This is a genomic window from Nocardia sp. NPDC004151 (assembly GCF_042874235.1).
GTDB lineage: Bacteria > Actinomycetota > Actinomycetes > Mycobacteriales > Mycobacteriaceae > Nocardia.
On sequence record NZ_JBIAMR010000009.1, the window covers coordinates 170,055 to 226,819 of the forward strand.

53 protein-coding genes, 1 tRNA gene and 1 pseudogene (2 of these 55 cut by a window edge) are annotated in these 56,765 nt (G+C 68.7%); 26 read left to right on the forward strand and 29 right to left on the reverse strand.

The genetic code is table 11. The features are described from left to right. Positions 1-304: the 5' portion of a DinB family protein gene (locus ACFYTS_RS21620; protein ID WP_387306672.1), read on the reverse strand. The gene continues 278 nt to the left of window position 1, outside the view; only the first 304 of its 582 coding nucleotides appear in the window; its start codon is at positions 302-304; its stop codon lies beyond the left edge, outside the window. 80 nt (positions 305-384) lie between these two features. Then, positions 385-1,449 (reverse strand): phosphotransferase family protein, encoded by a 1,065-nt coding sequence (locus ACFYTS_RS21625; protein ID WP_387306674.1) that lies wholly within the window; start codon positions 1,447-1,449, stop codon positions 385-387. Between the two features lie 194 nt (positions 1,450-1,643). Between ACFYTS_RS21625 and pabB the strand changes: the two genes are divergently transcribed. Continuing rightward, on the forward strand, positions 1,644-3,767 hold the full coding sequence (gene pabB, locus ACFYTS_RS21630) for an aminodeoxychorismate synthase (protein ID WP_387306676.1): 2,124 nt from the start codon (positions 1,644-1,646) through the stop codon (positions 3,765-3,767). 32 nt (positions 3,768-3,799) lie between these two features. Here pabB and ACFYTS_RS21635 read toward each other — a convergent pair whose 3' ends face one another. Continuing rightward, positions 3,800-4,291, reverse strand: a complete 492-nt coding sequence (locus ACFYTS_RS21635; protein WP_357278392.1) for a hypothetical protein — start codon at positions 4,289-4,291, stop codon at positions 3,800-3,802. A gap of 109 nt (positions 4,292-4,400) precedes the next feature. On the opposite strand from ACFYTS_RS21635, the gene ACFYTS_RS21640 reads away from it, so the two are divergent. Then, the gene (locus ACFYTS_RS21640; RefSeq protein WP_387306678.1) at positions 4,401-6,134 is read left to right on the forward strand and encodes an HNH endonuclease; all 1,734 of its coding nucleotides are present in this window, start codon (positions 4,401-4,403) and stop codon (positions 6,132-6,134) included. 153 nt (positions 6,135-6,287) lie between these two features. After that, entirely contained in the window at positions 6,288-7,070 is a 783-nt protein-coding gene (locus tag ACFYTS_RS21645; RefSeq protein ID WP_387306680.1) for an SDR family oxidoreductase, read from the forward strand. 89 nt (positions 7,071-7,159) lie between these two features. On the opposite strand, the gene ACFYTS_RS21650 is transcribed toward ACFYTS_RS21645, so the two are convergent. Continuing rightward, complete coding sequence (locus tag ACFYTS_RS21650; RefSeq protein WP_387306682.1) at positions 7,160-7,924, reverse strand: hypothetical protein; 765 nt, start codon at positions 7,922-7,924, stop codon at positions 7,160-7,162. A 111-nt stretch (positions 7,925-8,035) separates the two neighbouring features. Here ACFYTS_RS21650 and ACFYTS_RS21655 point away from each other — a divergent pair, with 111 nt between their 5' ends. From ACFYTS_RS21655 to ACFYTS_RS21665, 3 genes are all read left to right on the forward strand, one after another. Next, positions 8,036-9,274, forward strand: coding sequence for an MFS transporter (locus tag ACFYTS_RS21655; protein ID WP_387306684.1), 1,239 nt, complete (start codon positions 8,036-8,038; stop codon positions 9,272-9,274). Between the two features lie 4 nt (positions 9,275-9,278). Further along, a complete protein-coding gene (locus ACFYTS_RS21660) occupies positions 9,279-9,644 on the forward strand; it encodes a metalloregulator ArsR/SmtB family transcription factor (protein ID WP_357278405.1) in 366 nt (121 codons plus the stop codon). Positions 9,645-9,761: 117 nt separating this feature from the next. Beyond that, positions 9,762-11,369 (forward strand): flavin-containing monooxygenase, encoded by a 1,608-nt coding sequence (locus ACFYTS_RS21665; RefSeq protein ID WP_387306686.1) that lies wholly within the window; start codon positions 9,762-9,764, stop codon positions 11,367-11,369. Between the two features lie 52 nt (positions 11,370-11,421). Here the strand turns inward: ACFYTS_RS21665 and ACFYTS_RS21670 are convergent, their stop codons facing one another. Further along, positions 11,422-12,405, reverse strand: coding sequence for an alpha/beta hydrolase family protein (locus ACFYTS_RS21670; RefSeq protein WP_357278409.1), 984 nt, complete (start codon positions 12,403-12,405; stop codon positions 11,422-11,424). Positions 12,406-12,603: 198 nt separating this feature from the next. After that, positions 12,604-13,578 (reverse strand): alpha/beta hydrolase, encoded by a 975-nt coding sequence (locus tag ACFYTS_RS21675; RefSeq protein ID WP_387306894.1) that lies wholly within the window; start codon positions 13,576-13,578, stop codon positions 12,604-12,606. Between the two features lie 232 nt (positions 13,579-13,810). Between ACFYTS_RS21675 and ACFYTS_RS21680 the strand changes: the two genes are divergently transcribed. After that, on the forward strand, positions 13,811-15,199 hold the full coding sequence (locus ACFYTS_RS21680) for a serine hydrolase domain-containing protein (protein WP_387306688.1): 1,389 nt from the start codon (positions 13,811-13,813) through the stop codon (positions 15,197-15,199). Between the two features lie 51 nt (positions 15,200-15,250). On the opposite strand, the gene ACFYTS_RS21685 is transcribed toward ACFYTS_RS21680, so the two are convergent. Further along, positions 15,251-18,391, reverse strand: a complete 3,141-nt coding sequence (locus tag ACFYTS_RS21685; RefSeq protein WP_387306690.1) for a BTAD domain-containing putative transcriptional regulator — start codon at positions 18,389-18,391, stop codon at positions 15,251-15,253. A gap of 114 nt (positions 18,392-18,505) precedes the next feature. Between ACFYTS_RS21685 and ACFYTS_RS21690 the strand changes: the two genes are divergently transcribed. The 5 genes from ACFYTS_RS21690 to ACFYTS_RS21710 all read left to right on the forward strand — a co-directional run bounded on the left by ACFYTS_RS21690 (position 18,506) and on the right by ACFYTS_RS21710 (position 23,256). Beyond that, positions 18,506-18,916, forward strand: coding sequence for a PaaI family thioesterase (locus tag ACFYTS_RS21690; RefSeq protein ID WP_357278417.1), 411 nt, complete (start codon positions 18,506-18,508; stop codon positions 18,914-18,916). 89 nt (positions 18,917-19,005) lie between these two features. Further along, positions 19,006-19,245: a hypothetical protein gene (locus ACFYTS_RS21695; protein ID WP_357278420.1), complete on the forward strand. Its 240-nt coding sequence runs from the start codon at positions 19,006-19,008 to the stop codon at positions 19,243-19,245. Between the two features lie 125 nt (positions 19,246-19,370). Continuing rightward, complete coding sequence (locus ACFYTS_RS21700; protein WP_387306692.1) at positions 19,371-20,759, forward strand: hypothetical protein; 1,389 nt, start codon at positions 19,371-19,373, stop codon at positions 20,757-20,759. Between the two features lie 56 nt (positions 20,760-20,815). Continuing rightward, positions 20,816-22,039, forward strand: coding sequence for an AAA family ATPase (locus ACFYTS_RS21705; protein ID WP_387306694.1), 1,224 nt, complete (start codon positions 20,816-20,818; stop codon positions 22,037-22,039). Continuing rightward, positions 22,036-23,256 (forward strand): VWA-like domain-containing protein, encoded by a 1,221-nt coding sequence (locus tag ACFYTS_RS21710; RefSeq protein WP_387306696.1) that lies wholly within the window; start codon positions 22,036-22,038, stop codon positions 23,254-23,256. Before ACFYTS_RS21705 ends, ACFYTS_RS21710 begins: the two co-directional genes overlap by 4 nt. A 47-nt stretch (positions 23,257-23,303) precedes the next feature. On the opposite strand, the gene ACFYTS_RS21715 is transcribed toward ACFYTS_RS21710, so the two are convergent. The 5 genes from ACFYTS_RS21715 to ACFYTS_RS21735 all read right to left on the reverse strand — a co-directional run bounded on the left by ACFYTS_RS21715 (position 23,304) and on the right by ACFYTS_RS21735 (position 27,397). Beyond that, positions 23,304-24,020 (reverse strand): cation transporter, encoded by a 717-nt coding sequence (locus ACFYTS_RS21715; protein WP_357278429.1) that lies wholly within the window; start codon positions 24,018-24,020, stop codon positions 23,304-23,306. Then, positions 24,020-24,349 carry an ArsR/SmtB family transcription factor gene (locus ACFYTS_RS21720; RefSeq protein ID WP_387306699.1) on the reverse strand — a complete coding sequence of 110 codons (330 nt, stop codon included), beginning with the start codon at positions 24,347-24,349 and terminating at the stop codon, positions 24,020-24,022. Before ACFYTS_RS21720 ends, ACFYTS_RS21715 begins: the two co-directional genes overlap by 1 nt. A 93-nt stretch (positions 24,350-24,442) precedes the next feature. Beyond that, complete coding sequence (locus ACFYTS_RS21725) at positions 24,443-25,885, reverse strand: MFS transporter (RefSeq protein ID WP_387306701.1); 1,443 nt, start codon at positions 25,883-25,885, stop codon at positions 24,443-24,445. A gap of 123 nt (positions 25,886-26,008) precedes the next feature. Further along, positions 26,009-26,665: a TetR/AcrR family transcriptional regulator gene (locus ACFYTS_RS21730; RefSeq protein WP_387306703.1), complete on the reverse strand. Its 657-nt coding sequence runs from the start codon at positions 26,663-26,665 to the stop codon at positions 26,009-26,011. A gap of 54 nt (positions 26,666-26,719) precedes the next feature. Continuing rightward, positions 26,720-27,397: an SGNH/GDSL hydrolase family protein gene (locus ACFYTS_RS21735; protein WP_387306705.1), complete on the reverse strand. Its 678-nt coding sequence runs from the start codon at positions 27,395-27,397 to the stop codon at positions 26,720-26,722. A 299-nt stretch (positions 27,398-27,696) separates the two neighbouring features. Between ACFYTS_RS21735 and ACFYTS_RS21740 the strand changes: the two genes are divergently transcribed. Continuing rightward, positions 27,697-27,930 carry a hypothetical protein gene (locus ACFYTS_RS21740; RefSeq protein ID WP_357278441.1) on the forward strand — a complete coding sequence of 78 codons (234 nt, stop codon included), beginning with the start codon at positions 27,697-27,699 and terminating at the stop codon, positions 27,928-27,930. A gap of 341 nt (positions 27,931-28,271) precedes the next feature. Here ACFYTS_RS21740 and ACFYTS_RS21745 read toward each other — a convergent pair whose 3' ends face one another. Beyond that, entirely contained in the window at positions 28,272-28,967 is a 696-nt protein-coding gene (locus ACFYTS_RS21745) for a helix-turn-helix transcriptional regulator (RefSeq protein WP_387306707.1), read from the reverse strand. Positions 28,968-29,067: 100 nt separating this feature from the next. Here ACFYTS_RS21745 and ACFYTS_RS21750 point away from each other — a divergent pair, with 100 nt between their 5' ends. Together ACFYTS_RS21750 and ACFYTS_RS21755 are read left to right on the forward strand one after the other, a co-directional pair. Further along, positions 29,068-29,784, forward strand: coding sequence for an alpha/beta fold hydrolase (locus ACFYTS_RS21750; protein ID WP_387306896.1), 717 nt, complete (start codon positions 29,068-29,070; stop codon positions 29,782-29,784). Between the two features lie 65 nt (positions 29,785-29,849). Further along, positions 29,850-30,497, forward strand: a pseudogene (locus ACFYTS_RS21755) (helix-turn-helix domain-containing protein); the annotation flags it as partial. Between the two features lie 18 nt (positions 30,498-30,515). On the opposite strand, the gene ACFYTS_RS21760 reads toward ACFYTS_RS21755, so the two are convergent. Further along, positions 30,516-31,151, reverse strand: a complete 636-nt coding sequence (locus ACFYTS_RS21760) for a TetR/AcrR family transcriptional regulator (RefSeq protein ID WP_387306708.1) — start codon at positions 31,149-31,151, stop codon at positions 30,516-30,518. A gap of 37 nt (positions 31,152-31,188) precedes the next feature. After that, positions 31,189-32,172 (reverse strand): alpha/beta hydrolase, encoded by a 984-nt coding sequence (locus ACFYTS_RS21765; RefSeq protein WP_357278448.1) that lies wholly within the window; start codon positions 32,170-32,172, stop codon positions 31,189-31,191. Between the two features lie 176 nt (positions 32,173-32,348). On the opposite strand from ACFYTS_RS21765, the gene ACFYTS_RS21770 reads away from it, so the two are divergent. Beyond that, positions 32,349-33,740, forward strand: a complete 1,392-nt coding sequence (locus ACFYTS_RS21770; RefSeq protein ID WP_387306711.1) for an FAD-binding oxidoreductase — start codon at positions 32,349-32,351, stop codon at positions 33,738-33,740. A 236-nt stretch (positions 33,741-33,976) separates the two neighbouring features. Here the strand turns inward: ACFYTS_RS21770 and ACFYTS_RS21775 are convergent, their stop codons facing one another. The 4 genes from ACFYTS_RS21775 to ACFYTS_RS21790 form a co-directional block, all read right to left on the reverse strand. Further along, positions 33,977-34,708, reverse strand: a complete 732-nt coding sequence (locus ACFYTS_RS21775; RefSeq protein WP_387306898.1) for an MspA family porin — start codon at positions 34,706-34,708, stop codon at positions 33,977-33,979. 265 nt (positions 34,709-34,973) lie between these two features. Next, on the reverse strand, positions 34,974-35,312 hold the full coding sequence (locus tag ACFYTS_RS21780; protein ID WP_387306713.1) for a hypothetical protein: 339 nt from the start codon (positions 35,310-35,312) through the stop codon (positions 34,974-34,976). Positions 35,313-36,001: 689 nt separating this feature from the next. Further along, positions 36,002-36,075: transfer RNA gene (locus ACFYTS_RS21785), tRNA-Ile, on the reverse strand. A gap of 69 nt (positions 36,076-36,144) precedes the next feature. After that, positions 36,145-36,528 (reverse strand): DUF4234 domain-containing protein, encoded by a 384-nt coding sequence (locus ACFYTS_RS21790; protein ID WP_357278454.1) that lies wholly within the window; start codon positions 36,526-36,528, stop codon positions 36,145-36,147. Between the two features lie 132 nt (positions 36,529-36,660). Between ACFYTS_RS21790 and ACFYTS_RS21795 the strand changes: the two genes are divergently transcribed. From ACFYTS_RS21795 to ACFYTS_RS21805, 3 genes are all read left to right on the forward strand, one after another. Then, positions 36,661-37,089 (forward strand): nitroreductase/quinone reductase family protein, encoded by a 429-nt coding sequence (locus tag ACFYTS_RS21795; RefSeq protein ID WP_357278456.1) that lies wholly within the window; start codon positions 36,661-36,663, stop codon positions 37,087-37,089. A gap of 178 nt (positions 37,090-37,267) precedes the next feature. Beyond that, on the forward strand, positions 37,268-38,302 hold the full coding sequence (locus tag ACFYTS_RS21800; protein ID WP_387306715.1) for a TerC/Alx family metal homeostasis membrane protein: 1,035 nt from the start codon (positions 37,268-37,270) through the stop codon (positions 38,300-38,302). 583 nt (positions 38,303-38,885) lie between these two features. After that, positions 38,886-39,371 carry a hypothetical protein gene (locus ACFYTS_RS21805; protein WP_357278461.1) on the forward strand — a complete coding sequence of 162 codons (486 nt, stop codon included), beginning with the start codon at positions 38,886-38,888 and terminating at the stop codon, positions 39,369-39,371. On the opposite strand, the gene ACFYTS_RS21810 is transcribed toward ACFYTS_RS21805, so the two are convergent. The 8 genes from ACFYTS_RS21810 to ACFYTS_RS21845 form a co-directional block, all read right to left on the reverse strand. Next, a complete protein-coding gene (locus ACFYTS_RS21810; RefSeq protein WP_387306717.1) occupies positions 39,368-39,730 on the reverse strand; it encodes a hypothetical protein in 363 nt (120 codons plus the stop codon). The genes ACFYTS_RS21805 and ACFYTS_RS21810 overlap by 4 nt on opposite strands. Positions 39,731-39,866: 136 nt before the next feature. Next, positions 39,867-41,630: an SDR family oxidoreductase gene (locus tag ACFYTS_RS21815; protein ID WP_387306719.1), complete on the reverse strand. Its 1,764-nt coding sequence runs from the start codon at positions 41,628-41,630 to the stop codon at positions 39,867-39,869. 24 nt (positions 41,631-41,654) lie between these two features. Continuing rightward, positions 41,655-42,782, reverse strand: coding sequence for a PDR/VanB family oxidoreductase (locus ACFYTS_RS21820; RefSeq protein ID WP_387306721.1), 1,128 nt, complete (start codon positions 42,780-42,782; stop codon positions 41,655-41,657). After that, entirely contained in the window at positions 42,779-43,684 is a 906-nt protein-coding gene (locus ACFYTS_RS21825) for a metal-dependent hydrolase (protein WP_357278471.1), read from the reverse strand. Before ACFYTS_RS21825 ends, ACFYTS_RS21820 begins: the two co-directional genes overlap by 4 nt. A gap of 96 nt (positions 43,685-43,780) precedes the next feature. Beyond that, positions 43,781-45,736 carry an amino acid transporter gene (locus tag ACFYTS_RS21830; RefSeq protein ID WP_387306723.1) on the reverse strand — a complete coding sequence of 652 codons (1,956 nt, stop codon included), beginning with the start codon at positions 45,734-45,736 and terminating at the stop codon, positions 43,781-43,783. Between the two features lie 123 nt (positions 45,737-45,859). Beyond that, positions 45,860-46,660 carry an N-acetylmuramoyl-L-alanine amidase gene (locus ACFYTS_RS21835; RefSeq protein WP_387306725.1) on the reverse strand — a complete coding sequence of 267 codons (801 nt, stop codon included), beginning with the start codon at positions 46,658-46,660 and terminating at the stop codon, positions 45,860-45,862. A gap of 36 nt (positions 46,661-46,696) precedes the next feature. After that, entirely contained in the window at positions 46,697-47,116 is a 420-nt protein-coding gene (locus tag ACFYTS_RS21840) for a MarR family winged helix-turn-helix transcriptional regulator (protein ID WP_387306727.1), read from the reverse strand. Continuing rightward, positions 47,106-48,482 carry an MFS transporter gene (locus ACFYTS_RS21845; RefSeq protein ID WP_387306729.1) on the reverse strand — a complete coding sequence of 459 codons (1,377 nt, stop codon included), beginning with the start codon at positions 48,480-48,482 and terminating at the stop codon, positions 47,106-47,108. Before ACFYTS_RS21845 ends, ACFYTS_RS21840 begins: the two co-directional genes overlap by 11 nt. A 98-nt stretch (positions 48,483-48,580) precedes the next feature. On the opposite strand from ACFYTS_RS21845, the gene ACFYTS_RS21850 reads away from it, so the two are divergent. Beyond that, positions 48,581-49,669: a family 20 glycosylhydrolase gene (locus tag ACFYTS_RS21850; RefSeq protein ID WP_387306731.1), complete on the forward strand. Its 1,089-nt coding sequence runs from the start codon at positions 48,581-48,583 to the stop codon at positions 49,667-49,669. A gap of 15 nt (positions 49,670-49,684) precedes the next feature. On the opposite strand, the gene ACFYTS_RS21855 is transcribed toward ACFYTS_RS21850, so the two are convergent. Together ACFYTS_RS21855 and ACFYTS_RS21860 are read right to left on the reverse strand one after the other, a co-directional pair. Further along, entirely contained in the window at positions 49,685-50,428 is a 744-nt protein-coding gene (locus tag ACFYTS_RS21855; RefSeq protein WP_387306732.1) for a hypothetical protein, read from the reverse strand. A gap of 81 nt (positions 50,429-50,509) precedes the next feature. Beyond that, the gene (locus ACFYTS_RS21860; protein ID WP_387306734.1) at positions 50,510-51,499 is read right to left on the reverse strand and encodes a zinc-binding dehydrogenase; all 990 of its coding nucleotides are present in this window, start codon (positions 51,497-51,499) and stop codon (positions 50,510-50,512) included. A gap of 371 nt (positions 51,500-51,870) precedes the next feature. Here ACFYTS_RS21860 and ACFYTS_RS21865 point away from each other — a divergent pair, with 371 nt between their 5' ends. The 6 genes in view from ACFYTS_RS21865 to ACFYTS_RS21890 are tightly spaced (each overlapping or abutting the next) and all read left to right on the forward strand, a layout consistent with a single transcriptional unit that may run on beyond the window. Continuing rightward, positions 51,871-53,754, forward strand: coding sequence for an ATP-binding protein (locus ACFYTS_RS21865; protein WP_387306736.1), 1,884 nt, complete (start codon positions 51,871-51,873; stop codon positions 53,752-53,754). Continuing rightward, positions 53,751-54,164 carry a roadblock/LC7 domain-containing protein gene (locus ACFYTS_RS21870; protein ID WP_357278488.1) on the forward strand — a complete coding sequence of 138 codons (414 nt, stop codon included), beginning with the start codon at positions 53,751-53,753 and terminating at the stop codon, positions 54,162-54,164. Before ACFYTS_RS21865 ends, ACFYTS_RS21870 begins: the two co-directional genes overlap by 4 nt. Continuing rightward, positions 54,161-54,514, forward strand: coding sequence for a DUF742 domain-containing protein (locus ACFYTS_RS21875; protein ID WP_387306739.1), 354 nt, complete (start codon positions 54,161-54,163; stop codon positions 54,512-54,514). Before ACFYTS_RS21870 ends, ACFYTS_RS21875 begins: the two co-directional genes overlap by 4 nt. After that, positions 54,495-55,097, forward strand: coding sequence for an ATP/GTP-binding protein (locus ACFYTS_RS21880; RefSeq protein ID WP_387306741.1), 603 nt, complete (start codon positions 54,495-54,497; stop codon positions 55,095-55,097). The genes ACFYTS_RS21875 and ACFYTS_RS21880 overlap by 20 nt, the downstream gene beginning before the upstream one ends. Next, positions 55,094-56,356 carry a cytochrome P450 gene (locus ACFYTS_RS21885; RefSeq protein ID WP_387306743.1) on the forward strand — a complete coding sequence of 421 codons (1,263 nt, stop codon included), beginning with the start codon at positions 55,094-55,096 and terminating at the stop codon, positions 56,354-56,356. The genes ACFYTS_RS21880 and ACFYTS_RS21885 overlap by 4 nt, the downstream gene beginning before the upstream one ends. Further along, positions 56,353-56,765 carry the beginning of a cytochrome P450 gene (locus ACFYTS_RS21890; RefSeq protein ID WP_387306745.1) on the forward strand. Its footprint extends 814 nt past the window's final position, so the window shows 413 of its 1,227 coding nt (coding positions 1-413); it begins with the start codon at positions 56,353-56,355; its stop codon lies beyond the right edge, outside the window. The genes ACFYTS_RS21885 and ACFYTS_RS21890 overlap by 4 nt, the downstream gene beginning before the upstream one ends.

Consider the following 56,765-nt stretch of genomic DNA (forward strand, 5'->3'; position numbering starts at 1 on the left):
CGGTGTCGTAGGCGGCGATCACCGGCCCCGGCCGGGGCCCGCCGGTGCGCGCGATGTCGAGCCGATGGGTGAAGATCCGGCACACGTCGCGTACATGGGCCGCGTATTCGAGCGCGGACCAGGTGGAGTCGTCGGGGCGGACCCGCGCGTCCGGCCGTTCCAGCGCGGCCAGCAGCCGGGTGACACTGTCGCGAGCCGACCCCGGCACCGCCGTGAAGGCGATGGCGTCGGGGTCGAACCCGCAGTCGGCGCAGGTGCGTTCGAGCACCCAGGTCCAGTCTTTGGCGTCGGGAACGATCGGCATGGCCCCCAACTTACGGTGGCATTTGTTTGTCGGCCACCAATATTCAGCCAGTCGCCGTCGAGATGGCGACAGGTTTGCCGTCACTCCATCAGCTTGTGCGCCTTGTCGAACAGTTCGAGGGTGATGGCGTGCAGGAAGTCGCCGACCTGCTTGGGCGCCTTGCCCGCGAAGGCGCGCGCATGGGTGCCCTCGAGGACGATGCCGAGCTTGAAGCAGGCCAGCACGGTGTACCAGGTGACATGGCTCAGGTCGCGGTCGGAGAACCGCCCGTAGTGGGCGATCATCTCCTCGGCGGTGGGCAGGCCGCCGACCGCGCCCAGGGTGCCGATCAGGGCCGCACCAGTGGTGCCGGGCTCGGGGCGGGTGGCGATCTGCCAGCCGAGGTCGAGCAGCGGGTCGCCGATGGTGGACATCTCCCAGTCGACCATGGCCACCACGTCGGGGCCGTCGAAGGAGAACATCATGTTGGCGAGGTGGCAGTCGCCGTGCAGGATGCCCGCGGTGGGCTGGACCGGCCGGTTGCGGTCGAGCCAGTCGCCGACCTGCTGGACGCCGGGGATCTCGGGGCCGGGGTAGCCCTCGTTGACGCGGTAGGAGTCGAGTTCCCTGAGCCAGCGCGGTACCTGGCGTTCCAGGAAGCCCTCGGGCTTGCCGTAGTCGGCCAGGCCGAGCGCCTCGTGGTCGAGGGAGCCGAGCCGGGCGATGGCCTCGACCGCGGACAGGCCCATCTTCCGCCGCACCTCGGGGTCACCGGCATGGAGTTCGGGCAGTTCGTTCTGCGGGTTGAAGCCGGTGATGGGTTCCATCAGGTAGAACGACGCGCCGAGCACGGATTCGTCGGGGCAGGCGGCGATCACCTTGGGGGCGCGGATCTCGGTGTCGCCGAGGGCGCCGAGGATGCGGGATTCGCGCTGGATGACGGTGTTGCTGGCGGTGCGCAGATGCTTCGGCCCGCGCCGCAGCACGTAGTCGCGGCCGCCGCGCCGGAAGCGCAGCATGATGTTCTGGGTGCCGCCGCCGAGCGGCTTGACCTCCTCGAACTCGCCGCCGGGCAAGCCCTGCTCCTCCATCCACTTTCCGACGATGGCGAAATCGACGACGTCACGATCCACTTCGGACGGCTGCGCAACAGACATGCCGACCATTGTGCCGTAACGATCGGCGTCAACTGAAGGCAGTCGCCCGCAGAAGGAGAACCGACGGTTCGCGGCCGTCTCGATTCTGGACCGACGGAGCGGGGGAGCGAAGCGGAGGAGGGAAGAATCGAGACCTCGGGGCCGCGAACCCGCCCGGAGCGAAGCGGAGGGCAGAAAGGATACAGCGTAATGTGCGTGGTCAAATGCGCACGCTGTTGATCGATAACTACGACTCGTTCACCTACAACCTGTATCAGCTGATCAGCCGGGTGAACGGGGTCGAACCCGTGGTCGTGCGCAATGACGAGGCGGGGTCGATCGAGGAGCTCGGGCTCGAACGATTCGACAATATCGTCATCTCCCCCGGGCCCGGACGCCCCGACATTCCCCGCGATTTCGGCATCTCGGCGGCGCTCATCGCCGAGTCCGACCTCCCGTTGCTGGGTGTATGCCTGGGTCATCAGGGCATCGTGATCGCGGCGGGCGGCGAGGTGGTCACCGCACCGCGAGCCCGGCACGGGTATCCGGATCTGATCAGCCATGACGGGCTCGGCCTGTTCGCCGATGTGCCGCAGGGGTTCTCGGCGGTGCGCTATCACTCGCTGTGCGCCGCCCAGCCGGCCCCGGCGGCCCTGGAGGTCACGGCCACCACCCCCGATGGCGTGATCATGGGCGTGCGCCACCGCACCCGCCCGCAGTGGGGTGTGCAGTTCCATCCGGAGTCCGTCTCCAGCAAGCACGGTGAACAGCTGCTGCGCAACTTCGCCGAGCTGACCGCCGAATACCATCGCGGACAGGGCGTCCCCCTGCCGTCCGCGCGAACGCCCTTGGCGCACAGTCCGATCCAGGCCGCTGCCCCGGGCCCGGACGACGCACCCGTCCACTACCTCGTCGAGCGGACCGTCGTGGAGCGCGCGGTCGACGCCGAGGCCGTCTTCGACGCCCTCTACGCCGATTCCCCCCACGCCTTCTGGCTCGACAGCGAACACGTGGAGCCGGGCCTGGACCGCTTCTCGTTCCTGGGCGACGCGTCGGGCCCGCTGGCCGAGGTGGTCGGCTATCGGGTGGGCAGCGGCCATGTGGAAGTCGAGTCCGCGACCGGGCGACGCACGGTCCCCGGCAGCGTGCTCGACTACCTGTCCGCCGAGCTACGCCGCCGCCGGATCGACTTCCCGGACGTCCCTTTCGATTTCGCGGGCGGCTACGTCGGCTACCTCGGTTACGAGATGAAGGCCGACTGCGGAGCCGCCGCACCGCACCGCTCCCCCACCCCCGACGCCCAGTGGATCTTCGCCGACCGCCTGATCGTGGTGGACCACGAGGCGGGCCGCACCCACCTGCTGGCCCTCACCGAACCGGAGGCCACCGCCGCCGCCCGGGACTGGCTCGCCACCACCCGCGCCGTCGTGGAAACCCTTCCGACGTGGGAGAATCCGCCGCTACTGGAGCTGCGCGCCGACGAGGCGACGGTCGCGCCGCTGCTGACCCGGGGCCGCGCCCGCTATCTGGCCGATGTCGCCGCCTGCCAAGAGCAGTTGCACGCAGGCGAGTCGTACGAAATCTGCATCACCGACAGCGCGTATCCGCCGGGCGACGCCGACGGTCTGACCGTGTATCGCACGCTGCGCCGCTGCAATCCGGCCCCCTACGCGGCCTTCCTGCGCTTCGCGGACCTGGAAGTCGCCTGCTCCTCCCCCGAGCGCTTCCTCAAGCTGGACCGGGCCCGGACCGTGGAGAGCAAGCCGATCAAGGGCACCGCGAAGCGCGGCCACACACCCGCCGCGGACGCGGAGATCGCCGCGGACCTGGCCCGCGACCCGAAGACCCGCGCCGAGAACCTGATGATCGTGGATCTGCTCCGCAATGATCTGGGCCGGGTCTGCGAAGTCGACTCGGTGCACGTGCCCGAGCTGATGGCCGTCGAGACGTACACGACGCTGCACCAACTGGTCTCGACCGTCCGCGGCAGGCTGCGCCCGGAGCTGGATGTCGTCGATTGCCTGCGCGCCTGTTTTCCGGGCGGCTCCATGACCGGCGCGCCGAAGCTGCGCACCCTGGAGATCATCGACGCTCTCGAAACCGAGGCCCGCGGCGTCTATTCGGGCACGATCGGCTTCCTCGGCCTGGGTGGCACGGCCGATCTGAACATCGTCATCCGCAGCGCGGTCCGCTACGACGGCCGATGGCGGATCGGCGCGGGCGGCGCGGTGGTCCTGGATTCCGATCCCGAGGGCGAGTACCACGAGATGGTGTGGAAGGCCGCGGCCGCGCTGCGCGCCCTGCCCGGTCTGGGCGTCCCGGCGCGCGCTCCGCTCCCCCTACCCTGACCGCCTCCCCTACCCTGACCACCGCGGTCACCTCACTTGCGGCGGCGGGACTTCTCCTGCGGCGGTTCGGGTTCCGGATTGTCACGGCTGCCGGTGAGACGGCCCAGCAGGGAGACGCCGGGGAGCTTGTCGAGTCGCTCGAGAATGTCCTCGCCGAGGGCCGTGACCGATTCCAGCCGGGTCAGGATGCGGTCGTAGGCGACGAAAGCCGGTTCGGCCAGCGCGAGGGTCCGGTCGAGCCGGTCGATGGTCGAGTTGAGGCGCTCGACCGCGATGGTGAGGCTCTGGATGAGGTCGGGCAGCTGCGCCGCGAGCTGGATGGAGGCGGGCGGCAGCCGGACCGCGGTGTCGAACGCGGTCGAGGCGGTGACCTGCGCCGAGTCCAGGGCCAGCCCGGCGGCGTTCTGGGCGGCCTCGACGGCGGCCTGCGCGGCGGCCAGGATGTCGCCGGCGGTGGGCACCCGCGAGCCGGCGCCCTTCCCGCGCGGGGCTTTCTGCTGATCGCTCCCCTTGGGGTTGGTCATCCTTCTACTGTGCCGCACGATTTCCGGATCGGCCGTGAGGGCGGGCGCGCGGTTTCATCGGTGGCTGGTGGCCGTTTGTGTCGGTGGCTCGTGGCATAGTGCCACCACGATGAAACTGACCAAGGGTGAGCGAACGACGGTTCCGACATCGCTTCTGACGGTTGTGCTTTCATGGCGGTCGTCGCATGCGGTGCGGGCGCAGGCCGTCCTGGTGGCGGAGCACGGCCGGGCCCGGTCCGACCGCGATTTCGTCTGGTTCGACGCACCCCGCCACGTCTCACAGGCGGTGACGCTGGATCGCGAGCCCGCGGCGGGGACCGCCCGGCTGTCGGTGTCGCTGCCGCGGACCGGGCCGGACATCGCCGGGATCATCGTCATCGGATCGGTGGACGAGGGGCCGGCCATCGAGCCCGAGGACACCGCTCGGCCCTCCCCGGGCGCGGCGGCTCCGGGCCGAGGATCCGCCGGGTCCGGCCGAGGTTTCGCCGGGGTCGACGGGCTGACGCTCACGGTGTTCGACCATGACAGCCCCGTGGTCTCCTACCCGGTGGCCGTGGCGGATGCCGCTGCCGCCCTGGTGCTGGGTGAATTCGCACGCGCCGAGGGCCGGTGGGAGTTCCGGAGCCTGGCCGATGCCGGGGTGAGCCTGGCCGGGCTGGTGCGCGAATTCGGGGTGCGGATCGATCCCGCGCACACGTTCCGGGCCGAGCCGCGCCGCACCCCGCCGCCGCCGGATCCCGAACGGGCCGACTGGCATCCGGACCCGCGCGATCCGGCGCGCCTGCGCTGGTGGGACGGCACAACCTGGACCGCCTCGACCCGGCCCGTCGTCGTCCGCGACGCCCGCCACTGCCCGCGCTGCGGCGCGCCGCGTAAGGGGCTGCTCGGCGCGGCGGCCGGACTGCTGGGGTCCGCGTCGCTGTGCCGCGAATGCGCCACCGAGACAGCCGAATACCTGCGCGGATGGCGGCAGCGCGCCGAGCGGGTGCTGCGTGTCCCGGGCCCGCGCGAGGATCGGGTCGCCCCGGCCGGCGCTGCCGACGGCGATTGGGAAGCGCTGTGGACCGAGCTGCGATTCCAGCGCATCGAGCGTGCGGTCGCCGTCGATCCGCTGCGCCCGGTCGCCGGTGCGCACCTGGAACGCGTGGTCGCCTTCACCCTCGCCGACGGTGTGGTCGAGCAGTCCGATCTGGACTCCTTCGAGGACATCGCCGGGGAACTGTCGCTGTCGGACCCGCGCATCGAGGAGCTGCGCCGCCGCCTGCACCGCGGCCGTCTGCTCACCCGCCTGCGTTCGGGTGAACTCCCGCACCAGCCCGCCACCGGCCTGCACCTGGACCCCGACGAGCGCGTCCACCTGAACCTGCCCGCCGTCCATGTCCGCCAGCTGGCCCGCGGCCCCAAACGCACCGAGGGCCGTCTCATCGTCAGCAACCGCAAACTCCGCTTCACCGGCCCCGATACCGGCATCGAGATGCCCTGGGCCCGAGTGGTTTCGGTGACTCCCGCCGCCGGGCGGATCGAGATCTCGGCCACCTCCGCGCGCGGCGGCGCGATCCTCGAGCTCGCCGATCCGGACTACGCGGCCGCCGCCATGGAGGGCGCGCTACGGGTGGCCAAACGCCTGGCCCTCACCCCCGGCCGCCGCGATACCCGCTCGGTCCCACCGGATGTCAAGGCCGTGGTGTGGCAGCGCGACGGCGGCAGGTGCGTCGAATGCGGCGACACCCACTACCTGGAGTTCGACCACATCATCCCGATCAGCCGCGGTGGCGCGACCAGCCCGGCCAACCTGCAGATCCTGTGCCGCGCCTGCAATCGCACCAAGGGCGCGCACATCTGAGTCCGGCATCCCACCGCACCACCCCGCGACAGCGCATCGAATGTGGGTAATCGAACGCTGTGGGCAATCGAACACCATGCGATGAATCATGTTGAGCGCCATCCCTTGTGGTTTTAGCGTCCGAGACGAGCAGGTCGAGAAAGGGGAGTCGAAATGCAGGTAGCAGTGGTGGGCGGTACCGGAACCCTGGGCGCGCCGGTGGTCCGCGAGCTGGCGGCCCGGGGCCACACCGTGCGGGTGCTGAGCCGGTCCGCACCGGCGGACCCGGTGCCGGGGACCGAGCATCACGCGGTCGATCTGGTGACCGGCGCGGGCCTGGACGCGGCGCTCGAGGGCGTCTACGCGGTGGTCGACGCCGGTAATCACCGCGGCCCGCGCAGCGCCCGCACCATGGTCGAGGGCGTGCGCGCCCTGCTGGCCGCCGAGCAGCGCGCCAAGGTCGGCCACCACGTGGAGATCTCCATCGTCGGCTGCGAGCGGGTCCCGTTCGGCTACTACCGGACGAAGGTCGCCCAGGAACGCGCCGTCACCCAGGGCCCGATCCCGTGGACCCTGCTGCGCGCCACCCAGTTCCACGAGCTCATCGACGAACTGCTGGGCGGCGGCGCGAAGTTCCGGATCGCGCCGCACAGCGCCATGCGTTTCCAGCCGGTCGACGTGACCGCGGTGGCGGGCCGGCTCGCCGACGCGGTGGCGGCCGGACCGTCGGGCCGGGTCCGCGATGTCGGCGGACCGGCCGTGCAGACCCTCGCCGAACTCGCCGAACTCCGCCGCCGAACCCTCGGCCAGGCCCTGCTGCCCTTCCCGGTGCCGCCCATCGGCCGGGCCATCCGGCGGGTGCGCGACGCTGCGCTGTGTCTCGGCTCCGATGGCGAGACAGTGTCTTTCGACTATGCCGAGTGGCTGCGCCGGCGGTACGCGAAGCCGGTGAGCTGACCTGCTTCCATGGTGGCGACGCCGGGGCGGATTGGGCATCCGGAATCGCCCGGAGAATCCCCTGATCCGGGCCTACAACCCCCGGATGCTCAGCGCTTGACGCGCAGAACCGTTGGTTCGGCGCAGAATTGGGCCGCGGCCTGGTCCGGGTCGAGGCCCGTGCGGGCCAGCCCGCCGGTGTCGACGACCTTGCATTCGCTGCCGCCGACGTGACCGGTGCCGTCGTCGAGGAAGTGCACCTCCACGGTGACGAGCGGGTGCAGGACGGCGGCGTCGAAGGTCCAGAACTGGATGTTCCACAGTTCGTAGGAGTCGCGGGCGGTGATGACGGTGTAGCCCGCGGCGGAGGTGTCGATGCCGATTCCGGCGAGTTCGCCGGAGCGCTGGAGCTTGCCATCGGGCGCCGCGTGGTAGATGACGTACCGGATATTGGCGGTGGCGGCCATGACCGGGATGATCAGCTCGTCGCGGCCGTCGTTGTCGACGTCGCGCAGGCGCGGTTCGGTCGTTCCGACGGCCGGTTCGGTCAGGGTCTGGAGGGTGACGCCCTCGGGGTCCAGGGTGGTGACGGTGACGGCGCTCTGCTGTCCGTGGCCGTGGCGGCGGACCTCGAAGGTGAGTCCGGCGCTGTCGTGTGACTGCAGGTAGCAGTCGGGAGGCATTGCGGCGGAACCGATATCGCCGCACGGCTCCAGGCCGGAGACGGGGGCGGGCGGCTCGGTGGCCGCGATGTCGCGGGGAGCGCTGGGTTGCGGGTCGAGGTTGCCCGCCAGGGGTGCGCTGGGGCGGGCACAGGCGGCCAGTGCCAGTGTCGCGGCGGCGACCAGGACACCGGCCGCGAGATTCCTCCCCATGACAGTGAGGATAGCGACGAATCGCCCAGTCAACCGGACGGCGGCGGGGCGTCGAAACATATACGCGACATCATGTGCACACCTGCGCACTTATTGGCTTATAGTGGCGGCATGCTCGTCGTGCTGCGCCATCCCCAGTTCCGCAAGCTGTTCACCGCCCAGGTCGTCGCCCTGGTCGGCACCGGCCTGCTGACGGTCGCGCTGGGCCTGCTCGCCTACGAGGTGGCGGGCGGCCAGGCGGGGGCGGTGCTGGGAACCGCGCTGGCCATCAAGATGGTGGCGTATGTCGCTGTGGCGCCGGTGATCTCGGCGCTGACCGCGCGGCTGCCGCGCCGCCTGGTGCTGGTGTCGGCGGACGCGGTGCGGGCCGGAATCGCGCTCATGCTGCCGTTCGTCACCCACACCTGGCAGATCTACGTGCTGATCGCGCTGCTGCAGTCGGCCTCGGCGACCTTCACCCCGGCGTTCCAGTCGCTGATCCCGTCGATCCTGGTCGACGAGGAGGACTACACGCACGGCCTGTCCCTGTCACGCCTGGCCTACGACCTGGAGTCGCTGCTCAGCCCGATGCTGGCCGCCGCCCTGCTGACGGTGATCAGCTATCACTCGCTGTTCGTCGGCACCGCCGCGGGCTTCGTGGCCTCGGCCCTGCTGGTGGTGACCACCCGACTCCCGCGCCTGGACCCGGCCGACCATTCGGCCCCGCTGCTGGAGCGCATCACCGCGGGCGCGCGCATCATGATGAACCGCCCGGTGCTGCGCGGCCTGCTGGCCCTGAACATGGTGGTGGCCGCCGCCTCCTCGCTGGTCATCGTGAACACCGTTGTGTACGTGCGCGACCAGCTCGACGGCTCCAATACCGGTGTGGCACTCGCGCTGGCCTGCTTCGGGTTCGGATCGATGGCGGTGGCGCTGTCGACCCCGCGACTGCTGACGATCCTCCCCGACCGGCGATTCATGCTGACCGGCAGCGCTGTGCTGCCGCTGGGCCTGATCGCCGCATCCCTGCCACCCCTGCTCCCCCACGCCGCCGGGACGATCGTGCTGGCCCTGACCTGGCTGTTGCTCGGCGCGGGCACCTCGATGATCAGCACCCCGTCGGCCCGCCTGCTGCGCGCCCAGACCCAACTCTCCGATCGCACAGCCGTTTTCACCGCCCAGTTCTCGCTGTCGCACGCCTGCTTCCTGGTGACCTATCCGATCGCGGGCAAGCTGGGCGCGCTGGCAGGTCTGCCGACCACGGCCATCGTGCTGGCCGCGCTCGCTACACTGGCAGCGACGACCGCGGCGCGGGTCTGGCCCGCGTCCGTCCCCGCCGACATCGAGGCGGTGTCCGCGGCAGGAAGGTGATCAGGTGAGCAAGGCCGAATCGCTGCCCGCCGCCACTCCCAGCCTCACCCATCCGGTCGCTCCGGACGAGGCCCGGCTGGACGTGGCCACCGAGACCTTCCGCATGCTCTCCGATCCGACCCGCCTGCACATCCTGTGGATCCTGGCCGCCGCCGAGGCCGATGTCTCCGCGCTCACCGAGGCCTGCGGCGCGTCCCGGACCGCGGTCAGCCAGCATCTGGCGAAGCTACGCTTCACGGGCATGGTCGATACCCGCCGCGAGGGCCGCCGCATCATCTACCGGATTCGCGACGGCCACCTGGCCCGCCTGGTCCGTGAGGGCCTCAACCATGCCGATCACGTCGTGACCGGCGAACCCTCCCACGAGTAACCATCCCCCGGACCTGCGCTCCTGGTCAGTGGGACGTGGTATCGCCGTGTACCCGCATTCGCCGCGACGATATGCCTATTCGAAATATCGCCGGACGAATAGTGAGAGGTCGCGCGCATGCATCCCGAGCAGGGCAGCCCATTCGATGTCATCATCATCGGGGCCGGATTCGCCGGACTGTACGGCGTCCACCAGGCGGCGAAGGCCGGATTGAACGTGCTCGGCCTGGAGGCCGGCGAGGGCGTGGGCGGCACCTGGTTCTGGAACCGCTACCCCGGCGCGCGCTGTGACGTGGAGAGCGTCGACTACTCGTACTCCTTCGACGAGGACCTGCAGCAGAGCTGGACCTGGACCGAGCGGTTCGCCGCGCAGCCGGAGATCCTCGACTACATCAACCACGTGGCCGACCGCTTCGAGCTGAAGCGCCACTACCGCTTCGGCCAGCGCGTGATCGGCGCGAGCTTCGACGACGCCGCCGCCATCTGGACGGTGCGCACCGAGCGCGGCGACGAATTCCGGTCGCAGTTCGTGATTTTCGCGACCGGCTGCCTGTCCGCGCCGATCAAGCCGAACATCCCGGGCATCGAATCCTTCGCGGGCGAGGAGCTGTTCACCGCGCAGTGGCCCGAACAGGGCGTGTCCTTCGAGGGCAAGCGGGTCGGCGTGATCGGCACCGGTTCCTCGGGCATCCAGGTGTCGCCGATCATCGCGCGGGAGGCGAAGGCGCTCACCGTGTTCCAGCGTTCGGCCAACTTCAGCGTCCCGGTCCCGAACCGCCCGTGGACCGAGGAGGAGCAGACCGATATTCGCGCCACCTACCGGCAGCGTCGCGAGAGGTCCTACTACGCGGGTGCGGCCACCCCGCACGCCTCGCTGGAGACCAAGGCCCTGGACATGAGCGCCGAGGATCGGGCCACGGCCATGGAGGACCGCTGGAACGGCGGCGGCGTGCTGTTCAACAAGGTCTTCCCGGACCAGAACAGCGATATCCGCGCCAATGAGCTGGTGCGCGAGTTCGCGGTCGCGAAGATCCGCGCCAAGGTCGACGATCAGGCCGTGGCCGATGACCTGATCCCCAACGACCACCCGATCGGCACCAAGCGCATCTGCACCGACTCGGGCTACTACGAGATGTTCAACCGGCCCAATGTGTCGCTGGTGAACCTGCGTCGCGAGGCGATCGAGGAGGTCACCCCGACGGGCATCCGCACCGCGGACCAGTTCATCGAGCTCGACACCCTGGTGTACGCCACCGGTTTCGACGCCATGACCGGCGCGCTGCTGCGCATCGACCTGCACGGCGCGGGCGACGCCCGCCTGGGCGACCTGTGGGCCGACGGCCCGGTCACCTACCTGGGCTTCGGCATCCCCGGCTTCCCGAACATGTTCAGCATCAACAGTGTCGGCACCCCGTCGGTGATGGCGAACATGGTGCTGCATTCGGAGCAGCAGCTGGACTGGGTGCTGGCGCTGGTGCAGCACTGCCGCGCCAACGGCATCCGCACCGCGGAGGCGCGGTCGGAGGCGGCGGTCAAGTGGACCGATCACCTGCTGGAGGTCGCCGAGGGCACGCTGTTCGTGAAGGCCAACTCCTGGTACATGGGCGCGAACGTGGAGGGCAAGAAGCGCGTGTTCATGCCCTACATCGGCGGTTTCGGCAACTACCGCCGCTACTGCGACGACGAGCGCGACAACGGCTACCCGAACTTCGAGTTGACGGCGTGATCGACCGCGGAGACCGGCTCGCTTCCCTGGGGAGCGAGCCGGTCTCGCTGTTTCAGGCGGGCAGTCCCAGCCCGGCCGCCAGCACCGGCCACGACCGCTTCACCGCTTCCTGCCAGTAGCCCCAGGAGTGGGTGCCGGTGAGCGTGAAGAAGCAGGTGGCGGGAATGCCGAGCCACTCGAGCCGGGCCGCGAGATGGTGGCTGCAGTAGTCGGTGGCGGCTTCGATGCTGCCCCCGAGGGTGAGCTGGTCGATCCAGCCGTCGAGGCCGGGCAGGGTGTGCGGGCCGCCCGGGAGATCCCACTGGCCCGGCAGCCCGGATCCGCTGGAGATGAACAGGTTCAGGCCGCGCAGCTGATCGGCGTGCAGGAAGGGATCGTTGGCCGCCCACTCGGGATCACCCGCGGGCCCGTACATGTTCTCCGGGTCGCCGCCGCCCTTCTCCACCACGGCGCTCACGAAATGATGGCCCAGCGGGTCGCTGATCTGGGCGCAGCCGCTGTAGGACGCGACCGATCGATACAGCCCGGGTGCGGCGATGGCCAGTTGCAGCACCGAGGTGCCCGCCATGGACAGGCCCGCGATCGCGTTGCGCCCGTTGCCGTTCAGTTCCCGGTCCACGACCGGCGGCAGCTCCTGGGTGAGGAAGGTCCGCCATTTGTTCACGCCCAGAACGGGATCGGGCTCGCGCCAGTCGGTGTAGTAGGTGTAGTCGCCGCCGATCGGCGCCACCACGGTGACGTCCTTTCCGGCCAGGAAGTCCATCGCGTCGGTCGCGGTCTGCCAGTTCACCGCGCCGACGCCGCCGCCGCCCGCGCCGCCGAGCAGGTAGAGCACCGGGACGGGCTGCGAGGTGTCGGCGGCGCGATGCACTTCGACCTGGATGTCGCGGCCCATGGCGTCGGAATGGACCCACAGCGTCTCGAGGCGGGCGTCGCCGGTGTCGGGTTCGGCGGCGGCGATGCCCGCGGCGGTCGTGAGCAGGAGGGTTGCGGCCACGGCGGATAGTGCACTGACCAGCACATTTGTCGATCGCACGGTGTCTCCTTCGGCGATGGAACTATGCCTGAGGGTACGATTCCGCGCCGCCGGTCAGGGCCGGATTCCGCCCCCGGAGACCGCACTGTGGCCGTCCCGCGACCACCCCCGGACACGACACCGCGACATTTCGAGAGGCCGTCTCGCTTCCCCTGGAGGCGCGCCGGTTCTCTGTCGATGTCGCAGTGTCGTCTCCGATCAGACGGGCAGACCCAGACCGGATGCCAGGACCGGCCACGACTTCTTCAGCGCGTCCTCCCAGTACCCCCAGGAGTGGGTGCCGGTGGGCGTGAAGTCGTAGGTGGCCGGAATGCCGAGGCCGTCGAGCTTGACCTTCAGATTGTGGGTGCAGTAATTGGTGGCGGCCTCGAGCCCGCCACCGAGGGCGATCTGGTTGATCAGGCCGCCCGCGCCGGGCAGGGTGTGCGGGCCGTCGAGGGTGTCCCACTCGCCCGGCATGCCGGATCCGCTGGAGATGAACAGGTCCAGGCCGCGCAGCTGATCAGCGTGCAGGTAGGGATCATTGGCGGCCCATTCCGGATCGCCCTGGGGGCCATACATGTTCTTGCTGTCACCGCCGCCGGCGGCGACGACCATATTGACGAAGTTGTAGCCGAGCGGGTCGCTGATCTGGGCGCAACCGCTGTAGGCGGCCACCGATTTGTACAGGCCCGGCGCGGCGATGGGCAGCTGCAACACCGAGGTGCCCGCCATGGACAGACCCGCGATCGCATTGCGCCCGTTGGTGTTCAAGGCCGCGTCGATGAGCGGGGGCAGTTCCTCGGTGAGGAACGTCTTCCACTTGTTCACGCCCAGTGCGGGATCCGGGTCGCGCCAGTCGGTGTAGTAGCTGAACGCGCCGCCGACCGGCTGCACCACATTGACGTTCTTGTCGGACAGGAAGTTCAGGACGTCGGTGCGCTGGCGCCAGGTCGCGGTGTCGGTGCCGCCGCCCGCGCCATTGAGCAGGTACAGCACCGGGGTGGGCCCCGAGGCGTCGGCGGCTCGTTGCACGTCGACCTGGATGTTCTTGCCCATGGCGGCCGAATAGACCTGCAATGTCAGGTTCCGCGCATCTGTGGGCTTGCTGGAGGCGATGCGGGAGCCGTCGGCGGAGGCCCCGGCGTAGTCCACCGAGGCGCCCGGGTTGGCCCGAGCGGCGCCCGCGGCCATTGGTAGCAGAACAGTTGCGGTCAAGGCGAGCACTCCACTGCACCAGATCTTCGTTGAACGCACGCTTTCTCCTTCGGCAGTGTTTTCCAGCTTGTTACCACTCAGCGCATCACATTGCCGATCCCCTCTAAGTAATTGCTGGCTCGAAACTGAGTACCGGCTGAGAACCCCCGTCAGGGGCTGTCAGCGCACTGTCGGTGAGCTGTCAGCGCGGGCCGACATCGTCATGGATATGACACAGACCACCACTTCCGACGCCGCCCTGACCGCTTTCGTCGAGGCCACGGCCGCGCGGTACGACATGCCCGGCATCGCCGTCGGTATCTGGGCCGGCGGCCGTGAGATCCATGCCACGGTCGGCGTGACCAGCACCGAGAACCCGGTTCCAGTGACCGAGCACACCGTGTTCGCGATCGGCTCGACCTCCAAGACCTTCACCGCCACCGCGCTGTTGCGCCTGGTCGCCGACGGCCGGGTCGACCTGGACGCCCCGGTCCGCACCTACGTTCCCGAGCTCGACCTGCTCGACGAGCACGCCGCGGCCACCGTCACCGTCGCGCAGCTGCTCAACCACACCGCCGGATTCGAGTGGAACCTGATCAACAACACCGGCGAGGGTGAGGACGGGCTGGCCGCGTTCGTGGCGTCGCTGGCCGAGCTGCCGCTGCTCGCCGCGCCCGGCGAGCGCGCGTCCTACAGTCAGGCCGGTTTCAACCTGCTGGGCCGCGTCATCGAGAACGTGACCGGCGAGCCGTTCGAAAAGGTCGTCGCCGACACGGTTTTCGCGCCGGTCGGGCTGACCGGGAGCCACTACTTCCAGGGCGACATCATGACCCGCCGTTTCGCGGCCGGGCACGAACGCCAGGCGGACGGGACACTCGAGGTGGCGCGGGTCTGGAAGGGCACCCGCGCCAACAATCCCGGCGGCGGCATCGGCACCACGATGTCGGATCTGTTGCGCTGGGGCCGATTCCACCTCGGCGATGGCCACGGCGCGCACGGTGAGACCGTGCTGCCCACCGACCTGCTGCGCGCCATGCGGGAGCCGACCGTCACACTGCGCAACAGCACCCTCGCCGACGCGTTCGGCCTGTGCTGGATGCTGCGAGACGTGGACGGGGTGCGCATGGCCGGGCACGGCGGTTCCGGCTTCGGCCAGTTCGCGGACTTCCAGCTGGTGCCCGAGCGCGATTTCGCGATCGTGGTGCTCTCCAATGCCAGCCCGGATGGCATTCCGGCCAATCAGGCCATCGTCCGCTGGGCGTTGGAGCACTACCTGGGGGTGATCGACCAGGACCCGGAGCCGGTGCCGTTCGATGCCACCCGCGTCCCGGAGCTGTCCGGCGTGTACGACATCGACGCCATGACCATGACCTGCTACGCGGAGGGCGATCAGCTGTACCTGGACTGCAAGGTCAAGCCGGAGATCCGGGCCGCCGGGGGCGCGGAGATCCCGCAGGATCACCCTCCGTTCCCGTTCGGCATCCTGCCGGGTGACGGGGACGAATATGTGATCACCGCGGGGTCTTTCGAGGGTCAGCGCGGATTCTTCAGCCGGGACGCCGACGGGGAGATCATCGGCGTGGATCTGGCCGGGCGACTGTTCGGCAGGGTGTCCTGAGCGGCACGCATCGACCGCGCCGACCCTTGCCGGGTCGGCGCGGTCGTCGCGTCAGCCCACAGCGCGCGTCAAGCGGCCCAAGGCTTCCGGCCGGGACAGATCGGCCCCGAGGCGGTACGCGCGGTGGTATTCGTCCTCACCGAGACGCTCGGTGAGGACGGCGACGAGAGTGACCAGCTCGGGTTCTCCGTGATCGAAGACGCCGCGGATGACCTCGCTGAGACCGAGGGCCGTGGCGGCCGCCGCGGGATCGTCCTCCAGGAGATGAAGTTTCGCGACGAGTTCCGCGGCCTGAGCCTGCGCTTGCGTGGTGAGAGCGGAATCGCCGTGGACGAACGAGCCGTCGACCACCTGCGGGAGGAGAGCACGGGCGGACTCGACGTCCGCTCCCGAGAGGTGATTCCGCAGCCGCGCGACCGCTATCTGGTTGGCTGCCATGGATTCCGGGTAGGGCAGGTGGCGAATCCGCTGTTCGAGCTGATCCAGATCATGACCAGATCCATCGAGATCACCTGTGCGGCGATGCAATTCGGCACTGATGAACAGGATCACCGCGCTCAGCCGAGCCAGGCCCTGGTCGGCCGCGAGTCGTTGCGCGGCTTCGATATCGCGGGCCGCCTCGGCGAGTTCGCCTCCGCGCATTCGTTCCTCCGCGAGGGCGGTGCGAGCGGCGGCGATATCGTCCTCGGTCCCGAGTTCGGACGCCAGGGTGACCGCGCGGGCGTAGTCGGCGAGGGCGCGATCATGCTCGCCCGCCACCGCGTGGGCGCGTCCGTCCGCGAGCAAGGCCATGCCCAGGCCCCAGCGATCACCGACGATCTCGAAGCCCCGCAATGCTTCTCGCCGGGCCTCGACTCCTTCCGAGAGCCGTCCCTCCCCGGTCAGCGCGATGTCGCGGGCGAACTGGGCGCTGGCCCGCACCCACGGATCGGGCCAGGTCATGGCCTGCTTCAGCTGTCGTTCGGCGAGCTTCTCATCCTCGGCGCGGGCGGCCAGCAATGCGGTCCACAGCGGCACGGCGGGATGGAATTCCAGCCCACCGGCTGCCACGCATTCCTCGATCAGGGTCGACAGCGAGCTTCCGGCGGGTGGGGCTCCGGCCATCAGGGCGATGACCCGGAACGCGGCGCGCGCCGATTCCGGCAGCTGGTCCGCGAGGCTCAGGATTCCGGCCAGCGAGCTCTCGAACTGGGTGCTCATCCCCCGGATCCCCCAGTACCAGAACATGGCCCGCGCCAGCCGCGACGCGATCTCCGGCGACGCCGGTTCCCCCAGCGCGGTGCGCAGCGCGGCGGCCAGGTTGGCGTGTTCGGCGTCGAAAAGAGCGATGGCGGTGAGCTGTTCGGTGCCACGCAGGTGGGGTTCGGCCTGTTCGGCGAGGGTCAGGTAGTAGTCGGTGAACGGCTCCGTGAGATGGTCGGGTGAGGACGCGAGCCGCTCGGCGGCGTAGGCGCGGATGGTCTCCAGCATGCGGTAGCGCGGCGGATCGTCGGAGCTGACGGTGACGAGGGACTTCTCGACCAGGGCGTCCAGGAGGTAGAGCAGGTCGTCGCCCGGGAGTTCCTCGTCACCGCAGATGATCTCGACGGCTTCCGCGGTCGCCCCGCCGGGGAACGCGGAAAGCCTTCGGGCGAGGACTCTTTCGGGTTCTTCGAGGAGGTCCCAGCTCCATTCGACCAGGGCGAGCAGGGTGCGCTGCCGGGGCAGGGCGGTGCGGCTGCCGGAGGTGAGCAGCCGGAAGCGATCGCCGAGCCGCCGGGCCACCTGGTCGACGTTCATGGCGCGCAGTTTCGCCGCGGCCAGTTCCAGGGCCAGCGGGAGGCCGCCGAGTCGGCGGCAGATCTCCACCACCGGTGCGACGGTGTCGTCGTCGAGCGCGAAGCCGGGACGGATGGCGGCGGCGCGTTCGACGAAGAGCCGCACCGACGAGGAGCGTTGGGCCGCAGCGGAATCCGCCGTCCGGTCAGGAACGTCGAGCGGCCCCAAGTGGCACAGCGTCTCGCCGGTGAGGGCGAGGGGTTCGCGGCTGGTGGCGAGCACCCGCAGTTGCGGCAGCCGGTCCAGCAGTGTCTCGGCGAGCCCGGCGGCGGCCGCGACGACGTGCTCGCAGTTGTCGAGCACCAGCACGGCAGGTCCGACGTCGAGGAGTTCGATCAGCCGGCCGGCTTTGTCGGGACGTTCGGCGGCGTCACTGTCGAGAGCGCCCGCGACGGCGTCGGCGAGCTGGTCGGGTGCGCCCAGTTCGGCCAGCGGGACGAAGAACACCGCGCCGTTGCCGGGCCGGTCCATGGCCTCGAGCGCGAGGCGGGTCTTGCCCGCGCCGCCGGGTCCCACAATGGTGACCAGTCGCGAATCCGCCAGCAGCCCGGTCACTTCCGCGATCTCGGGTTCGCGGCCGACGAATCCGGTGAGGCGGACCGGGAGCTTCCGGGTCGCGGCTTCCCGTCGCGGGGGCGGGCTTTCGAGTTCGCCGCGCAGCAGGGCCAGGTGGGTTTCGCGCAGGATCGCCGACGGATCGATGCCCAGTTCCTCGTCCAGCCGGGCCCGCGTCTCCTCGTAGGCCGCCAGCGCGTCGGACTGCCGTCCGGCCGCGGCCAGGGCCCGCATACGCAGGGCGGCGAGCCGTTCGCCGAGCGGATTGTCGGAGGCCGCGACCTCGAGGTCGGTGAGCACCTCGGCGTGGCGGCCCAATCGCAGTTCGGCCTCGAAGCGGTCCTCGAGGGCGGCGGCCCGCAGATCGTCGAGCCGGGTCGCGGCGGGCTGGGCGTAGGGGGCGTCGAGAACATCGCCGAGAGCGGGCCCGCGCCACAGCTCGAGGGCCTCGCCCAGCAGGCGGGCGGACGGTTCGGCGCGGCCCGCGGCCAGTTCCTGCCGTCCGCGCCGCACCAGATCCTCGAACCGGTCGGCGTCCACGCTCACCCCGGGCAGCCGGTAGCCGCCGGGCCCGAATTCGACGGTGCCCACGTCGCGCAGGGCCTTGCGCAGCCGCGACACCAGCGCCTGCAGCGCGCCCGACGCCTCAGCGGGCGGCTCCTCACCCCAGAGTCCGTCGACGAGCGCGGCGACGGACACATCGCGCCCCGACTCCAGCGCCAATCGCGCCACCAGCATTCGCACCCGGACGCCGGGGATCTCGACCCGGGTCCCGTCCTCCGCATGGACCCGAACCGGTCCGAGCACACTCACCTGCACCCGGCGAGTCTTCCAGACACACCGGCCGGGTACCCGTCTCCGATCGCGGCGGGGCACAGCCGATTACCCCGGAGGTAATCGACTCCGGGCGCCGCGCCGGGCACAGTCGATCCCATGACCGACATCTCCGCCGACCCGATCGGCCCCCAGTTGTTCGCCACCATGCCGTTCACCGAGGGCCTCGGCGTGCAGGTTCTCGACTGCGGCCCGCAACTCGTGCGCAGCCGGCTGGCCTGGCGCGAGAACCTGTGCACGCTGGGTGGTTCCATGCACGGCGGCGCGTTGATGGCGCTGGCCGACGCCACCGCGGCGGTGTGCGCGTACCTGAATCTTCCGGCGGGCAAGCAGGGTACGACCACCGTGGAGTCGAAGACGAACTTCGTGCGCGCCCTGCGGTCCGGTCACGCCACCGCCACCGCCACGCCGCTGCACGCCGGTCGGAGCTTCATTGTCGTGGAGACCGAGATCCGCGATGACGCGGGCGCTCTCGTCGCCAAGGTGACCCAGACCCAGGCGGTGCTCTAATCCGGGTTTCGACGCGATGCCCCCAAAGTTGCGGTCGTTCCATACGGAACGACCGGAACTACTGTTCGTCCCGTCGAAAGGGACCCTCAGTGAACCGATTCATCGCCGCAGCCTCCACCAGCGCACTTCTCGCCCTCGGCCCGCTGGCCGCCACCGCCTCCGCGGTGCCCGAGCCCGCCGCTACCCCCGTTGCCGACAGCGGCTCCGCCTCGGGCTCGGGCACCTTGGCCGGCCTCGGTCTCCAGATGCTGTTGTGCCGGCTCGAGGGCGGCACCATGACCAGTTCCGCCGCCGAAACCGCTCCCCCGTCCCACTGCACCGTCCTCTGATCGTCCGAGCGGATGCCGACCACCCTCGATCCGGCCGGGTGGCCCGGATCGGGTCGGGGCGTTATGATCGCCTCGATGACTACTCATTTCCATCAAGGATTGGGGGTTTCGTTCGCTTCTGGTGAGTGCTGATGCACCCATCCACCGCGAACGGGACAACTTCCCGACATTCATTCTGGCTGCGCGTGCGGGAGTTCGCCGTGCCGCCCTCCATGATCGAGACCGCTACCGCTCGGCGACGCGCCGGGGATTGGGCTGGGGCTTGTGCCGCAGCGGGTTTCGATGTGGATCTCGATCTGCGAACCGTAGCCCGCGTGCACGGGCGAGGACTCGCCACTCGTGTTCGAGACGATCTGCGAAGTCTGGCACCGGACCTGCTGCGCTGGCATCTGCCGCGGGTCGCTCCTGACGGATTGCTGCGGCCCGGGCTGACGATATCGCTGGCCCGATACGGCGGCGACGAGTACGGAAACGGTTACGGCGGAGCCGGTTCGGTTCATCTGGTGGTGCGGACCGCGCCCGCGTGGGCGGATGCCGGGCAACGGGTGAGCCTCGCGCTGTGGGACGGATCCGGCGACCGGGGCGGCGGCACGCTGCATCCGCATCCCCGGCCGGACCGGCGTTATCGGCTGGATCTTCATCGTCACCTGTGGGACTCGCGACGCAGCGACGAGCTGCGAATACGTTCCGGGGCAGTGCGACTCGACAGCCCGGAGGACATCGAGACCCAGCTCTCGGGTACGGCCCCGCCCGGTTGCGCCGTGGACCGGTGGGCCGATGAGGCCGGGATTCTGCTGCGCTCCGAAAGGAGCGCGGGCGGCCGGGTTCTCGTACGGGCCGGGGTGCGGCGGCGGATCGTCCTCGAATTGCCTTCGCACGCAGGTGATCCACCCGACGTGCGAATCGCCGAGCGATATCCGCGCGGCGAGATGTCCGGGCTACCTGTGCTGCCCGATGCCGCGACCTGGGCGCTGCCCGATCTGGAGCTGATGCGCGCGGGTGCGATCACGGCCGATCGGCTGCATCCCCTGGTCGCCTCAGCCCTGGAACCGGGCCATTCGAGGTCCGAAACCTCCGGTGGCGCAGCTCAGGACGGCCGGACACTGGTGGTGGAGTGCCGCGGCGAGCGGCATCGGGTGGCACTCGTGGACGGGGTGCTGACCGCCCTGGATCACGATCCCGCCGAGATCCGGCGAGAAGAGCTGCTGGTCGCCCTGACCGGAACTCCCCTGCCCTGTCTCCAGGCGATCGACCGGGCCCACCGGCGACCGGACTGGCTGTCCGATGTCCGGGAACGGTTGATGCACGGCGACACGGCCGGTGCGCTGACCGTGGTCGAGCGCGCTCTGGGTCCCGACGCGTTGTTGCGCGAGGGCGCGCTGCGCGACGAGCTGGAAGCGGCAGCGCGGCAGCGGATCACCTACGGCCTGTTCCGATCCGGTCTGTCCAAGCCGTTCCCTTGCCTGCCCCGGCCGAAGCACCGAGCCCATCCGCGAAACGCGACCTCCCGCTGATCCAGCGACCGTCGCGCCACTTCCCATTCCTCTGAACTCCCAAAGGTGATTCACACATGTCCATTGCAGCCCACTCCGACTCCCAACTCACCATCGCGGGCGACCTGTTGACCCTGCTGGGCGATGTCGCCACAGAGCCCCGGCCCAATCTCCAGCTCGAAGCCCTCACCCTGGCCGTGGCCGCCGACCTGCCGGTCCTCCTGTGGGGCGAGCCGGGCATCGGCAAAACCGCCGCCCTGACCCAACTCTCGAACACCCTCGACCTCCCCCTGACCACGGTGATCGCCAGCGTGCACGAACCGTCGGACTTCTCCGGCCTGCCGATCATCGGCGACGATCCCGCCACCCAGGGTGTCCCCATGGCCCCGCCGGAGTGGGCCGTCCGCCTGGTGCGCGAGGGACGCGGCCTGCTGTTCCTGGACGAGCTGTCCACCGCGCCGCCCGCCGTCCAGGCCGCCCTGCTCCGCCTGGTGCTGGAACGCCGGATCGGCACGCTGCGGCTGCCGCCGGGCGTCCGTATCGTGGCCGCCGCAAACCCGCGTTCCTCGGCGGCCGACGGCTGGGAGTTGAGCCCGCCGCTGGCCAACCGATTCGTCCACCTGAACTGGGTGCACGACCACGAGGTGGTGGTGCGCGGGCTCGGCGGCACCTGGCCGTACGCGACGCTGCCCACGCTCGATCCCGAAAAGTTCCCGGAGGCAGTCGATTTCGCCCGTCGCGCGGTGTGCGGCCTGCTCGCGGGCCGCCCGAAGCTCGTGCACCAGCTGCCCGGCAGCGAGGCTCGCCGTGGCGGCGCGTGGCCGTCCCCGCGCAGCTGGGAGATGACGGTGCGGCTCATCGCCTTCGCCACCGCCGCGGGCGCGAGTCGCGACGTACTGTCTCTGCTGGTCCGCGGCTCGGTCGGTGATGGCCCCGGTTTCGAGCTGCTCACCAGCATCGACCGCATGGATCTCCCCGACCCCGAACTGCTGCTCGCCGATCCCGACGCCGCCGACCTGCCGACCCGTGGCGATCTGCGTCAGGCTGCTCTCGACGCCGTGGTGGCGGCCGTGCGCAGCCGCCGCACCAAGGCACGATGGGACGCCGCCTGGGTGCTGCTGGCGAAGGCCGCCGAAACCGGCGCACCCGACCTGGTGGTCGTCCCCGCCACCACCCTCGCGAGTGTGCGTCACGAAACCTGGGACGTCCCCGCCTCGATCGAACGCCTCACCGGCATGGTCTCGGTCTCCCAGGGCGCGGACCGCGCGGCCGCCCGCATCACCGCGCAGGTGGGCCGATGACCCCGATCTTGGACTCCGAGAAGCTCTTCGCCGCCCGCCTGCTGGCCGTCCGCGCTCGCCCGTACCTCGCCACGGCCCTCTACGCCCTGAACATCGTCGAATCCCGCCGCGTCCCCACCATGGCCGTCGACCGCTACTGGCGCTGCTACGTCTCCCCCGCCTTCGTCGACCACACCGCTGTCGAGAACCTGGCTTCGATTCTCGTGCACGAGGTTTCCCATCTGCTCCGCGACCACCACGGTCGCAGCGATCGATTCGCGCAGGCCCACAACCTGTCCGGCCCCGCCGAACGCCTCCGCATGAACATCGCCGCCGACGCCGAGATCAACGACGACGCGTTCGGCGACGGCCTGATCCAGCCCGAGGACGCGGTCACTCCCGCCACCCTCGGCCTCTCCTCGGGCGAGCTCATGGAGGACTACCTCCACCAATTCCGGCTCACCGTCACCACCCAGCACCTGGCCTGGCTCGACTGCGGCAGCGGCGCCGACGGCCTCGACCGGGAGTGGGATCTGGGCCCCGACGGCGCCGACGCCCTCACCGAACAACAACGCGACGCCGTCAAATTCCGTGTCGCCCAAGGCATCGTCGGCCGGCCCGGCGACGCCCCCGAAGGCTGGCGCCGCTGGGCCGACCGCGCCCTCCACCCACCCCAACCCTGGCGAGACCTCCTCGGCGCGGCCCTCCGCTCCGCCGCCTCCACCCCCGGCCTCGGTGAAACCCACACCTACTCGCGGCCTTCCCGCCGGGCCACCGCCCTCCCCCGAACCATTCTCCCGACCCTGCGCCGAACCCCACCTCACGTCACCGTCATCATCGACACATCGGCTTCGGTGAGCGACACCGAACTGGGCAGCGCCCTCCTCGAAACCACCGCCATAGCCCGAACCCTCGGCGGCCGCAAAGACCTCCTCACCGTCATCTCCTGCGATGCCGCCGCCCACATCGCGGGCCCCTTCTGCCAGTCCGAGAGCATCCCCCTGATCGGCGGCGGAGGCACCGACCTCTGCACAGGTTTCGCCAAAGCCGCACGCGCCCAACCCCGCCCGGACGTCCTGGTGGTCCTCACCGACGGCCAAACCCCCTGGCCCGCGCACCGCCCGTCCGCCCGAACCGTGGTCGGCCTCTTCCGCCGACCCATCACCTGGACCGACGACGACACGGGTTACATCCCCGACCAGCCCCCATCCTGGGCCCGCGTCGTCGAAATCGGCTGACATTCGCGGCAACCGCCCGGTCGAACAACACTGCCGGGCAATCGGATTCAGTCCTCGCAGCAGTCGCAATCACCGTCCGCGGCTCGGGCACCCGCTCCGAGCGCGGTCGGCGACGGGCAGCAGGTGTCACCGTGCCACGCGTTGACGCCTTCCCGCACCGCGATGCCAGCGATGACGAGAGCGGCGATCGGGTCGGCCCACGACCAGCCGAACACACTGTTGACCACCAGTCCGACCAGCAGCACCGCGGACAGATAGGTACAGAGCAGCGTCTGCTTCGAATCGGCGACCGCGGAGGCCGACCCGAGTTCCCGCCCGGCCCGGCGCTGCGCCCACGACAACACCGGCATCACGGCCAGACTCACCGCCGCCAGCGCGATGCCGATCGGTGAATGCCGAGCCTCCCCGGCACCGACCAGCCCGCGCACCGAGTCGACCGTGACGTACGCGGCCAGCGCGAAGAATGAGAACGCGATGATCCGCAAGGCGGTCCGCTCCCGCCGCTCCGGATCCCGGCCCGCGAACTGCCAGGCGACCGCCGCGGCCGAGGACACTTCGATCACCGAGTCCAGCCCGAACCCGATCAGCGCCGTCGACGACGCCCGCGTGCCCTCACTCAGCGCGATGAGCGCCTCGACCACGTTGTAACCGATGGTCGCGGCCACGAACCAGCGAATCCGGCTCGCCAGCACCGCCCGCCGCTCCGGCGATGGCCCCACCACCACAGCCGACGGCAGCGACGGCATCCCCAGCGACGCCGACATCAGCAGCACCCTTCGGCCTCGGCCGCCGCACAACACGCGGGGTCGACCGCCAGCACCAGCCCGGTCAGATCATCGAGCGCACGCCCGATCCGCGCATCCGCCAGCTCATACCGCGACCGCCGCCCCTCCGGCACCGCGGCGACGAGTCCGCAACCCCGCAGGCACGCAAGATGATTCGACAGAATCTGACGCGACACCCCGATCCGCTCCGCGAGCTCGGACGGGTAACTCGGCTCCCGGCGCAAGCTCAACAGAATCTGGGTCCGTGTCGGATCCGACAAGGCGTGCCCGAACCGGGCAAGCGCATCACGGTGCAGCAGAGTGTCCACCCTCTGACAGTACATCAGAATCTGTATTCAGAAAATAATGAACCATCTTGCTCGGGATGCGGCCCAGGTCCAGACCGCGTTCGGGAACTGTGGTCAGGACACACGACCTACGGAGTCGAGGCGTCGTCGTGCCGTGATCCCGAGCGCGGTGAACACGCTGAGCAGCGCCACCGCCGCGATCGCCCACCACGAGTGCCTGAACCCGTTCAGCGCGTCGTTCCCCGAGGCGGTGAGCGTGCCGAGCAAGGCGACCAGCATCGCGACGCCGAGGACATAGCCGAGCTGTCGGCTGGTGTTCACGATGCCGCTGCCGGTCGAGACCTGGGCGGGCGGCAGATCCACCGTGGCGGACGCCAGCAGGCTGGGCAACGAGAACCCGACGCCCACACCGATGATCACCCAACCGGGCAGCACCTGGGCCGGGTAGTCGACCTCGGTCCGGGCGCTCAGCGCCAAGGCCACCGCACCCGCACAGACCAATGAATTACCCAGAGCCACCAGGTAACCGGCCGACCATCCGCGCTCGGCCAGGCGCTGCCCCACCGCGGCGAACACCGGCACCATCAGCGGGCCGGGGGCCACCGCCAGACCGGTGGCCAGGGCACTGTAACCCGCGCCGCCCTCGAGTCGTAGCACGACGCTGGGCAGCACCGCGCCAAAGGCGGTGCAGAACAGCAGGGCGGTCACATTGGCCCAGAGGAAGGTTCGAACCTTCATCAAGTTCGGATCGACGATGGGCGACGCATGGGTGAGCACTCGGGCGATCGCCAGCGCCGCCGCAACCGCCGCCGCCGCGAAGGCGACGAGCGTCGAACTCCCCGACCAACCCCACTCCTGCCCCTTCACCAGCGCCAGCGCCAGCGCGCCGAGACCGATCGCCAGGATCAGCGCTCCGAACAGGTCCGGAATCCGGGTCACCGTCACGTCTTCGGTCTCCGGCAGCAGTGCGACGGCCCCGATCAGCGCGATCACGCCCACCGGCACGTTGACCAGGAACACCCACTGCCACGACAGCTTCACCAGCGCACCGCCGACGACCGGCCCGACCGCGGCGGCCAGGGAGGTCGAGGTGGCCCAGATCTTCACCGCGCCCGCCCGGCGTTCGGCCGGGAGCGCCGTGAGCAGCAGGCCCAGGCTGGCCGGGGTCAGCAGGGCCGCGCCGGCCGCCTGTAGCACCCGGAATCCGACCAGCCACCACAGCGTCGGGCCGACAGCGCACGCCACGCTCGCGAGCGTGAAAACCGTGAGCCCGACCAGGAATCCGCGTTTGCGGCCGAAGCGGTCGGCCAGCCGGCCGGCCGGAATGAGCAGAGCGGCGTACACGATAGTGTACGCGTTGAGGACCCAGCTCAGATTCGACAGCGTCGAGCCCGGATAGCCCTCGCCGATCGCCTTGAAGGCGACGTTGACGATGAAAGTGTCGAGCATCGCCATGAACGCCGCCGAGCACAGCACCAACAGGATGAGATTCGAACGGTCGCGTGCCTGGGGCTGCGCCTCCGGAGCAGCAGACACAACCTGACTTGTTTCAACCATAGTTAGCCACCGTAGGCGCTGACTATGGCGAGATCAAGCCAGAGTGGCCGAATCATGTCCGCCGCACCGAATTAGCTGCGGCGCTATAGCTTTCGATCAGGAGGCGCTACGCCGGCTGGCCTATCACCCGTCGGCGGGCACCAGGAAGTGCTCGACGACACGGCGGATCTTGCCCTCGACGGACTGGTCACCGAGGCGCATGGAAGTGTTCGCTGTCCGCAGCACGGCGTCTGTCTGAAATGCGGCGAGATCGGTATCCAGCCGTGCGATTTCGCCTCGTTCGACGGCGCACGCCAATTCCGCGGACAGCACGTCCACCCATTCCTGCTGATACTGCGCGAGCTTGTCGCGCAACACACCGGGCCGACTGTCGTACACCGCGAGATTCGCCGCCTGGAAACAGCCACCCTCGAACAAGGGCTGTTCGGCATAGGCGATCCAGCGTTCGATCAATTCGCGAAAGCGTTCCACGCCAGGCGATTTCGCATTCGCCGGGCGAATCACGAAGTCGATGAACATGCGGCGGGCATGCTCGATGGTGGCCAGCTGCAGAGCTTCCTTGGTCCGGAAGAGGGTCTGAATGCCGGCCTTGCTGAGCCCCACCTCGGTGGCGAGCCGCCCGAAGCTCAGCGCCTCGAGATTGTCCAGCGATGCCATATCCACGGCGTGAGCGAGTACGGCCTGCCTGGTCCGAGCGCCGCGCAGGAGTCGCTTGTCGGTGATCTCACCGACGGCATCCGATGCCGTGGCACCCACGGCCGGCGTCACCGAACTAGGCATACATCCGATCGTACGTTACTCACCCGCCCCTCCGGAGCGGTCCCGCTCCCAGACCTAGGACGCGGCCTCCACCCGGAACGCCAGTTCACGCACCATGATCGTCGACAGGATCGCCTGACCTGACGTCGAGAAGTGAATCTTGTCCTCACTCAACAGATTCGGGCGATCGTTGAGGGGATGGTCCTCGGAATCGGCCAGCACCGCGTCGAACTCGGCGGCCAGCTTCCGGGTGATGTCGTTGAGCCGGGTGCGCCGCTCGGTCCAATCCGGGAAGACCGGGATCACGAATGCCCGTCCCAGGGTGAACACCGCGAGCTGAGCGCCGGTGCCCGCGGCGAACCGATACATCTCACGCAGTCCCGCCTCGATCCGCTCCCAGTCGGGACTGCGGCGCACGATGTCGTTCGCCCCGCTGTTCACATGCAGCAGGTCGGGCTCGAAGTCCAGGATCCGTCGGCCCTGCTCCTCGAGCGCCTGCGCGGTCGTGGCCCCGATGCGGGCCGTATTGAGGTAGGCCAGATCCGGATTCACCATCCGGAGCACGCGTTCGACCCGCGCGGGCCATCCCAGGTTCGCATAACCGGGCGTCGGATCACCCGCACCGACCGACAGGCTGTCTCCGAGCACGGCATAGCGGCGCCACGGAGCGCCGAAGAGCAAAGCGGCGAGGTCGGTCGGCGCGAGAACGTGAGGGTCGGTTTCCTCGGCGAGAGGCTGCACAATCATCGTCATGGAAGTAAGCATACGGTCGACCGTCTACATTCTCAACGGATATGGAGACGCCACATACGCATACGAATACATACAGTTCAAAGCCAGATTGCACCCAACCTGTGCCGAATGGGGAGCCGACGGCCTCGCCGACTTCTCCTGAGCGACACGCGCGGCGCGATGCCGTGAAATCACATCTCGTGTCGCCACCGACCCGCCCTGCAGACCGGGTGCGTTCACGACTCCCCGAGCCCCTGGTGAGGGACACATAAGCCGGAACCTGGGACACCGAACCGGCCCCACGGAGTAGCGTGCGGTCCATGAGCGCATGCGAGGTTTGCGGTAATGATTACGCCATGCCGATCGTCGTCGAAGCTCAGGGAGTGCGGCACACCTTCGACTGCTTCGAATGTGCGATCCACCGCATGGCACCCATCTGCGAGCACTGCAACGTCAAGATCATCGGTCACGGCGTGGAATCGGAGGGCAGGTTCTTCTGCTGCGTGCACTGCGCCGTGTCCGAGGGTGCCATAGGCCTGGTCGACCACATCTGAAACCCAGCGAACCAGCGGCCGAACGCCCTTGCGGCGCTTCGGCATTCCGGACTGCGCACCGCGGCCGTGGTGGGGCGGGCGGGGCTCGAACCCGCGACCAATGGATTATGAGATCAATCGCTGTCGGCTCTGTGCGGACCAGCGAAGTACCTGCACGTCATGGAGCATTTTTCCATATTCGACACGCATCTTGACTCTGCTCGACCCCGACGAGGGGCTCTGCTGCACGCCAGGGAACCTCGCTGTGCCTCAATCTTCCTGCGCCGGAACGTCCACCGAAGACCATCCAACGGCGTGGAGCCACGACTAGGTGTATTGACCGGAGACGTTGATCGAGTGCCTCACTCAGCTTGGCCATTCACGGGTCTTGCTGTCGCTGGGGGGATGCCGATCTCGTCAATGCCATGGCCGCTGCAGGCAATCTTGGTTGCACTGGCGTGCTCGATGCGGGACACGAGGAACCACCGCATATCGCTGCGTAGCCTGCACCACCCGATCAGGTACCAATGGCCGTTCGTGGAGCCGAACATCACCGGTTCTACGTCGCGGGTGGTCTTGCTGCCGTCACCCGAGGTGTAGCGGATACGCACCACCCGTTGCTCGGCCATCGCTTCCTCCAGTGCTGACTTGATCGCGCGCGGAGCAGGAGGCGCGTTCACCCAGACGCGACTGGCCAGCTCATCGGCCTTCGCCCGGGTCCGTGGATCGAGTACGTCCATGATCTTCCGAACGCCGGCCAAGGCGAGATCGGCGTAGGGGGCATCGGGTGCAGCAGAGACTGCCGCGAGTAGTGCCACTGCCTGCACGGGGGTCAGGCTGACCGGTGGCAGGGTGCCTCGGGCGACTAGCCCGTAGCCGCCGCCGGGGCCCGGACGCGACCAGATCGGCGCGCCACTGTTCTCGAGTGCGGTGAGGTCTCTCTTGACCGTTCGCACGGACACGCCGAACTCTTTTGCCAGTCGCTCAGCAGTGCATCCACGCGGTCCGCTGCGTCGCAGCATCTCGGACAGGGCGTGGAGTCGCTCCGCCCTCTTCATCTCCCACCCCGGCGAAAAATCATGCCAAAAATGGTGACATACCCTTGTCCGCGAGGCTCGAGAGCATCGTGGTGTGACGAACAACGCGAGCAGCCCGACCATGATCCTGATCGCTGGCCATTGGCTGGGAGCTTGGGCATGGGACCAGGTGCTGGAACACCTGACCGCTGACGGCTGGCGAACCATCCCGATGACGCTTCCCGGCCTCGATGAGCGGGACCCCGAGCGGGCGTCCAGGACGCTCGATGACCAGGCGACGGCGATCGAGCAGACTATGACCCAGGCCTCGGCTTCCGAGGCCCAGCCGGTAGTCATCGTGGCGCACAGCGGAGCCAACGCGCCGGTAAGCCTTGTGCTCGATCAGCATCCTGAACTTGTCCGCCGAGTGGTGTGGGTCGATAGCGGGCCCGTCGCGTCCGGCAGTATCTTCGCCCCGGATGCGCCCGAGGATCTGGATGAGTTTCCCCTGCCGCCCTTCGACGCGCTCGGGGAGCAGGCCAGCCTCGAGGGCCTGAGCACTGAGGCTCTCGAGCGCTTTCGAGCCAGGGCCGTTCCAGAACCCGGTCCCGTGCTACGCCAGCAAGTGAAGCTCACCAACGATGCGCGTCTGGCGGTCCCGACCACTCTGGTGTGCTGCTCGATCCCGAGCGCGCAGGTAATGGAGCTGGCCAACTCGGGTCATCCCATGTTCGCCGAGGTGTCAAACCTCGACCATGTTGACCTCATCGACCTCCCGACCGGGCATTGGCCCATGTGGAGCCGCCCCGGCGACCTCGCCCACATCCTCGCCGCAGCAGCGACTTCCCCAGCTAACTGAACCGCAGACAGACCTGAAGAGGGCCAGCCGAAGCGGCTGGCCCTCTTCAATTCCCGAAAGATCTCATGACACACCCCCATGCCGCGCTCACCCCAAGACATCGCCTCGAGGTTGCCCGTCTCGCCGTAGAGGAGGGGTGGGCGATCAGCGAGGTCGCTGCCCGTTTCCAGGTGTCCTGGCCGACCGTGAAGCGCTGGGTCGATCGCTACCTCGCCGGTGAGCCGATGCACGATCGCTCCTCGCGACCGAGAACATCGCCGAACAAGACGGGCAAGGCCGTGACGAAGGGATGTGTGAGCCTGCGGATGCGGCTGCGCGAAGGCCCGGTTCAACTCGCGAGCAGGCTTGGCGTCGCCCCGTCGACGGCTCATCGCATCCTGTGCTCGGCGCGTCTGAATCGGCTGTCCTATATAGACAGGGCGACCGGTGAGCCAATTCGCCGGTATGAGCACGACCACCCGGGATCGCTCGTCCACGTGGACGTGAAGAAGCTCGGGAATATCCCCGACGGCGGTGGCCGGCGCTACGTCGGCCGCCCCCAAGGCGACCACGACCGCGCAGCCACCCCAGGCAAGCCGAAGAACAAATGGCGCAACCCGAAGCTCGGGTACGCCTTCGTGCACACAGTTCTCGATGATCACTCCCGGGTGACATACACCGAGGTCCACGATGATGAGACAGCCTTCACCGCAGTCGCCGTTCCGCGCCGTGCCCAATCGCCGATCGGCCGGTCAGCGAAGCATGCGTTCGGCACCGCCGGTGAGAAAGGACACCAGGTCCTCATAGAAGTCGATGAGCTCCACATCGCTCATCTTCGGGGTGCTGGACCACAGATCCACGCGGCTGAGCGACTGCAGAAAACTCATCACCGCGATCGGCCAGCGCTGCGCGATCCGGTCGTCGGGCGTATCGGGCAGCGCGCGGCCGAGCTGGGCTCGCAGCCGCTGGGCAAGCTCGTCCTGCGGGGTGTCGGCGATCGCCGGCCGGGTGTAGTCGCGGGACACGTGCACGACGATCTTGGTCCATCGGATACCCCGAACCCGATGTGCGAGTAGCAATTCCAGGTACGGGTCGGTCAGCGCCCGCACGACCGCCTCGAGGTCGGGCGCGGGGCCGGCCTCGAGGCGATCGATCCGCTGCGAAATCGACTCCACCACTGCGGAACCCAGGTCCAGCAGCACCGCGGACAGCAGGTCTTCCTTGGTGCCGAAGTGGTAGTTCACCGCAGCAGCACCCTGTCCGGCGGCGGCATTGATCGCGCGGACCGACACGGCGTCGACGCCGTAGTCGGCGAAGAGCTTTTCCGCGGTGCGGATCAGGTGCGCCCGGGTGGCATCACCCTGCCGGTTCGGCAGCACGCGATTCATGCCGGCCAGGCTACCCGCCCCGATCGGACGGGCCTGCTCAGAAATGGCGGTCGAGCCATTCGACGATTGTCGCGGTCGTGGTGTCCGGATCCTCCAGCTGCGTCCAGTGGCCGGTGTCGATGATCCGGCGCTCGAACGTCTCGAAGTACTGCAGCAGGTTGTTACTGAGCATCGGGTGGCAGATCGGGTCGCGGCGTGCCGCGATCATCAGCGCGGGCACGTCCACCTGCGGCACGCCGTCCGGGAAACGCTCGGTATGCACTTCCCAGTTCCGGAGGATGCTCCGGTACCAGTTCAGGCCGCCGCGGAAACCGCTGCGCGCGTACGCATTCGCGTAGTATTGCAGCTCCTCCGGGCTCATGACGACCTCGCCCGGCCACGTCGACTCGTCATCGTGCAGCCAGTGGATGTACGACATCGACTCCGGATCGTGCTGTCCCGAGCGCGACAGGTTGGTACCGTTGCCGGTGTCGCGGCGCATGAAGAACCGGAACGTGGCCGCGGGGTCCTTGTCGAGCAGATCCTCGCACTCCTGTGTCTGGAAGTACGCCACGTAGTTTCGCGGTCCGTACACCTGCTCGTAGAGCTCGATCGGATTGTGCTCCGAGAACCCGAACGGGGTGTTCAGCGTGATCACGCCGGCGACCGAATCGGGCCGCAGGTACGGCATCGACCACGACACCATGCCGCCGAAGTCGTGACCGACCACGACGGCCTTCTCATAACCGGCGTCCTCGATCAGCGCCGCCACGTCCGCCGTGGTTTCGGCGATGCTGTACTTGCGGGGATCCTCCGGCCCGGTCGACTGACCGTACCCACGCATATCGGGTGCCAGGACGTGGAATCCGGCGTCCGCGATGGGCTGCAGCTGGTGCCGCCACGAGGCCGCCAGCTCCGGAAAGCCATGGCAGAGAACGACGCACACGTCGCGGGTGATCTTCTCCGGCACCACCTCGAAGACCGCGAGGCGGGCACCGTCGGTGTCGACGAACCGCGGTTCCGGGAGGAATACGTCAGACATTTGCAATCGCCTTTGCAGATTCGAGGCCACGTGGGGCGACCTACGATTTCGACGGTTCATTTCAGCTTCTTGATCATTCGATCGAGAAGTGACGGCAGGAAGCGACCGTCCCGCTCAACGGATGAACTTCGACTCGAGGCCCGGAACGGATGTCCTGTGCGGCTTATGGTGCTGGCATGAGTGCAGCCGTCGATGGGCCGGATCTGATCGCCGCGCTGGGCGACGAGATCCCTGAGGATCGCTTCGTCACCGACCCCGACATCGTCGACCGATACCAGCACGACGAGGCAGCGTGGGCGCCCTACCACGATGCTCTCGCGGTGCTGCGCGCTCGATCGGCGGCCGAGGTCCAGGCGCTGGTGCGGTACTGCCGGCTGCACGGCATCCCCGTCGTACCGCGCGGTGCGGGAACCGGGCTCTCGGGCGGCGCCAACGCCGTGCCGGGATGCGTGATCGTATCGCTGGAGCAGATGACGGCGGTCAAGCGGATCGACCGGCTCGAGCGGATCGCGGTCGTCGAGCCGGGCGTCGTCAACGATGACCTGCGGGCGGAGTGCGCCACCGAGGGGCTCTGGTATCCGCCGGATCCGGCCAGTTCGCCGTGGTCGACCATCGGCGGCAACGTCGCGACCAACGCCGGCGGCATCTGCTGCGTCAAATACGGCGTCACCCGCGACTATGTCCTCGGCGTCGAGGTCGTCACCGGTACCGGCGAGCTGGTTCGGTTGGGTCGGCAGACCGCGAAAGGCGTTGCCGGATATGACCTCGCCGGGCTGATGGTCGGATCCGAGGGCACGCTCGGCATCATCACGGAGATCACCGTGAAGCTGCGTCCGCTACAGCAACAGCAGCGGACGATCGCCGGCTACTTCGACTCCCTGGTCGACGCCGGAAAGGCCATCCGGGCCGTAGCCGACGCGGGATTGACACCGTCCGCGCTGGAGCTCGTCGACAAGAGGTGCCTGCAGGCCGTCGATGACTGGAAGCACATGGGCATCTCGGCCGAGGCGAACGTGGTGCTGCTCGGCCGCATCGACACCCCCGGCGCCGTCGGTGACGACGAGGCCGAACGGATGGTGCGGTCCTTCACCGACGGCGGTGCGACGTGGGCGGCGGCGTCCACCGATCAGACCGAGGCCGACGCGTTGTTCGCAGCGCGCCGCCTCGCCTACCCGGCGATGGAGCGCCTCGGCCCGGTGCTGACCGAGGACATCTGCGTACCGAAAAAGCATGTGCCGGACATGCTGGCGAGGATCGAACAGATCGGCGACGCGCATGACGTGGTCATCGCGAACATAGCGCATGCCGGCGACGGCAACCTGCACCCGCTGCTGATCGTCCCGCCCGACGACGACGCGCAGCGCATCCGAGCGCAGGCTGCGTTCGACGACATCATCACGGCGGGGCTGGAATTCGGCGGCACGGTCACCGGCGAGCACGGCGTTGGGCTGTTGAAGATGTCCGGCCTGCGGCAGGAGCTGTCCCCCGCGGTCCTCGACATGCACCGCGCGGTCAAGACCGCGCTGGACCCCGACGGGATTCTCAACCCCGGCAAAGTCTTCCGGTAAGTACGCCGGCCCAGTCTCGTCAGTGGCCGGCTCACCATCCCGAGCACGTTCTCAGCCGAGGAAGATGGTCCCCATCATGTCGAGGCCCCAAATCGATTCGATGGTGGTGATCAGAGAACCTGCGATGGCGGTCATACCGGTCTGCATCCCTGCGGGCGCTGCGCTGCCGTTCCGCCCCCGCGGACCGGTGTTCCGGATTCGCTGACCCCCAACCCTTCTCGAAGCGGCTCCGGGCCTCAGAAGGTGAACTGATCGCCGTAGGCGGTGGTCTGTACAACCCCCCGCACGGTACTCACCGTGGCCGTAACGAAGGGGACGGCCGACACCGGCGAGGCGCATTGGGCGACATTCAACGCGGCGCTGTCGAAAGAGATGCGGTACGGGAACACTGTGGTGTCGTCCAGGGCCGACGTCGCCGTTGTCGCGACGGTGACCTGGCCGGGCCCCAACGTGGCCGTCAAGACCTCTAGCAGGCCCAGTACTCCACCGACACTGGGTCCGAGGTCGATGCTGGGTGGACTGGCACTGGTCGGGGTGGTGGTGGTTGGGGTGGTGGTGGTTGGGGTGGTGGTGGTTGGGGTCGTCGTGGTCGTCGTGGTCGTCGTGGTCGTCGTGGTTGTCGGGGTCGTCGTGGTTGTCGGGGTCGTCGGGGTGGTTGGGGCAGCGGCTGGGCTGGTAGTGGTTATGGCGAAGCCGACCGGGCGGGTACTGGGTGTGATGGCGCTGGGGGTGATGACGGAGGCGATGGACGTAGTCGGCACGGGAGTGGCCGCCGTCGCAATCGGCGCGCTGACAGGGCTCGCAGGGCTCACTGTCGGGGCAAGGGCGCCGACCAAGCCTTGATTGGGCTCGATTCCGACGGTGAAGCCGCCGGCCACACTGATTCCGCAGCCGAGGATGAACCCTGCGACGGCCTGACCGGACGTGATCGGGTCACCCTCCACATTGACCGAGTAATCGCCGGACATCTGCGCGGCATGCGCGAACGTCAAGAGGAAATTCGGAGTCCGGTTACCAGGCAGATTCACCCCGACGCTGTCGACGGATGCCGTCAGATGAACTCCCGAACCGGTTACCTCCGAGCCGGGCGGCTGGGCTCGGCCCAGGTTGGTACCCCAGACCCACACGCCCAGGGTTGCCACGGCCGTGCCCGCCGCGGCGACGATTAGTAGACGCCGCAAACCTGGATCCTTTCTCGAAGATGTGCGCTAGCGCTTCTTCCAGAGTCCGATATCACAGGAACAGCCGCTGTTGGCTGGCAATAGAGCCTATCGGACATATCAGGCTGAGGAGCAATGCGGCGATAAGGCGTGTCGACCAGGGAACTCCTGCCGACGAGCCGATACCCGCCGTGTTCTGCCACTCGTCCGTGTCACCGAACGCTCTCAAAGCAAAGCCGTCCATCAACTTGGACATGCCTTCGGAGGGCGCACAGGTCGCCGCCAGGTTGGGCAGCTGAATCGAATCGAGGAGACCGCCGAAGTAAGTCGGCAGTTGCGGATTCGCCACGGCACCTACAGAACTGCCCATCGCACTGCGGTAGCTGTTCGCGAGCTCCCAGGAATCGCGCATTGGATCATCGGGAAGTGTACTGCTCGAGCCTCTGCAGGTTTGTGCGTAGCGCACCCGATCCGATAGGCCGAGAGTGGACAGCTCGGCGGCGAGATGCGGGTGAAACCGGATCGGGCAGCTGTTGCGGCTTCCCGTGCCGTCATCGGTCCAGACGTTGTCGATACCAACATCTTTCGTGGATCACCGATGCTCCGGTCGCGCGTTTGGGATTCTGTGGCCGCGCACCGTGACGAGTGGAAGACGCAAGTTGTAGTCCCCGAGGTCGCTGTGGTCGAGACGGTGAACATGATGCGGGTCGAGTGGGAGAAGACCCTCGCGGCTGTCGAGATACTTCACGTCGGGGAATTCGGACTCAGCGGGCTTCAACAGGAGATGGCCGAGAGGATCCGCGCGTACAGCGACGCATGCGAGCAGTCCGGTGCGCGATCGTCTCAGCGAGCTGGGTGTGTTGGTTGTTCCGCCGCTCGATGTATCCGCCGATATGGTCGCGGGTGATGTCGGGTGCTTCGATCGGAAGTGACTCGGAGAGAAGGTAATCGGCGAAGTAGCCGATGTGGACCAGGTATGTCGTCCAGCGAAGCGCTCCCCCTCATGGTGCGATGGCACGCCCGTAATCTATTCGCGGAAGAGCGCTGTTCTAGATTGAAATCTCTCCAGAAACGACAAAAACCCCTGGTCAGAGGGGTTTGTGGGGCGGGCGGGGCTCGAACCCGCGACCAATGGATTATGAGTCCACGGCTCTAACCGACTGAGCTACCGCCCCAGACCGCCGCAGATCACCGCGGGCTCCGCGAGATGCTACCGCTTCGGTGGGGGCGATGCCCAGTCGGACCTATCGGGCGGCGGTGGGGCCGTCGGCGATCTTGTTGAGTTCGAGCTGGTAGTAGAGGATGCCGAGGCCGAAGACGAAGTTGAGCAGGAAGCCGAGGAGGGGGTTGCAGGTGGGTTCGAGGCCTGCGGCTTCCTGGGACTGGCCGATGCGGGTGCCGGTGCGCCAGAAGCTGATCAGGGCGGCGATGCCGGTCCAGGAGAGCAGAATCATGACCAGCAGGGGGCCGGCGACGGGGGCTTCGGGGTCTCGGCGGAGTTCGGCCATCTCCTTGTGGATCTTGTAGTACCAGACCAGGAAGTAGATGCCGAGGGTCAACAGCGGCCAGACCAGCCACACCAGCACGGGGTTGCGGGGTTTGATCGGCGTGGCGAGGGCTGTGGTCATGGGGTGAATCCTTTTGTTGTCGTGCGATTTTCGTGTCCCGGCGGGAGCCGGCTGCCGAAACGTATCCACAGGATCGTGACCTGATCGTGAAGCGTTAATCTGAGGCGACCACCAACGGCAGGGAGGCACAGGATGTCGAGTCTGTTCGGGAACGTGCTGAAGGCGCATCAGTGGATCTACGAGAACAGCCACGGGGCGATCGGGCACAAGTTGTTGTTCGGGAATCCGACACTGCTGCTGCGGACTGTGGGACGGAAGACCGGTCAGGAGCGCACGAATGCGCTGACCTACGCCAAGGACGGCAAGAACTATCTGGTGACGGCTTCCAACGGCGGGTCGCCCCGGCCGCCGGGCTGGCTGGCGAATGTGAAGGCCCGGCCGGAATGTGTGATCCAGATCGGGACCCAGCGGATTCCGGTCACGGCCACCGCCATCTATCCGAACAATCCGGACTACGCGCGCCGGTTCCAGCTGGCCGACAAGGTGAACAAGGGCCGCTATACGCAGTATCAGACCATGACATCGCGGCCGATCGCGGTGGTGGTGCTCACACCGCGCTGAAACGCGGATCAGGTAGACCGACCCGCTAAGGGTCGGCTACCCTGCTGGGCAGAGGGGAGTACTTCCCACGAACCATTCCGGTCAGTACGGGCCGCGCCGTCGCGTCCCCCGGGTGGTTGCCCACGGTGTCCGCGGGTGAAGGAGACCTCGGCTGGTTTGCCATGTCCGAGGAGGTCCCATGAGTGCTACCCCCACTCTCCTAGCCGCTACCCCCGTCATCGACAGCATCGGAACCCCCTGGTTGTGGGGTGGAACGATCGCCGCGGTGCTGGCGCTGCTGATTCTCGATTTCACGCTCACCCGCCGCCCGCACGAGGTGTCCATGCGGGAGGCCATCGGCTGGACGGCCTTCTACATCGCCCTGCCGGTCGCCTTCGGCATGTTCCTGTGGTTCAACAACGGCGGCACCCCCGCGGTGGAGTTCTTCACCGGCTATCTGCTGGAGAAGTCGCTGTCGGTGGACAACCTGTTCATCTTCATGCTGCTGCTGTCGGCGTTCGCGGTCCCGGCGGCGCTGGCGCAGCGGGTGCTGCTGTACGGCATCGCGGGCGCGCTGGTGTTGCGCGGCATCTTCATCGCCCTGGGCGCGGCCGCCCTGGCCACCCTGGACTGGGCGTTCCTGCTGTTCGGCCTGATCCTGCTGGTCACCGCGCTGAAGCTGCTGGCCGACGCGGCCGGCGGACACGAGCAGGAACTGGACGTCGCCAACATGAGGTCGGTGCAGCTGCTGCGCCGCATCTGGCCGGTCACCGACGACTACCGCGGCACCAAGATGACGGTGAAGGAAGCCGACCCGGACCGGCCCGGCCGGTTCCGCCGCGTCCTGACCCCGCTCGCCCTGGTCGTGGCCGCCGTCATGGCCACCGACATCGTCTTCGCCGTCGACTCGGTCCCCGCGGTGTACGGCGTCACCGGCGACCCGTTCCTGGTCTTCGCCACCAATGCCTTCGCGCTACTCGGCTTGCGCGCACTGTATTTCGTCCTGCACGCCGCCCTGTCCCGCCTGGTGCACCTGGCCTACGGTCTGGCCGCCATCCTCGCCTTCATCGGCGTGAAGCTGGTCCTGCACTGGGCCCACGGCATCTGGAGCGGCGTTCCGACCATCCCCACCGCCGCCTCGCTGGTGGTGATCGTGGTGGTGCTGACGACGGTCACCCTCACCAGCATCTACGCCACTCGCGAGGAGAACGAACCCGTAGCCAACCCGCGGTGAGCCAACGCGGCGTCACCCGATGCCGCCGAACCGGTTCCCGCGTCCACCGCTCGATCCAGTCGATCGGGCGGTGGACGCGTGGCTAACCGCCGCCGCCACCGCACCCGCCGCCACCACCGCCGCAACCCCCTCCGCCGCCACCACCACCGCAACCTCCACCACCGCCGCAACCTCCGCCACCGCAGCCGCTGCCACCGCCGCACCCGCTGTGCCCGCCGCCGCAGCCACTGCCGCTACCGGGGTCCCCGCCGGCGCCGCAGTTGATCACACCGCCGCTGCTGTTGACCGAACCACCGCTGTAGGCCGCGCCACCGGGCCAACCTCCCCCGGCCCGCCATCTCTCCCTCCGGCGCTTGGTCTCGAGATCGGACCGAATGCCCTCTATGAGTCCGTAACTCAGCGCGCTGACGAACCCGATGCACAGGATGACGGAAATTATCGTGCCGATCATCGCCGGCCTCCTCCCCCGTCTCGCGGCAGCCGTGACCGCGAGATACAGCCGAAAAATACGCTCGGGGAACCGCTTCGACCAACCTATTTATCGGGCCCTGCCCGGTCACCGGATTCGACGTAGCGTGTAGCCATGTTGCTGAACCGTTCTCGGCGTCCGAGCATCGAACAGGTCAATCGGGTGGTCGACGCACTGGAGATCCCGGAGGCGGTGTTCAAGACCTGCCCGTGGCAGCCGCGGGAGCTGGTGGAGACCGGGTTACGGCAGTGGTTGCGGTGCTGCGGGGCGGCCATGCGCGACGATCGGGTGATCGGGATGCCGTCACACGCGGTGGACGAGGCGTGGCACGGGCTCATCCTGTGCACGAAACGGTATGCGCGCCTGTGTGATGACGCGTACGGGCGATTCCTGCACCACTTCCCGGACGGGGAGGGCACGGGGTCCGGGGACCCGATGGCGGAGCAGCTGGGACGCACCGTCGTCGCGTGGTCGTTCGTGGCGCGACCGGGCGAGGAATGCGTGCTGTGGAACCTGGACAGCGTTGTGGGAGTGGACCATCCGTGGGGTATCCCCACCGAGCAGGTCCACTCGATCGAGGCGGAGTTGCGGGCGGGCTAGTTGCCGCCGCCGCAACCACCGCCGCCACAGCTGCTGCTGGAGCTGCTGCCACCGCCGCAGCCGCTGTGCCCGCCGCCGCAACCGTGGTGGCCGTGGCTGGTGCCGCCGTGGTGATCGTGGCCGCTGCTCCCGTGGTGTCCGTGGCCACCGCCCATGTGATGGCCGTGGGCGTCGCCTCCGGGGGACCATCCGCTACCGCGGTCGCCCGAGTCGACGGTCCAGTCGCCGCCGCCGGAGCCGAGTCCCCAGCGCTTGTCGCGTCTTCCACGCACTCGATCGCGTTCACCTCGGTTGGTGACCACCGCCACGACGACCAGCGTGAACACGATGAAGACAACAATGAATCCGACAGCGAACATGGTCGGCCTCCTCCCCCGTCCCGCGGCCCCTGTGGCTGCGAGGCTGAGCCGAAAGCTACGCGGGGAGGGGCGGTGCGACAAGCGCATTTACCGAGGGGCTCATCACCGGCGTGAGCCCCTCGGGGGCGCGTACTCGCTACGTCAGCTTCACGCGGGCCGCGAAGAAGCGGGCGACGGCGGGCGCGAAGCGGTTGAAGCGGTACTGGAGCCACGCCTCCGGTGTCACCGGCACCACGTCGCGTCCGTTCTCGACGGCCTTGACGATCTGGTCGGCGACCTTCTCGGGGCCGTAGCGGCGGGCCGCGTACAGCTTGTCGTAGCGCTGCTGCTTGGCCGCCTCTTCCTCGGCGGAAACACCCGAGAACCGGGTGTTGGCAACGATATTCGTATGCACGATTCCCGGGCAGATGGTCTGCACACCGATGCCGTTGCCCGCCAGTTCGGCGCGCAGGCAGTCGGAGAACATGAACACCGCGGACTTGGAGGTCGAGTAGGCGGCGAAGCCACGCTGCGGGGTGTACGCGGCCATCGACGAGAGGTTGACGATATTGCCACCCAGGCCGCGGTCGGCCATGGCCTTGCCGAACGCGCGGCAGCCGTTGATGACACCGTGCAGGTTGATGTCGAGCACCCGGTTGAATTCGGCCGCGGAGGTGTCGAAGAAGTCACCCGCGGCGCCGATGCCGGCGTTGTTGATCAGGATGTCGGGCACGCCGTGCGCGGCGATGACCGCGTTCGCGTGCTCGGCGACCGCTTCGGCGTCGGACACGTCGAGCTGGTAGGCGTGCGCGATACCGCCGATCCCGGCGATGAGGTCCGCGGTCTCCTTGGCCGAGTCCAGGTTGATGTCGGACAGCACGACCTCGGCGCCCTTGCGGGCGAAGGCGAGGGCGGTCTCACGGCCGATGCCGCTGCCGCCGCCGGTGATCACCAGCAGCTGGTGGTCGAAAGGCCGCTGCTCCGAACCGACCTCGGCCCGGCGCAGCGTGCGCGGCGTGTCCCCGGTACGGAGCGAGTCGATGAGCTCGATGGTGGAGGTCGCCAGCAGTTCCGGGTGCGAGAACGGCAGCCAGTGCCCGCCGCCGACCTCGCGGCGGTACAGGTTGGGCGCGTACTCCTTGGTGTCGGCGTAGCCCGCGGGCCGCACCGCCACATCGCGGCGCGCGATGACCAGCTGCACCGGCACCTCGGTGCGGCGGTCGCGCGGATCACCCAGGCGCTGCAGGATATTGGCGCGGTAGATGCGCATGCCGTCGAAGAAGTCGCGCCGGAACTCCGGTCCCAGCTTGATGTTCTCCGGCGAGGTCTCGTTCATCAGGCCGACGAAGCGCGACCACATCTTCTCGGTGCCCAGCGGCTTGAGCACCACCCGCGGCACGCCCGGCGTCATGAACAGACCGGTGTACAGCGAGGACAGCAGCTGGGTGAACGGACCCCACACCTTGCCCTGCGACATGCGCGAGCGCACCCACGCGCCCAGGTGGTCGAGGTTGGGCCCGGACACCGAGGTGAAGGATGCGACCCGGCCGACGGCCTGCGGCTCGCACACGGCCTCCCACATCTGCACCGAACCCCAGTCGTGGGCCAGGATGTGCACGGGCGCATCGGGACTCACGGCGTCGGCGACGGCGAAGAAGTCGGCCGCGAAGTGCTCGAGCCGGAAGTCCTCGGTGCGGTCGGTGCGGGTGGAGCGGCCGTGGCCGCGGGTGTCGTAGGTGACGACGTGGAAACGGTCGGCGAGCAGCGGCACCACGCGGTCCCACAGGTGGTTGTCGTCGGGCCAACCATGCACCAGCACAACGGTTTCAGCGGACGGCTCACCGTATTCGTAGACGGCGATATCGAATTCGCCCGAGCGCACCAGGCGCTCGGCGGCGGGGATGACGGTGGCTTCGGTCACGATCTTCTCCTCGTTGAGACGGTGCTAGAGGTCCAGCACCAAACGGTCCCCGCCGCAACGGGATACACAGATGAGCATGTCGCCGGCCGCGCGCTCGGCGTCGGTGAGCACGGTGTCGCGGTGGTCGACCTCGCCGGAGCGCACCCGCACCACGCAGGTGCGGCAGAAGCCCTGGCGGCACGAGTATGAGCTGTCCGGACGGGCTTTCAGCACTTCCTCGAGCACCGACTTGTCGGCGGGCACGTCGAGCACCTCGCCGGTGCGGGCCAGTTCCACCTGGAAGGCGGTGCCGTTCACCACCGGCGGCGGCGAGAACCGTTCGGAATACAGTTCCACGCCGCGCGCGCCGTTGCCTGTCATCGTGCGCACGGCGTCGGCGATGACCTGGGTCATGACGACCGGTCCGCAGCAGTAGACGGAGGTGTCGGGCCCGACGCCGGGCAGCAGGTCCGCGGCGGTGGGGATGCCGTGCTCGTCGTCGGTGCGCACGGTGACCCGCGACCCGAACGACTCCACCTCGGACAAGAATGGAATGGTGTCGCGGGACCGCCCGGCATACACCATGGTCCAGTCGACGCCGAGCCGATCGGCCATCCGGATCATCGGCAGGATCGGTGTGATCCCGATGCCTCCCGCCACGAAATGCACTCGCGCGGACGAGGATCCGTAGCCGGGCAGTACGAACGGGAAGGCGTTGCGCGGCCCGCGCACGATGATCGTGGTGCCGACCCGCACCTCGTCGTGCACCTCGAGGGAGCCGCCGTTGCCGTCCGGAATGCGCCGCACCGCAACGCGATACGCGTGCCGGTCGGCGGGGTCCCCGCACAGCGAGTACTGCCGCACCTTGCCCGAGGGCAGTTCCAGATCCAGGTGCGCGCCGGGCCGCCAGGCGGGCAGTTCCCGCCCGTCGGGGGCGGTCATCAGCAGGCTGATCACGTCGGTGTCGTGCGCCTCGACACGGCGTTCGACGACGACCAGCGGAATCCGCCAGGCGTCGACCCGCACCTCGGGTTCGTACCGGTTGACGAAAGTGCTCCAGCGCAAACGGCTCTCGGCGATGAAGTCCAGGACCCGGGTGGTCCGGTCGGCACGTCCCTTGCCGAACAGATCCTGCGGTGGTGTGACGGGGACGGGCCGGATCGCCGCGTTCACGAGGCCATCACGCGCGCGGCCGGGGACTGCGCCAGGTAGGCCACGGCCTGCGCGGTGGACCCGACGCCTTCGGGGCTGTAGCCGGGCTTGAAGGTGGACAGCGCGCTGATCAGCAGCGACGGGATGCCGGGCACCGAGCCGCGCCACATGCCCGCGAAGATCCGGGCGACCAGCATCGGATAGCGGTGGTCGGGCAGCGTGGGGTCGGCGTGCACCAGGTACTTGGTGCCGCGCAGCAGCAACGCGATGAAGATCGGGAACACGATGAGCATGAGCGCGCCGCGGCGCACGTAGCCGATCTCGAAGTACTCGGCCACGTCGTGGGCGACCATGCGGTGCTCGACCTCTTCGGCCCCGTGCCAGCGGAACAGGTCCAGCATCTGCGGGTCGGCGTCGAACTGCTCGAGGTCGGCGTTGATGACCCAGTCGCCGAGGAAGGCGAAGAAGTGCTCGAGCGCGGCGATGACGCCCAGCCGTTCGACGAGCTGTTGCTGCTGGGCGGCCGTGGTGCCGAGCCGGCGCGGGCCCAGCGTCTTGCGGAACAGGAATTCGGCCTGCCGCACGTAGGGCTCGACGTCGATGCCGTGGGCGGCCAGTACCTCCTCGAGGGCGCCGTGGTGGCTCTCGGCGTGCATGGACTCCTGGCCGATGAACCCGATCATGGCCTCGCGCAGCTTCTCGTCCTTGACCAGTTCGAGGGCTTCACCGAAGGTCACCAGGAACATGCGCTCACCTTCGGGCAGCAGCATGCTCAGGGCATTGAGGACGTGCGAGGCGATCGGTTCCTGCTTCATCCAGACCGGTTCGGTCTTCGACCAATCGAACCGGACGTTGCGGGCGTGCAGGGCTACCTCTCCGGGTTCGGTCACCTCTCGGCGGCCCAGCTTCGGAAGTAGCTTCATCGGTACTCCTGGTCTCGTAGCGATTTGCTGCGTGAGCGTAGCAACATTCTACCTATGTATGAAACCAGGAGTTACAGCTAGATTTTTCCGCCCCGATCAGCTATCGACGTGCACGTGCGGCCGCTGCGACCGGCGCGGGATGGCCCGGCGCAGGATCTCCCGGGTCACCGGCGCGACCTCGCCCTCACCGAAGAACATGAACCGCACCAGATTGACGAGCGGGTTCCCCTCGGTCCATTCGAAGTAGACATGCGGGCACTCCCCGGTCCGGTCCCGGATGGCGATCAGGATCGACGCGATGCAGTTCGGCACGGCCGCGGCCTCGACGGTGAGGATGTGATAGTCCTCCACGTCCACCTCGGTCACGTGCAGCGTGGTGCTGAACTCCGAGGGGTCCTTCACGATGACCTCGAGGAAGAGGATGGGCTCGCTGTCGGGAATGTGGCTTTCCCGGCGCTGGTCGGCTTCCTTCTCCGCGTACTCCTGCGGCGAACGCCCGTCGGTGATGTCGTGGGTGACGATGCGGATCTCGCCGCGCTCGGCCAGCCGGTCGATCACCGCGCAGGCCTTCTCGTCGAAGATCACCTCGACGGCCCGCAGCTCGAACGCCCGGCGGATGCGCGAGGCGAACGACACCACCAGGGTCGCCAGCACGAACAGGATCGCGAGGTGCAGACCTTCCGGCTTCTCGATGATGTTGTCGATGGTGGTGTAGACGAAGATCAGCGACACCAGCCCGAAGCCAAGCACCCGCGAATACTGCTGTTTGCGCCAGGCCGAAATGGACACCGCCACCGCCGCGGAGGTGATCAGCACCAGCACACCGGTCGCGTAGGCCGCACCTTGCGCGTCCACGCTCGCGTCGAAATACCAGGTGATCCCGAAGGCGATGAGCGCGAAAACCAGAGTCAGCGGCCGGATCTGACGCGCCCACTCGGGAGCCATGCCGAAGCGCGGGAGGTAGCGCGGGACCAGGTTCAGCAGGCCCGCCATGGCCGACGCGCCCGCGAACCACAGGATCGCGATGGTGCTGATGTCATAGACGGTGCCGAACGCGTTGCCCAGATGCTCGTGCGCCAGATACGCGAGTGCCCGCCCGTTGGCCTGCCCGCCCTCCTGGAACTCCTGCTCCGGAATCAGGATGGTGGTGATGAAGCTGGTGACGATGAGGAAGCCGCTCATGATGAGCGCGGCCGTGGTCAGCAGTTTGCGGGTGCCGATGATGCGGGTGCGCGGAAAGTCCTTAGGGTCGGCCAGATTGCCCTTGATCTGCGGCATGACCGCGACACCGGTCTCGAAGCCGGACAGACCCAGCGCCAGCTTCGGGAACACCAGCAGCGCGACGCCGATCATCGCGAAGATATTGCCGTGCTTGGCCGTCAGCAGATGCGTCCAGTCGGTCACCAGATGCGGGGCCTGCAGCACCTTGACGATGCCGACCACGGCCACCACCAGGTTCAGCGACAGGTACACGCCGACCAGTCCGACCGCGATGCCGATGGCCTCGCTGAACCCCTTGAGGAACACCGCCGCCAGCAGCGCCAGCAGGACCAGGGTGATGGTCATGTTCTGGTCCGCCAGCCACTCCGGCACGTACGGGTTCTCGACGATGTGCGCCGCGCCGTCCGCGGCCGACAGCGTCATGGTGATGGTGAAGTCGGTGGCCGCGAAGCCCAGCAGCACCAGGATGAAGATCTTGCCCCACCAGTTGGGCAGGAATTTGGCGAACATGGCGATGGACCCGCCGCCCTCGTGGCTCTCCGTGGCCACCCGCCGGTACACCGGTAGCGCGCCCAGCAGGGTCAGCGCGACCAGCACGATGGTCGCGAGCGGGGACAGCACGCCGGCGGCCAGCGCCGCGATGCCCGGCTGATATCCGAGTGTCGAGAAGTAGTCGACACCGGTCAGGCACATCACCTTCCACCAGGAGTGCTGATGCTCCTTGGGTGGCTTCTTCACCATCGGGCCCTGGATCTGCGAGTGGTTCTCCCCCGCGTCTTCCAGTAGCCAGTTCGCGAAGCGCGAGCGCGGCCGTACATCGGTCGTGGTCAAGGAGTCCTCCCCGGATCGCTGCGGTCCGGTTTCCCGTAAATCTTCCAAAATGACGTGATGAATGTACTCACGGCAAACCGGGCACGGTCAGAGCCCGCGCCGTGAGTCGATCAGGGGAATGTGCTAGCCGAGATAGGCCGCGACGGCGTCGGCGATGGCCCGCGCGAATCGGGCACGGCCGTCCGGGGATTCGATGAGGGCGGCATCGCCGGGATCCCGCATATTGCCGCATTCGACCAGAGCCGTCGGACGCTCGGAGAAGTTCAGCCCGGCCAGGTCGGGCCGCGGGTTCAGGCCGTCGGAGCCGACGTAGGTCGACGGCGTGAAGCCCGCCCCGGACAGGGTGTCGCGCAGCCGGGTGGCCAGCTGCACCGACGGCCCGGACTGGGCGTCGTTGAGCGCGGGCGAGGAGTAGGCGACGTGGAAGCCGTGCGCCCCGGCGGGCGCGCCGTCGGCGTGGATCGACACCACGGCCGCTGCGCCGACCCGATTGCCGAGGGTGCCACGGTCGTTCACGCACGGGCCGACGCCGGTGTCACTGTCGCGGCTCATGATCACCTGGAAGCCGCGGGCGGCGAGCTGATCGCGCACCAGCTGGGCCACCGCCCAATTGAATTCGTGCTCGGTGTAGCCGTCGTCACCGCTGGTGCCGGTGGTGTTGCAGGGCTTCATGCCGCCGCGCCCGTCGGGCACCTTGGCATTGATCTCGTCGGCGTGGGCCGCGCCGCCGCCATTGTGGCCGGGATCGATCACCACGGTCCGGTTGGCGATCGGAAAGACCGGGAGGGCAGGCAGATCCGCTTTCGCGGGGGCGTCCTGCGCCGGGCGCGACTGCGAGACCGGGACGGCTTGGCTCTGCACGCAGCCCGCGAGCAGCAGCGCGCCGCACAGTGCCGCCATGGACTTCCAGTGTCGGTGTCGCACGCCTCGACGATAACGGTTGAATCACGAAGAGGTAAGTCAGTGTTCGAGCTTGCGCAGGATCTCGTGGAGGGTGCGCAGGTCGGCCGGGGTGAGGTCGGCCAATTCCGCGGGCGCGGGGTCGGGCGTGGCGAGCGCGTGGGCCACCACCCGCTCACCGGCGTCGGTGAGCGAGATCAGCTTGCTGCGCCGGTTGGTCGGGTCTATCTCGCGGATCACCAGTCCGCGTTCCTCGAGGTCGTTGACCACCACCGTGGTGGCGGGCGCGTCCATGGCGGCCGCCCGGGCCAGGTCCTTGGCGCTGAGCGGTCCGGGCCGCAGTCGCCGCAGCACCCGGATCCGGCTGAACGGCATGCCGGTTCGCTCGGTCACCGCGCGTTTCCAGCCGTCACGGGTGTCCATCACCAGGTGGGTGAGCTGCCGCCAGACCTGGTCGGTGGTGGGCGTGTCATCCGGCATGAACGGGGACCTTCTGTTCCAGCAGGGGCGCGATCCGGTCTCGCGAACGGTACGCCCAGTCGGTATTGGCGGCGACGCCGAGCGCGGTGACGGCCACGGCGAATCCGCTGATGGTCCACCACAATCCCGCGCCGGTGAGCGCACCACACAGTGCCACACCGAGACTCACCCCGACCTGGCGGCTGGTGGAGGCCACCGCCGCCGCGGCCCCGGCCCGATCGAGCGGCATCCCGCTGACCGCGGTGGTGGTGATGGGCGCGTTGACCATGCCGAATCCGATGCCGAACAGCACGAACGTGACGATCAGCTGCCAGATCGGGGTGTCGGCGCGCAGCAGGGTGAGCAGGACCGCGGCCGCACCCATCAGCGAACCGGAGGCCAGCAGCGACGGCCGGGTGCCGTATCGACCCACCAGTCGTCCCGACAGCGGTGAGAAGAACAGCATGCCCAGCGCCATCGGCAGGTACAGCAGTCCGGTGTGCACGGCCGAGAAGTGCCGCGTCCCTTGCAGATACATCGACATGCTGAACAGGAAGGCGCCCAGCGCCGCGAACGAACAGACCGCGATGACGGTGGCCGAGGAGAACGGGAAGCTGCGGAAGAAGCGCAGGTCGATGAACGGCGACCGGTGCCGCGACTCGTGCCACACGAATCCGGCCAGCGCGGCCGCCGCGATGACGAAGACCGCGGGCTCGGCTTCGATGAGCCCGAACACCAGCGTGAACAGCACCGCGATGGCCAGCAGCTGTCCGATCGGATCCATGCCGCGCGGATTGGCCGACTTCGATTCCGGCACGAAGATCGTGGTGAGCGCGAACGCGACCGCCACGATGGGCAGATTGATCCAGAACACCGACTGCCAGCCCAGACTGTCGATGAGCACACCGCCGACCATGGGCCCCAGCGCCGTCGAGATGCCGACCACCGCACCCCACACCCCGACCGCGCGCGCCCGCTCCACCCGCCCGGTGAAGGTCGTCGTAATGATCGACATGGCAACGGGATTCAGCATGGACCCGCCGATGGCCTGCACGAACCGCGCCCCGATCAGGATCTCGATGCTCGGCGCGAGACTGCACAACAGCGATCCGGCCGCGAAGGTGAGCAGCCCGATCCGGAACACCCGCTTGCGCCCGAACCGGTCCGCCGCCGCGCCCGACAGCATGAGCAGGCTGGCCAGCGTCAGCGTGTACACGTCGACGATCCACTGCAACCGCGACAGCGGCGCCCCCAGATCGTCGCGAATGGTCGGGATGGCGACGTTCACGATGGTCGCGTCCATGGAAGAGATCAGCAAGCTCAGGCAGCAGGTGACCAGGATGATCGTCTTCCGGCGCGAATCGAGGCCCTCAACGGTTGTATGCACACAACTATTGTGTGTTCACAACCGTTTGGGACGCAAGGTCTCATGCAGTGGCCCCGATCACACCCCGATCATCCGCACCGAGAGGACACTCGACACCCATGACGGGAAACGTGAAGCGGCGATTGGTCATCGCCGCGCTGCTCGCCGCCGGACTGGTCACCGCGACGCCGACCGGGGCGCAGCCCGCACCCGCCGCTGCCACCGAGTACCCGTGGCGTCAGCTCATGGTCGATACCGGGCGCGAGTACTTCCCGATCGACTGGCTCGAGGCGCGAGTGCGGGAGCTGTCGGCGTTGGGGATGAACACGCTGCATCTGCACCTGTCCGACAATCAGGGCTTCCGGCTGCGCAGCGACACCCATCCGGAGGTGAACTCGGCGCAGACCTACTCCAAGGACGAGATCCGCGCGCTGGTGTCCTACGCCGAGGGCTACGGCATCACGGTGGTGCCGGAGATCGACATGCCCAGCCACATGGGGCAGATCCTCGCCCACCATCCGGAACTCCGGCTGGTGCCGGCGCACACCACACCGGCCGAGGCCCAGCAGGATTCGCTGCTCGGCGGACCGGAGACCAAGATCGACCTGTCCAACCCGGCGGCCTATCAACTCATGGGTGATCTGCTGCGCGAATTCCTGCCGCTGTTCCCCGGCCCGTACTGGCACCTCGGCGCGGACGAGTACGTCAGCGACTTCGACCGCTATCCCCAATTGAGCCCGTACGCGGTGCGCGACTACATCACCTGGGCGTCAAGCATTCTGGCCGAGACGGGCAAGACGCCGATCGTCTGGAACGACGGGCTCGACTGGCCCGGCGCACTCGGCCTCGACCCGTCGATCATCATCGACTACTGGTCCGCGGGCACCGCGCCGTGGATCCGCACCGGCCGCGGCCCCGCCGAGCTCGCCGCGAATGGAAACCGCTTGGTCAATGCCGGTTTCACCCCCACCTACTTCGTCACCGGCGGACCCGCATCGGGCCTGAACACCCCGCCCGCTCTGCTGAAACTGTGGAATCCCGCGATCTTCGTCGACCTCAGCACCCTGCCCGCCGCGAGCCGATCACAGCTGATCGGGTCGGGCGTCTTCGTGTGGTGCGACGATCCCACGGCCATGACCCCGGACGAGATCTCCGCTCCCCTGTCGGAACGGCTGGTCATCATGGCCGACAAGCTTCGCGGGCGGTAGCGCCGAGTCCCGGTGTCAGTGCTTGGGATTCACCTCGGGCATCAGGGCCGACCATGCCGCGAGCACGTCCTCGGTCTGTTGTTCGGGGGTGCCGTAGGTGTGGGCGGCGACGGTGAAACCCGGACCGAAGGAGACCGACGACACCTCCGGATCGCCGACATCGGACCAACCCCACTTGGTTCCGTACACCTGCGGCAGCCGGGCCGTGCCCCAGTCCTGGCGGGTGCCGTCGGCGGCTCGGTCGGCGGGCTGTTCCATCCACGCCAGGATGGGGCTGTCGGGTTCGTCGCGGATCTTGGCGGCGAGGAAGTCGGCCACATCGGCGGTGCTGGTGGTCGAGAATTCCCAGCCGCCCTGGCTGTGGGTGGAGCGGAGGTGGTACTCGGTGGCCTCGGCGTCGATGGCGTACGGGTATTTGGCTTCGATTCGATCGGCGGCGGCGTCGTCGGATTTGCGGATCATGCGTTCACCGAGGTCGCGGTCCTCGGCGGAGCCGTCGCCGTGTTTGAGGGCGTAGTCGGCGAGGTAGAGCTTGGCGAGGGACAGGGCCGCGCGCTCCTCGTGCTGGTTGGTGGTGCCCCAGCCCGCGCCGGGGACCAGCGTGCGCACCGAGAGCGAGGTACGAGGCGGGATGCGGGACGAGTCGAAGGCGCCGGGGTCGAGCGCGGGTTGCGCGCTCGCCGCTCCGCCGGCGCAGACGCCCAGCGCCAGTCCGACTCCGGTCGCCACGGTCTCGACCACACCTGCCCGCCTGCCCATCGCCCACCTCCGCGTCGCGTTGCACCCGGTGTCACCTTGCTCCGCGGCGCTGGGCGGAGGCTCACGACACGCCGATGGCGGTCAGACCGTGAGCAGGGTGCGACCCAGCGCGGCGCGCGATCCGATGGCGGTGTGCGCCGCCGCGGCCCGGTCGAGCGGGAAGGTCTGGCCGATCACGACTTCCAGTCGTCCGGCCGCGACTTCGGCGTGCGCGCGCTGGTGCAGCGCGAGCCAGTCGGTGTCCGGGGTGGTGAGCTCGAACAGCGTCACGACGGTGACCTCCTGGGCCGCAGCGGATTCCGCGTCCACCGCGGCGAAGCCGCCGGCGGCATTGCCGTAGGCGATGAGCAGACCGCCCGGCGCGACGGCGGCCAGTGCCGCGCGGCCGATCTCGCCGCCCGCGCCGTCGAGGACCACCGCGACGCCGCCGGTGCGTTCGCGCACCCGCTCGGCCCAGCCGGGCTCGGAGTAGTCGATCACCTCGTGCGCGCCGAGTCGTTGCGCCAGCGCGAGTTTCGCCTCACCGCGGGCGGCCGCGATCACCCGCGCTCCGGCGGTCCGCGCCAATTGGACCAGCAGTGTGCCCAATCCGCCCGCGGCGGCGGTGACCAGCACCCACTGCCCCGGTTCGATGGCGGCCCGGTCGGCGATGGCGAGCACGGTGCGGCCGTCGTGGACCAGGGCGGCGGCCTGCTCGAAACTCAACTCGGCGGGGATGGCCGCGAGGGTGTCGGCCTTGGCCAGGGCTCGTTCGGCGTAGCCGCCGATGGGCAGGCCGCCGCCGACGCCACTGGCCGCGGTGGGGGTGGCCACCCGCTTGCCGACCCACGCGGCGTCGACGTCGGGGCCGACGGACTCGACGGTGCCGGTGACCGCGCCGCCGGGGATGAACGGCGGTTCGGCCGGGAAGTAGTCACGCGCCGCGCCGCTGCGCAGCATCGTGTCCAGGAACATGACGTCGGCGGCCGCGACCCGCACCACCACTTCGCCGGGCCCGGCGACGGGGTCGGGAACCTCGTCGATCTTCAGCACCTTGGGTCCGCCGAACTCTTCGACCTGCACTGCACGCATCTCGTTGCCTCCCTCTCGCTTCCGACGACCGCTTCGACCGGCCGTCGCTGCACCCAGCAGCGAACCTCGACATATGTTGAGGTCAAGGCCGGGCGGCGAACGTTCACTCCGGGCGAACACGAGAGATCCGTTTCCGAGCCACGCGACGCGCCCTGACCTGCGCCGTCGATCCATTGTCCCAACGGATGGGACGGATGTTTGCCCGTGGGTACGCGCTCGGGTAGCGCCACTGACCGGGTGCGCTTATGCTGCGTCCGGCAGAACCGAATCCGCTTGGCGGTCCGGGCATTTCGCACGGTATTCCGCGGGGCGGGCGCGGTCGGGGGCATCGGGGCGTCCGCCCTGATGGACGTAGTTCGGAAGTGCGGAGCGTGTCGGAATCAGTCAATCCGCCGAATGGGGAACAGCACACCGTTCGGGGTCAGCGCCCGCCGTATGTGACGACGGCCGTCTCACTGGTAGCCACCGCGATCGTGGTCGCGGTCGCGGTTCTGCTGTCCCCCAACGAATTCCGGATACCGATGGCCATCGGGGCGAGTGTGGCGGCGTTGTTGCTGACCGGAGCGCTCACCGCGGCCGCCTACTACCGGGACCGGGTGCGCGCGGTGCGCCGCGAGGCCCTCGCCTACACCGCGCAGGCCGATGCCCATGTGGCCGCGACCATGTCCGCCGCCCAAGCGCGAATCACCGAGTCCGAGGCCCGGGTTCACGACATCCGTGAGCACGCCGCCGAACAGGCCCGCGCCGCCAAGGACAACGAGCACCGCCGGGCCGCGGCCCTGGCCGCGTTCGCCGGGGCCGCGGGCCGCATGCAGGCCATGAGTACCTCCATGCTGGCCGAGCTACGCGAGATGGAACACCGCCACGCCGATCCGAAGGTGCTGGCCGACCTGCTCGAACTCGACCACCGCACCGCCCAGGCCGGGCGACTGGCCGACAGCATCGCAGTGCTCAGCGGCGCCCGGTCCGGTCGCCGGTGGGCGAAACCCATTGCCATGGAGTCGATCCTGCGCGGAGCCATGGGCCGCGTCGCCGGGTACCAGCGGGTGCGGCTGCGCGCGGTCACCGAGATCGCCGTGGCGGGCCACGCCGCCGAGGGCGTCATGCACGCGCTGGCCGAGCTACTCGACAATGCCTGCAACTTCTCCCCGCCCACCACCGAGGTGCATGTCTACGCCGCCGAGGTCCCGGCGGGTGTGGTGATCACCATCGAGGACAGCGGCCTCGTCATGAGCGAATCCGCTCTCCGCAGAGCCGAATCCGCGGTGGCGGGCCCCCGCGCCGACACCGACCTCTCCTCACTCTCCGGCACCCGCCTGGGTCTGGCCGTGGTCGGGCACCTGGCCCGCAAGCACGACCTGACCGTCAGCTACCGGCCCTCCGCCATCGGCGGCACCGCCGTCGTGGTGGTCATCCCGCGCGAACTGACCACCCGCCTGGAACGCCAGTCCGGCGCCCTGTCCCGCCTCACCCCGGTGGCCGCCGGTGCGTCCGCCGACACCGCGGAACCCCAGATCACCCGCGTCCCAGCGCGGCCGGATGACTCGGTCGCCGAATCCGCGTGGGCAGGCTCGGCCACCGCACCGGGGCGTGGCCCCGGGCTCGCCGGAACGGCCCGCACCGGATCTTTCGACCCGGCGAGCGCAGAACGATCCGAGCCCATCGCGGCCGCGCCCGATTCCACCGCGGCGAACCATGCCGATCCCGCCGGCTCGGCACACACCGCCCCGAGCGGTCCGGCGCAGTTCCCCGCGCGCGGCAGCGATCAGGGTCGTCAGCCGGATGAATCCGGCACGCACGCAGAAACTTCCAGCGGCCTGCCGAAGCGGCAGCGCGGCAGCACCCTCGCCGCCGTCCACCCGGAGGGCTTGACCGTTCCGGCGGCCCCGCCTCCGCCGCGTCCGCCGGCCGCCCCGTCGTCGATGGCCGCCTTCCAGCGTGCCGTCTCCGGTCGGGAGACCCCCGCCGACGCAGGGTCTTCGCCGCTCACCAACCTCGATCCGCCCTCGGGCGGCCGCATTCCCACCGTCTCTACCCGGCCGGATCCGCTCGGCCTCGACGGCTCGAGCGACGCCTCCCTGCTGCCGAGGTCATTGATGGACGCGGTCCGGCGCGGGATCGATCTGCGCGACAACGCCTCCGCGGCTTCGCCTTCCGCCGGCCGGACCGCACAGCTCCCGGACGGCGAGATCGGTCGCGAGCCCGGCACCGGCGCTTACCCTGCCCCTGCGAACCCCTGGGAGACCGATCGATGACACCGTCCGCCACACAATTGGGCTGGCTGTTGGAGCAGCTGCTGGTGCGCACGCCGCGGGCGCGGCACGCGCTGCTGCTGTCGGGGGACGGTTTGAAGATCTGTCATACGCCGGGGCTGGGGAACGACAGCGCCGATCAGCTGGCGGCGATCGCGGCCGGGATCCAGAGCCTGTCGCACGGGGCCTCGGTGGAGTTCGGGGACGGGCGCGGCGGCGTGCGGCAGTCGATGACCGAGTTCTACGGGGGCATCCTGTTCATCGTCGAGGCCGGGGTGGGCGCGCACATCGCGGTGGTCGCCGCGGAGGACGCCGACGCCGGACTGGTCGGCCACAATATGCGCGAGCTGGTCGAACAGCTAGGCGAGCATCTCGCCGCCGCCCCGCGAGTACCGGGGGCGAGCGTGCCGTGACCAGGCCAGACGAGGATCCGGATCGGCTGTACACGCTGACCGGCGGTCGCAGCCAACCGGATTCGGACGCCTTCGACCTGGTCACCCTGGTGGTCGGCGAGAGCGCTCCGGTGCGCGGCATGCAGTCCGAGCACGCCGCCATCCTCGATATGTGCCGCGCGCCGACCGCGGTGGTGGAGATCGCGGCCGAGCTGCGCCTGCCGGTGGGCATCACCGTCATCCTCCTGTCGGACCTGCTGCACGCGGGCAAGATCACGGTGCGTCATCCGGATCACGCGTCGCGGCAATGGAATTGGCTGCCCACTACCGACACGCTGGAAAAGGTGCTCGTTGGACTCCGCAAACTCTGATCTCCGCCCGTCCCGGGCCGAGGCTCCGCTGCCCGCCGACGCCCGTCAGGGCCTGAAGATCGTCATCGTGGGCGGCTTCGGCGTCGGCAAGACCACCATGGTGCGCTCGATCAGCGAGATCCGCCCGCTCGACACCGAAGCCACCATGACCCAGGTCGGCCAGGGCGTCGACGACCCGGCCGGGATACCCGGAAAGTCCACCACCACGGTGGCTTTCGACTTCGGCCGCATCACCATCGACAACGAGCACGTGCTCTACCTGTTCGGCGCGCCCGGCCAGGAACGCTTCTGGTTCCTGTGGGATCGGCTGTTCGCGGGCGCGCTGGGCGCGATCGTGCTGGTGGATCAGCGCCGGATCGCCGACTCCTGGTACGCCATCGACCGGCTCGAACATCAGGGCACACCGTTCATCGTGGCCTGCAACAGCTTCGGGCCCGGACCGTCCCTGGCGGAAGTGCGGGAGGCGCTGGATCTGGGCCCGCACATCCCGCTGGTCGAATGCGATGCCCGCGTGCGCGATTCCTGCAAAAACGTCCTGATCACCCTGGTCGAGTTCCTCTACCACCCGGAGACCGTCTCATGACCTCGCCCGCGCAGAGCGGCTGCCCGGTGCCGCATGCCGCCGCGGCGGCGGTGCCGCTGAGCGGCCCCCGCTTCCACACCGACCGCAACTCCCTCTACCGCGAGATCCGCCGCGACCGCGGCCCGGTCGCCGCCGTCGAACTGATCGGCGGTATCCCGGCCTGGCTGGTGCTCGGCTACCGGGAGATGCACCAGGTCACCAGCTCTCCCGAACTGTTCCCGCGTGATGTGAGCCTGTGGAACCAGTGGCCCAATATTCCCCCGGACTGGCCGCTGCTGCCCATGGTCGGCACACCGATGCCGTCGATCTACTTCACCGCGGGCGCGGAGCACCGCCGCCACCTGGCCATGGTGGAACCGGCGCTGGAATCGGTGGACAACTTCGAATTACGCAGGGTCGCGGAGGGTTTGGCCGATCAGCTGATCGACGCCTTCTGCGGGCGCGGCTCCGCGGACCTGGTCGCCGAATTCGCCGAGCCGCTGCCCGTGCTGGTGCTGGCCGCGCTGCTGGGTTTTCCGGAGGTCGAAGGCCCCGGCCTGGCACGGGCCATGAAGGTGATGGCCGACGGCGGCGCCGACGCCCAGACCGCGCACCTGCAGTTCATGCAGTACATGCAGCACCTGCTGGCCATGAAGAAGGCCGCGCCCGGCGACGACCTGGTCTCGCGCATGCTCGCGCAGCCGGGGCGGTTCACCGACGAGGAGTACGTCAACGACCTGATGGCCGTCACCGCCGCCGGGCATCTGCCCACCGCGGACTGGCTGATCAACTCGGTGCGGCTGATGCTCACCGACGACCGGTTCGCGGCCGCGCTCGGCGGTGGCCGCCGCAGCGTGGACCAGGCCATGAACGAGGTGCTGTGGGAGGACTCCCCCAACTCGATCCTGGCCGGGCGCTGGGCCGCCCGCGACACCCGGCTGGCCGACACCCAGATTCGCGCCGGTGATCTGGTGCTGCTCGGACTGGCCGCCGCGAACACCGATCCGCATGTGCGCCAATCGGTCGGCGACGGCATCAACAGCGGCAACAACGCCCACTTCGCGTTCAGTCACGGCGAGTACCGGTGCCCGTTCCCGGCGCAGCAGATCGCGGAGACGGTGGCACGCACCGGCATCGAGGTGCTGCTGGACCGGCTGCCCGACATCGATCTGGCGGTGCCCGCGGCGAGCCTGGTGCGCCGGCCCTCCCCGTTCCTGTGCGGAATGACTTCTCTGCCCGTTGTTTTCACACCTGTTCGCGCTCTCGGAGGTTTCCAGTGAGTTCCCCCTGCCCGCATGCCATCGCCATCGATCCGATGGTCGGCGATCTCGCCGGTGAGACCACCCGTCTGCGCGCCGCCGGACCGATCACCCGCATCGACCTGCTGGGCGCGCCCGCCTGGACCATCACCGATCACACCGTGGCGCGGCAGCTGCTCACCGACACCCGGCTGGTCAAGGACATCAACGCCTGGAAGCTGTTCAGCGAGGGCGTGATCACCCGGCAGTGGCCGCTGATCGGCATGATCGACGCCGGGCGGTCCATGTTCACCGTGGACGGCCCCGAACACCGCCGCCTGCGCATCAAGACCACCCAGGCGCTGACCCCGCGCCGCCTGGAGGAGCTGCGCCCCACCGTCGAACGACTCACCAAAGAGCTGCTCGACGACCTCGACGCGGCGGACGGCGA

Bases quoted from the DNA above. Each gene is read 5' to 3' on its own strand.
- ACFYTS_RS21710 (WP_387306696.1), top strand. From the start codon at position 22,036: ATGACCCCGATCTTGGACTCCGAGAAGCTCTTCGCCGCCCGCCTGCTG.
- ACFYTS_RS21840 (WP_387306727.1), bottom strand. From the start codon at position 47,116: ATGCCGGATGACACGCCCACCACCGACCAGGTCTGGCGGCAGCTCACC.
- ACFYTS_RS21760 (WP_387306708.1), bottom strand. From the start codon at position 31,151: ATGAATCGCGTGCTGCCGAACCGGCAGGGTGATGCCACCCGGGCGCAC.
- ACFYTS_RS21735 (WP_387306705.1), bottom strand. From the start codon at position 27,397: ATGACGATGATTGTGCAGCCTCTCGCCGAGGAAACCGACCCTCACGTT.
- ACFYTS_RS21665 (WP_387306686.1), top strand. From the start codon at position 9,762: ATGCATCCCGAGCAGGGCAGCCCATTCGATGTCATCATCATCGGGGCC.
- ACFYTS_RS21655 (WP_387306684.1), top strand. From the start codon at position 8,036: ATGCTCGTCGTGCTGCGCCATCCCCAGTTCCGCAAGCTGTTCACCGCC.
- ACFYTS_RS21790 (WP_357278454.1), bottom strand. From the start codon at position 36,528: ATGACCACAGCCCTCGCCACGCCGATCAAACCCCGCAACCCCGTGCTG.
- ACFYTS_RS21725 (WP_387306701.1), bottom strand. From the start codon at position 25,885: ATGGTTGAAACAAGTCAGGTTGTGTCTGCTGCTCCGGAGGCGCAGCCC.
- ACFYTS_RS21850 (WP_387306731.1), top strand. From the start codon at position 48,581: ATGACGGGAAACGTGAAGCGGCGATTGGTCATCGCCGCGCTGCTCGCC.
- ACFYTS_RS21740 (WP_357278441.1), top strand. From the start codon at position 27,697: ATGAGCGCATGCGAGGTTTGCGGTAATGATTACGCCATGCCGATCGTC.
- ACFYTS_RS21750 (WP_387306896.1), top strand. From the start codon at position 29,068: ATGATCCTGATCGCTGGCCATTGGCTGGGAGCTTGGGCATGGGACCAG.
- ACFYTS_RS21770 (WP_387306711.1), top strand. From the start codon at position 32,349: ATGAGTGCAGCCGTCGATGGGCCGGATCTGATCGCCGCGCTGGGCGAC.
- ACFYTS_RS21855 (WP_387306732.1), bottom strand. From the start codon at position 50,428: ATGGGCAGGCGGGCAGGTGTGGTCGAGACCGTGGCGACCGGAGTCGGA.
- ACFYTS_RS21645 (WP_387306680.1), top strand. From the start codon at position 6,288: ATGCAGGTAGCAGTGGTGGGCGGTACCGGAACCCTGGGCGCGCCGGTG.
- ACFYTS_RS21625 (WP_387306674.1), bottom strand. From the start codon at position 1,449: ATGGTCGGCATGTCTGTTGCGCAGCCGTCCGAAGTGGATCGTGACGTC.
- ACFYTS_RS21730 (WP_387306703.1), bottom strand. From the start codon at position 26,665: ATGCCTAGTTCGGTGACGCCGGCCGTGGGTGCCACGGCATCGGATGCC.
- ACFYTS_RS21810 (WP_387306717.1), bottom strand. From the start codon at position 39,730: ATGTTCGCTGTCGGATTCATTGTTGTCTTCATCGTGTTCACGCTGGTC.
- ACFYTS_RS21635 (WP_357278392.1), bottom strand. From the start codon at position 4,291: ATGACCAACCCCAAGGGGAGCGATCAGCAGAAAGCCCCGCGCGGGAAG.
- ACFYTS_RS21885 (WP_387306743.1), top strand. From the start codon at position 55,094: ATGACCTCGCCCGCGCAGAGCGGCTGCCCGGTGCCGCATGCCGCCGCG.
- ACFYTS_RS21705 (WP_387306694.1), top strand. From the start codon at position 20,816: ATGTCCATTGCAGCCCACTCCGACTCCCAACTCACCATCGCGGGCGAC.
- ACFYTS_RS21795 (WP_357278456.1), top strand. From the start codon at position 36,661: ATGTCGAGTCTGTTCGGGAACGTGCTGAAGGCGCATCAGTGGATCTAC.
- ACFYTS_RS21805 (WP_357278461.1), top strand. From the start codon at position 38,886: ATGTTGCTGAACCGTTCTCGGCGTCCGAGCATCGAACAGGTCAATCGG.
- ACFYTS_RS21825 (WP_357278471.1), bottom strand. From the start codon at position 43,684: ATGAAGCTACTTCCGAAGCTGGGCCGCCGAGAGGTGACCGAACCCGGA.
- ACFYTS_RS21780 (WP_387306713.1), bottom strand. From the start codon at position 35,312: ATGCGCGATTCCTGGGAGCTCGCGAACAGCTACCGCAGTGCGATGGGC.
- ACFYTS_RS21715 (WP_357278429.1), bottom strand. From the start codon at position 24,020: ATGTCGGCGTCGCTGGGGATGCCGTCGCTGCCGTCGGCTGTGGTGGTG.
- ACFYTS_RS21870 (WP_357278488.1), top strand. From the start codon at position 53,751: ATGACACCGTCCGCCACACAATTGGGCTGGCTGTTGGAGCAGCTGCTG.
- ACFYTS_RS21680 (WP_387306688.1), top strand. From the start codon at position 13,811: ATGACACAGACCACCACTTCCGACGCCGCCCTGACCGCTTTCGTCGAG.
- ACFYTS_RS21690 (WP_357278417.1), top strand. From the start codon at position 18,506: ATGACCGACATCTCCGCCGACCCGATCGGCCCCCAGTTGTTCGCCACC.
- ACFYTS_RS21675 (WP_387306894.1), bottom strand. From the start codon at position 13,578: ATGGCCGCGGGCGCCGCTCGGGCCAACCCGGGCGCCTCGGTGGACTAC.
- ACFYTS_RS21775 (WP_387306898.1), bottom strand. From the start codon at position 34,708: ATGTCCGGCGATTACTCGGTCAATGTGGAGGGTGACCCGATCACGTCC.
- pabB (WP_387306676.1), top strand. From the start codon at position 1,644: ATGCGCACGCTGTTGATCGATAACTACGACTCGTTCACCTACAACCTG.
- ACFYTS_RS21745 (WP_387306707.1), bottom strand. From the start codon at position 28,967: ATGAAGAGGGCGGAGCGACTCCACGCCCTGTCCGAGATGCTGCGACGC.
- ACFYTS_RS21860 (WP_387306734.1), bottom strand. From the start codon at position 51,499: ATGCGTGCAGTGCAGGTCGAAGAGTTCGGCGGACCCAAGGTGCTGAAG.
- ACFYTS_RS21765 (WP_357278448.1), bottom strand. From the start codon at position 32,172: ATGTCTGACGTATTCCTCCCGGAACCGCGGTTCGTCGACACCGACGGT.
- ACFYTS_RS21800 (WP_387306715.1), top strand. From the start codon at position 37,268: ATGAGTGCTACCCCCACTCTCCTAGCCGCTACCCCCGTCATCGACAGC.
- ACFYTS_RS21650 (WP_387306682.1), bottom strand. From the start codon at position 7,924: ATGGGGAGGAATCTCGCGGCCGGTGTCCTGGTCGCCGCCGCGACACTG.
- ACFYTS_RS21640 (WP_387306678.1), top strand. From the start codon at position 4,401: ATGAAACTGACCAAGGGTGAGCGAACGACGGTTCCGACATCGCTTCTG.